The sequence below is a fragment of the Clostridium sulfidigenes genome, assembly GCF_000732635.1.
GTDB classification, from domain to species: Bacteria; Bacillota; Clostridia; order Clostridiales; family Clostridiaceae; genus Clostridium_J; species Clostridium_J sulfidigenes.
The window spans coordinates 57,672-115,342 of sequence record NZ_JPMD01000024.1 but is presented as its reverse complement, the minus strand read 5'-3'; the positions used below and the strand labels follow the sequence as shown (position 1 = coordinate 115,342).

Here is a 57,671-nt window from a genome sequence, read left to right as displayed (position 1 = left end):
ATTGCTATATTAGCGATCTTTATTCTTTTTAAAAATTTAAAGAAAAAATCTAAAGGATGTAATTGTGGTAGTTGTACCTCTAAATGTCCTAATTATGTTAATTCAATAGAAAAATATGAAGATGATAAATAGCACAATAAATAAAGAAAATCCCTTGGATGATAAAATGTCCAAGGGATTTTCTTTATATTAATCTTTTATTACATTTCATCTACTGTTTCAAGACCTATAAGATGTAATCCATTTTCTATTACTTGAAGAGTAGCCTTAACTAAAGCTAATCTGGTATTCTTTGTTACTTCATCTTCTGAATTAGATATATTTATAGAATTATAGAACTTATTAAAAGCTTTAGCTACATCTATAGTAAATCTTGTAACTATACTTGGTTGTAGTTTATCCAAAGCCTGCTTAATAGAATTATTAAACCCAGATAAAGTTTTAACTAGTTCAAACTCTTCCTCTGAAACAAGCTTACTATAATCAACCTCACCAGTACCTTCTCCTAATTTTCTTAAAATACTCTTTCCTCTAGCATAGGTATATTGAACATACGGTCCAGTTTCTCCTTCAAAGCTAAGCATTTCATCCCAATCAAAGATTATGTCTCTCTCTCTTGAGTTTTTAAGATAAGCAAAGACAACTGCTCCAATTCCTACCTTCTTAGCTACTTCTTTTTTATTTTCTAATGTAGGATTTTTCTCATTTATTATTTCTTCTGTTTTAACTACAGCTTCGTTTAACAAATCCTCAAGGAATACTACATCGCCTTTTCTTGTAGAAAGCTTCTTATCTGGGAAACGAACTAAGCCAAAGGGTACATGTATACAATCATCAGCCCAATCATAGCCCATCTTTTTAACTGTACTAAATACTTGTTTAAAGTGAAGGGATTGATCCTTTGCAACTACATATATATTCTTATAAAAATCATAGGTTTTCTTTCTATAGAACATAGCTGCTAAATCACGAGTGGCATATATTGTAGCTCCATCTGCCTTCTTTATTATACAAGGTGGAATATTAAGCTCCTCTAACATAACAACCTTAGCACCATTACTTTCTGTTAATAACCCTTTAGATTCTATTTCATCAATGACAGCATCCATCTTATCTTGATAGAAGCTTTCACCAGCAAAAGAATCGAATTTCACATTTAACATATTAAATAATTTATCAAATTCCTTTAAGCTTAAGTCTTTAAATTTAGTCCACAGCTTAACTTCTTCTTCATTACCATCCTCTAGAAGTTTAAAATGCTTTCTTCCTTCATCATCAAGAACAGGATTTTTTTCTGCTTCATCATGAAATTTTACATAAACCCTTAACATTTCTTTAATCGGTTCTTCCTCTAAAGCTTTCTCATCACCCCAATGATTATATGCATATATAAGTTTACCAAATTGTGTTCCCCAGTCTCCTAAGTGGTTTATCCCTATAGCGTTATATCCCTGAGAATTAAATATTTTATAAAGAGAATTACCAATCATAGTAGTATATAAATGTCCTACGTGAAATGGCTTTGCAATATTAGCTGAACAATATTCAACAATTACATTTTTGCCTACTCCTTCTTTTGTACTTCCATAATTCTCTTTCTCATTTAATACTTTTTCAATAATTTCTTTCATAAAATCATTTTTAGCTACAAAAAAGTTTATATAAGGACCAAAAGCTTCTATTTTTTCAAATCCATCTAAATTACCAAGTAATCCTTTTAGATCTTGAGCTATCATATTTGGTGCTTTCTTCATAGATTTTGCTAACTGAAAACACGGGAATGCAAAGTCCCCCATTTCTGGTTTTGGTGGGTTTTCAACAAGTCTTTCTATTGTTTCCTTTTCCATATCTATATGCTTACATAAATTTTCTGCTATTATATTTTTATACTCCATAATAAATCCTCCTTTTTATTTCTAACTCTTTTATTTATTAAAATTTCAAAATGCATATAAAAAACCGTCTCTTTCCATTGGAAAGAGACGGTTATATACCCGTGGTACCACTCTAATTGACTTTTTTAAAAAGTCCACTCATAATTTTAACGCTTTTCACGACTAACCCTACTAAGTAATCCTTTGGGGCAGCTTCTCCAAGGTTCTCTTCCTAATTTATTATAAATAAATTTCCCTACAATTACTTGTTAAGATTCTTTTATTCTTGTGAAGCTCACACCAACCTTCACTCGCTTTAAGAATTAATAAAGAAAGTACTGTCCTTTTCATAGAATTTCCATATTAAATTTTATATTATTTGTATTATAAATAAATAATGGTAATTTGTCAACTAAATAAATTAATATTTATACAAGTTAAATGTTAATTTATTCATTTAATGCCTATCTACTACAAAAGTAATTTTTATATCAACCTAAGCTCTATTTTAATTCTAAATACTCATCATAAGTCATATTCTTATCAATTACACCACCAGGAATAATTTCTATTATTCTATTTGCAACAGTATTAATAAACTGATGGTCATGGGATGTAAATAATATAGTTCCAGCAAAGTTAATTAATCCATTATTAACTGCTGTTATGGATTCAAGATCTAGGTGGTTTGTAGGCTCATCTAAGATTAATACGTTAGCTCCACTTAACATCATCTTTGATAGCATACAACGAACTTTTTCCCCTCCAGATAGCACAGATGCTTGCTTTAATGCTTCTTCTCCTGAGAATAACATTCTTCCAAGGAATCCTCTTATAAAACTTTCCGCCTTTTCTTCTGAAAATTGTCTTAACCAATCCACAAGATTTAGATCGCAACCCTCAAAGAACTCTGAGTTATCAGATGGAAAATAAGATTGAGATGTAGTTATCCCCCATTTATAGCTTCCACTATCTGGTTCCATTTCACCCATCAATATTTTAAATAAAGTGGTTTTAGCAATACCATCACCTAAAAATGCTACCTTATCATTCTTATATATCATAAAACTTACATTATCTAAAACTTTAACACCATCAATAGTCTTACATAGATTCTCAACAACTAGCAAATCATTACCAGCTTCTCTATCCGCTTTAAATCCTACAAATGGATATCTTCTTGAAGATGGCTTAATATCATCAAGAGTTAATTTATCTAATTGCTTCTTTCTACTAGTTGCTTGCTTAGCTTTTGATGCATTAGAACTAAAACGAGCTATAAAGTTTTGAAGCTCTTTAATTTTTTCTTCTTTCTTTTTATTCTGATCCTTAGACATTTGTAATGCTAATTGACTTGATTCATACCAGAAATCATAGTTACCTACATACATTTGAATTTTTCCAAAGTCTACATCAGCCATATTAGTACATACTTTATTTAGGAAGTGTCTATCGTGGGATACCACAATAACAGTTCCTTCAAAATCCATTAAGAAATTTTCAAGCCAAGCTATAGATTTAATATCTAAGTGGTTGGTAGGCTCGTCAAGTAAAAGAATATCTGGATGACCAAATAAAGCTTGTGCAAGTAAGACTTTAACCTTCTCTGAACCATTTAAATCCTTCATTAACTTGTAATGTAAATCTTCTGTTATCCCAAGTCCTTGAAGTAATGTAGCTGCTTCACTTTCAGCTTCCCAACCATTAAGATCTGCAAACTCACCTTCAAGCTCAGAAGCTCTTATACCATCTTCATCACTAAAATCTTCTTTAGCATAAAGAGCATCCTTTTCATTCATAATTTCAATTAATCTAGGATGACCCATAATTACAGTTCTTAGTACTTCTTCTTCATCATAAGCAAAGTGATCTTGCTTTAAAACTGCTAATCTTTGTCCTGGTGTTATATTAACTTCGCCTGTATTAGGTTCTATATCTCCTGATAATATTTTAAGGAATGTAGACTTCCCTGCACCATTTGCTCCTATTAATCCATAACAATTACCTTCTGTGAACTTAATATTAACATCCTCAAAAAGTTTACGTCCTCCGTATCTTAAACTAACTCCTGTAGTACTAATCATAACGTTACCTCCAATTATCATTAAAAAAGTCTTACCCATTGGGTAAAACCTCTTGAACTTTTCTTTAAAACATACGATTACTATTATAACATAGATTTATATTTTATACTATTCTTTACTTCAAATATTTTTACTTTCTACTATTATCTCTTGAAATCTATACCTTTGTCCTGTTGGATTAACCTTATTTTTAGGTACTTCTTCTATAAACATCTTATATGGTCTTACAAACAATCCACACTCCCCATATAATGCTCTATATAGCACCATCTTTTCTTGTGTTTCTGAATTTATTACAAAATCCTCAAGTAAATATAAATCCCCTTTGAAGTGTCTAAAAATCTTCCCCTTTAATTCTGATATATCTCTCATAACTCCTCCTATATAATTACTTTAATACTACAATAATCATAGATATAACCTATTAAATCAATTCTTATATTACATCTTTTCCAAATGGTGCTAAAGATAATTTTGCCATTTTTAATGATTGAGCAGCAAAAGGTATCCCTATTATAGTTATAGACAGTAAAAATGCACTTATTATATTGGTTATTGCAAGGAGCAAACCTCCAAATATTACCCATAATATATTCAGAAAAAATCCCATACTACTATCATTTGTTGTAATAACTTCTTTTCCGAAAGGTGCAAATTGTAGTTTAGCTAACTTAAAACACTGAATACCAACTGGTATTCCCACAATAGTTATACACCATAAAAGACCTGTTAAAAACCATTGCAACCCTGCAACTAATCCTCCAAATATAAACCAAATAATATTTCCTAAACAACTCATAATATACTCCTTAAAAACTTCTAATAATTAATATAATATATAATTAATTTATATTTGCAATGGAATTTAATAAAAATTAACAAAAATAAGCTTAGATAAAATTAAATTTACCTAAGCTTATTTATAAATATTTTTATTTATCTAAATTTTTATTTACTTTTTCTAAATAATTTGTTTCACTAACAATTTTATTTTCAAAATTTTCTACGGCTCCTTTAGTATAATTACCAATAGCCTTTGAATTTAACCCTTGGAGATTATTATTATTTTTTAAACCATTGTTTTTTAAATTATTGTTTTTACTCATTTGTTATCACCTCCTGAATTTATTGTTAGTAATTTTATTAGATTTATTCAACAAATATTTGCTATATACTTCATTAAAAATTATATTTTATAATAATATATTTATTTTATTATTGACATTTGAAAAAGTTTTTTATAAAATCAAAAGGACAAATCTACTTTTAAGTTGGTCCAGAGAGGCCAAGAAGGGAGACAGGAATAATGGCTAGAATTATAATTATTTTAAAGAGAAACCCATAGGATAATAAATAGAGCATCTAATAATTGCTTTGTTTGTTGTCCTTTTTGTTGTACATTAATTATTTTGATTGGAGGGTTTTTCTTGAAAACAAAAAATATTGAAGCAAAACTTATATTAGAAAACGGAATGGAATTCAAAGGTAAAGCCTTTGGATACATTGATGATACCGTTGGAGAAGTAGTATTTAATACATCTATGACTGGGTATCAGGAAACTCTTACTGATCCATCTTATTATGGTCAAATTGTAACTATGACCTATCCCTTAATTGGAAATTATGGAATTAATTTAGAGGATTTAGAGTCTTCTTCTCCAAAAGTTAAGGGGTTTATTGTAAGAGAAAAATCTAATAATCCTTCAAACTTCAGATGTGAGATGGAGTTAGATGGATATCTTATAGAAAACAAGATTTTTGGACTAGAAGGTATTGATACAAGGGCCCTTACGAAAATTCTTAGAGACTATGGATCAATGAAGGGTTATATAACAACTAAAAACTTATCCTTAGAAGATATAAAGGATAAGTTGGAAAAATTCCAAAATGATGATGCTGTGTATAAAGTATCTACTGATAAAATATATGAAATACCAGGCAGTGGACCACATGTTGCCGTTATGGATTTTGGAGTTAAATCAAATATCTTGAGAAGTTTCAAAGAAAGAAATTGTAGACTAACTGTGTTTCCAGCTACCTCAAAGGCTGAAGAAATTCTTTCTACAAACCCAGATTTAATATTTCTATCTAATGGTCCTGGAGACCCTATGAAATTAGATAATATAGTTAAAGAAGTAGTAAAATTAGCAACTTCAAAACCTACTTGCGGAATTTGCCTTGGACATCAACTTTTAGCTTGGGCCTTTGGTGGAGAAACTAGTAAACTAAAGTTTGGTCATAGAGGATCTAATCACCCAGTGAAAGATATTATATCAAGTAAGGTATACATAACTAGTCAAAATCATGGCTACTATGTTTCTAAGTTACCTGTTGATATGGACATCACTCATGTCAGTGTAAATGACGGCACCTTAGAAGGTATGATGCATAAAAAATTGCCAATAGCAAGTGTACAATATCATCCAGAAGCATCACCAGGACCTAAAGAAAATAACGTTATATTTGATAGTTTTTTAAGCTTAATAAAATAAATTACATTAAGAAAGACAGTGAGCTTTCATGTAGGAGGAATAATCAATGAGTAAGAGAAATGACATAAAAAAAGTATTAATAATAGGATCTGGTCCAATAGTAATAGGACAATCTGCTGAGTTCGACTATTCTGGAACTCAAGCTTGTAGAGCACTTATGGAAGAAGGGATAGAAACCATACTAATAAACTCTAACCCTGCAACCATAATGACTGACAAGGAAGTGGCAGATAAAATATATATAGAGCCATTAACTACTGAGTTTATTGAGAAAATTATAGTAAAAGAAAAACCAGACAGCATTTTATCAGGGATGGGTGGACAAACAGGTTTAAACCTAACAATAGAACTTTCTGAAAAAGGTATATTAGATAAATATGGAGTTAAAATCATAGGAACTTCTGTAAAATCTATAAAAAAAGGAGAAGACAGAGATTTATTTAAGGCATTAATGGAAAAAATCAACGAGCCTGTTATTGAGTCAGATATAGTAAATGATGTAGATTCTGGAGTTAACTTTGCAAAAAAGATTGGTTACCCTGTAATTGTAAGACCTGCCTACACCCTTGGTGGTACTGGCGGTGGTATTGCAGATACTGAAGAAGAGCTAATTACCATATTAGAAAGTGGTCTTTATCTTAGTCCTGTAAATCAAGTTCTTTTAGAAAAAAGTATTAAAGGATGGAAAGAAGTTGAATATGAAGTTATGCGTGACTCTAAAGGAAATTGCATAACCGTGTGTAATATGGAAAACATAGACCCTGTTGGTGTTCATACAGGAGATTCTATAGTTGTAGCTCCTTCTCAAACCCTTTCTGATAAAGAATATCAAATGCTTAGAACTTCAGCCTTGAGAATCATAGATGAAGTAGGAATTATTGGAGGATGTAATGTCCAGTTTGCTTTAAATCCTAATAGTTTTGAGTATGCTGTAATTGAGATAAACCCTAGAGTTTCTCGTTCTTCTGCCCTTGCATCAAAAGCTACAGGATATCCCATAGCAAAGGTAGCTGCAAAAATTGGCCTTGGATATACCCTAGATGAAATTGTAAACTCCGTTACTGGTAAAACAATGGCCTCCTTTGAGCCAGCTCTTGATTATGTAGTTGTGAAAATACCAAAATGGCCTTTTGATAAATTTAAAAATGCCAATAAATCCTTAGGAACTAAAATGATGGCAACAGGAGAAATCATGGCTATTGGATCAAATTTTGAGGCTGCCTTCCTAAAAGGAATTCGCTCCTTAGAAATAGGAAAATATGTGTTAGATCATAAACCATCTCAGGAAAAAACTTTGTCTCAGCTAAAGAGTAGCGTAATGGTGCCAGATGATGAAAGAATCTTCGATCTAGCTGAAATGCTTAGAAGAAAATATCTAGTGGAAAAGTTATCAGAAGTTACAGGAATAGATACCTTCTTTATAAATAAAATAAAATGGATAGTAGAACAAGAAGAATTCTTAAAAACTGCTAAATTAGAAGATTTAAATAAAGATTATCTAAAACTATTAAAGAAAAAGGGTTTTTCAGACAAAGGTATTGCAGACTTAATGGATATTAGCCCTATAGAATTGTATACCCTTAGAAAGCTGTATAACATTATGCCAACCTATAAGATGGTAGATACTTGCGCTGGAGAGTTTGATGCCATATCACCATATTACTATTCAACCTATGAAGAATTTGACGAAGTAGTTGTATCTGATAAAAGAAAAGTAATGGTTATAGGTTCAGGTCCTATTAGAATCGGACAAGGAATTGAGTTTGATTACTGCTCTGTTCATGCTGTTAGAGCTCTTAAGAAAAAAGGTATCGAAACTATAATTGTAAATAATAACCCAGAAACTGTATCAACGGACTTTGATATATCAGATAAACTTTACTTTGAACCTCTAACTGAAGAAGATGTACTCAACATAATCAACAAAGAAAAACCTGAAGGTGTAATTCTTCAATTTGGTGGTCAAACTGCTATAAAACTATCTAAGTTTCTAAGAGAAAATGGAATTAAGATTTTAGGTACTGATGCTGATGGTATAGATAGGGCCGAAGATAGAGAAAGATTTGATGCTACGCTTGAAAATCTTGATATTAATAGACCTAAAGGAATTGCAGTATGGAACCTTGATGAAGGAATTGTTGGTGCTGAGAACCTTGGATATCCTGTACTTGTTAGACCTTCTTATGTGTTAGGTGGTCAAGGTATGGAAATCACCTATAGAGAAAAGGAACTTAAAAAGTATTTGGAGAATTCTTTTAAAAGAGATCATAAAAATCCTGTTTTGATTGATAGATACTTAGTTGGTAGAGAGATTGAAGTGGATGCTATCTGTGATGGTAAAAGTATTTTAATTCCAGGAATTATGGAACACCTTGAAAAAGCCGGAGTCCACTCTGGAGATTCTATAAGCATATATCCTTCTCAAAATATATCTGACAAATCTAAGAAAACTATCTTTGAATATACAAAGAAGATTGCTTTAGAGCTTAAAGTTCTTGGCATGATAAATATTCAGTTCATTGAGTTTGAAGGAGAAATTTTTATCATAGAAGTTAATCCTAGAGCTTCTCGTACAGTTCCATATATAAGTAAGGTTACTAATGTTCCTATAGTTGAATTAGCTACTCGCGCCATGCTTGGAGAATCTCTAGAAAATATGGGATATAAGGAACAAATATGTGCTGAACCTGATTTTGTAACTGTAAAAGTACCTATATTCTCTACTGAAAAGCTTCCAAAGGTTGAAGTAAGTCTTGGACCTGAAATGAGATCTACTGGAGAAGTACTTGGTGTAGGACATACCTTTGATGAAGCTATGATGAAGGGTTTCTTGGCTGCCAAAAGACCAATTTTAAAGTCTGGAGACAAATTACTAGCAACCATAAATAATAGTGACAAAGATGAATTCTTAATACTAGCTAAAGAAATGAACTTACTTGGCTGTCAGATAGTAGCCACAGAAGGAACTGCAAAAATGCTTCAAATCGAAGGTATAGATGCAAAAATAGTTAATAAAATTGGTGAAGGAAAACCTGATATAGTAGATTTTATCAGAAATAAATCTATAAATATGATAGTTAATACACCAACTAGAGGAAATGACTCTCAGCGCGACGGCTTTAAACTTAGAAGAACAGCTGTAGAATCAGGAGTTTCATTAATGACTTCTCTCGATACCTTAAGAGCAATGGTAACAGTAATGAAACGAGGATTGAAAGTTAAAGATTTAGATATATTTAACTTAGGAAAATAGTTTATATAATTTTTCATTAATATATGCTTAAAAGCAATAGACAAAATTAAGTCTATTGCTTTTGTTCTACATTTTAAATAATTATAAGAATTTATTAGTTATACATGAATAAATCAATAAATCCACCACAATCAAGTGTTTGATTAGAATCAGTTGTTGTCAATTCTCTAAAAGGACATTCTTCACATTCATTATGAGTACATTGAATTTTTGATAATTCTTCTGTTAATCTAGTAATTTCATTATATATTTCTTGTATCTTTTCCTTCTGTGAATCTTTATTCATAATAATCCCCCCTATATGCTTAGGTTAGTGTAGAGTTTTTACACTATCTATATTTAATTATATCATTGAACCCCATGTAAATATATAGAATTTATACCTAAAATATAACTAAACTAGATTAAATAGTGAATTAATTCTAAAATAAAGATGGATATAATTTTCATATTCATCTTCATTCTTTTCTTAACTAAAATAACTATATTTATCTATAAATTCTTTAGTAAATCTTATAACATGCAGAGGATTTTTACCTACCCCAACTTCTCCAGCTAGCATAATTCCATCCACCTTATTTTTTATAAAATTATATAAATCATCTAATTCAGGAATTTTAGGTTTTCGAGCACTCCTCATAGAATCTAACACATAGGTTGCGATTATAAGCTCCTTTTTTTCAGATTTCATCTTTTCTATTATTTCATCCTGAACAAATGGAATTTCCATTATGTCCAATTCAGAGAATAAATCTCCCCTACCTAGCATAATTCCATCAACAGATTTTAAAATAGAATCAAAATTAAGAATTCCTTCTTTACACTCTATTTTTGCCCAAATTTTAGGCATAATAATTTGAGGATTATATTTCTTTACTTTTTTTATATATTCCTTTAATTCTAGAATATCAGATTCTCTCGTAACATAGGAAAGACATATTATATCCACACCACTTAATAGGCCAAATTCAATATCCTTCTTATCCTTTATGGTTAACGTCATACCCAACCTATCCATTCCCGGAGCATTTAACCCCTTCTCACCTCTAACCATGCCACCTAAAACAACTTCTGCCTTTATTGCCTCTTTATCCTTAAGCTTTCCTACAACATTAAACTCCATTGTTCCATCCTTCATAAGAATTTTTTTACATTTAGAAAGTCATGTAAATTGTCCTTGAAAAGAAATTGGAATTAATGTATTCTTTTCACTATGTCTAAGATTTTCTTTAAAAAATTCTTCACTACAAAAATATACGGTTTCTCCAAAGTTAACCCTTAATTGGCCATTAAACAAATTAGATACTCTAATTTTATTGCCTTGCAAATCTTGAATAATAGAAATATCAGGATAATTCTCCTTCATATACTTAATTTGTTTTTTAGCTGTATCATTTTCTATATGAGAAAAATTCAATCTCATAGAATTCATTCCTGCATTTACAAACTTATCTAAATCATTTAAGGTCTTAACATTAGGACCTATTGAACATACTATCTTCATTTCATCACCTAATCATTTATTTATATTTATCCAATACATAGCTAATTAATATATTTTATCTTTAATGCAATCTATTATAAATCTATCATCTTTATTCATAACAAACAATAGCATTTATATACAATCTTAAATCTTGAAGCAATATTTTTTTGATTTAGGCTTTAGTTTATTAACTTCCAATTAGACTTAATAATAAAAATCCAAAGAATTCCTTTGGATTTAAGTTGATATACATCTTCTTTAATTATGAAATAAACATTTATATATAAACCTAGTTAAAATTTAATTCACGCTAAATACTAAGTTATTACATAAATAATCTCATTCATAGACAACTTATATAGATATATAACACATATTATTAATTTAATGGATTAATTTCATTATATATAGGTTTATTATTGTATCCAGATATTTCATTAAAGAAATTCAAAAATGTTGTATTCATATATGGGGTTAACCATAGAAAGCTAATTCCTATAATTAACGGTAATATAGTAATGAGCATTTCATTAAATGAAAAAACTGCAATTATAGCTACAACTACACCTGGTACAATACATAAAATCACCCAACCTAAAAAGCTAAGGTATAGTACAAATAAACTCCATACATTTCCTTTCATTAATTTAAAACTTTCTTTTATACACTGAATTACACCCTTACTATTATCTTCACATACTAAAATCACTGCTGGAAACAAATATAAACCCAAAATAATTATTGGTATACATAAAACTAAGGTAACCAGAACAATCATTGTTGTCATGCCTTCAAAAGATGGAATAGAATTACCTGATAAAGAACCCATAAATATCTGGTTACTATAATGAATTGCTATAAACCCTACAACTATACCAATAATAATTATTATTGGTATGTACATTAATACTATTAAAAGCTGTATACCCATACCTTTTCCCCAAGTCTTACCTGAAATAAGTATATCAGAAAATTTAACTTTCTTATCCCTAGAAATTTTAAGATAAAATGAATTACTCATAATTGCTATACTTAAGCTTACTATTATGCTTATAACTGTTATCAGAAGTGATGGTCCTATAGTATCTTTAAAAGTCTCAGAACCAAGACTTATACTTCCTTGAATTACAAAGATTATTAGTGTTATTAAGACCGTTATCTTCCACTGCCCCCTTAATTGATCTTTAGATTTGCTTTTTAAAGCTTTTCGATTTACCATTGTTTTCCCCCTTAAAACTCCCTTTTATTTATATATTAATAAAATACAATATTACCTATCATACTTTACTTTTCTAGAAATAAAATTAACCCTTATATAATTAAAATATTATGAACATATTGATTATATTACAATAATTCAAGATAAATTTTTATCTCTCTATATATTAGAGTATTTTTTTATGGGCTAACTTTCCATTATTTATAACTAATGAAATTTCTGCCATTATAGATAATGCTATATCTTCTGGTCTTTCACCACCTAATTCTATACCAATAGGTGCATATACTTTATTCAACAAATCTTTGTTAAATCCTTCATCTAATAATTTGTAAATAGTTTTTTTTACCTTAACTTTACTTCCTATCATACCAATATAATTTGCTTCAGTATCTATAACAGTTTTTAAAGCTTCATAGTCATGGAAATGTCCCCTAGTTATAATTACTATACTGCATTGATTATTTATAGGATATTTTTTTAAATTTTCTTTAATATCTCCTAGTAAAAGCTCATCAGCTAATTTAAATCTTTCCCAATTACAATATTCTTCCCTATCCTCAAAAACTACAATATCATATCCTAATACATTAGCTATAAAATGTAGTGGCAATGCAATATGTCCCCCACCAACTATAAGAAGTTTACGCTTAGGCATTAATACTTTTATATATACTTCAATGTTTCCTCCACAAACCATATTAAGCTCTTTATTAGCTTCATTCAAACTATATTCATATCTCCCACTTCTTTGTGTTTCTATAGCCTCTATACTAGATTTTATAATTTCATCTTCAACTGCACCTCCGCCTATAGTACCAATTACAGTACCATCTCTTAGAACTCCCATCATGGTACCTTCTCCCCTAGGTGAAGATCCACAAGCCTTAGTAATTATAGAAAGAGCTACAAAATTCCCATTCTTCACTTGCTCATTCACTTCTTCAAGTAAAGTAATACACATATAAAATACCTCCCTATTTCCCAAATGGACAAATTGGATAATGACATATATTACATTTTAAGCAAAGCCCTCCGTGAGATAACTCACTTATTTCTCTTTTACTAATTTTATCCTTTGCCATTATCCTAGGAAGTAAAACATCAAATACAGTTATTTTAGAGAACATTCCACAAGCTGGAATCCCCACATAAGTTATATCATCACTATATGCTAACATAAACATAGCTCCTGGTATTACCGGAGATCCATAGGTAATTATCTCTGAAGCTACTTTTTCAATAGCTACAGGTGTTAAATCATCTGCATCTACTGACATTCCCCCACTGCTTATTATTAAACTGCATCCTTTAGACTTAAATATCTCTATAGCATTAGTTATTTTTTCTAAGTCATCTGGAACAAATATGACATCTTCAACAATAGCTTTGTAATTACTAACCTTTTCCTTAAGTATTGGAGCAAATTTATCAGTAATGATGCCTTCATAAACTTCCGTACCAGTAATAACGATTCCTACCTTCTGAACTTTAAAAGGTATTATGTCTATAATCCCTGATACATTTCTTAATATATCCTTAACTTGATTGATATATCTTTTTTCTACAACTAACGGTGTTACTTTTGTAGCAGAAACAATTGTATCCTTTTCTACAACAGTATTATTGTGTAATGTACTTACTACAATGTCTTTAATATAATTAATTTCATATAACAAACTAGTGTTAATTTTCAAAAGCCCATCCCGAGCAGCTAAAATATTTACTTTTCCCTCACTAGGTGATTTAAGGTAGGTATTTGCTCCTCCAATTGCTTGTCCTAACTCTAAAGCTGCTTGGTCTTCATGAAGCATTTCTGAATTCATTTCAATAATATAAATGTGATTTTTCCCTATAAACTTCAACTCTTCTATATCTTTTGCTTCTATTATATGTCCTTTTTTAAAAGCAGCACCCTTGAATTCCCCCGGTACGATCTTAGTTAAATCGTGGGCCACCACCATCCCAATAGCATCTTCAACTTTAACTTTTTTCATTGTCACACCCCCATGTTATATTTTATTATATTATATCATCAGATGTAAAAAAATACCACCTAATACATAATCTTTGTATTAAGTGGTATTTCAATGAATGTATAGTTAAGCTACATATTCATTTCTATTTTCTTCTTTTTCACTTTTAAAATTTAAAATCATATTTAGTATAACCCCTACAAGAGCTGCTAAGCTTACGCCTGTTATTTTAACAGATGCACCAACTGGAATTCCAATTGATATACCAGTGTATTTTTCTAAATTAGTAGTACCAAGACCAATTATTATTATAGTAGCTATTACTACAATGTTTTTCCAATCAAAAGTTACATCTCCATTTTTAATAGTTTTAAATCCTATTAATGAAATCATTCCAAATAACATGATACTAATACCACCCATAACAGCACTAGGGATAGATAATAGTAATCCTCCTAATTTAGCTACAAAACCTAGGATTATAGCAAATATTGCTGTAATTCTTATTATTGATGGATCATAGTTCTTTGTTAATGCTAAAACTCCAGTATTCTCTCCATAAGTTGTATTGGCTGGCCCTCCAATAAATGCAGAAAACATAGTTGCAAGTCCATCTCCTAATAAAGTTCTATTAAGACCAGGGTCTTCAATGAAGTTTTTACCAACTACTTGCCCATTTGTAGTAATATCACCAACGTGCTCCATTAGTACTGCTAACACCACTGGTGCAATTACGAGTATAGAAGCCATATCAAATTTAGGCAGTGTGAAGCTAGGTACCGCTATATATGCTGATTTAGATATTATACTAGTATCTACTATATTAAAAATCAATGAAAGTATATACCCTGATGATACTGCAATAAGTATAGCTAACTGTTTTGAAAAACCTTTCCCAAATAAGTTAATGGATAATGCTATAGCTAAAGTTATCCCTGCTATAATAAAATTTTCACTAGCCATTCCTATAGCTGTAGGTACAAGGTTTAATCCTATAACTATTATCATAGGTCCTACCACTTGGGCTGGAAGGAGTCTTTTTATAGTGGTTACACCAATTTTTTTAACAAGAAATGAAATTATTACATAAATAAATCCTGCAACTAACAATCCGCCTTGTGCATACGCTAAATCTCCACCATTTAATTCTCCTGCAGCTATTATTACTGGTATAAATGCGAAGGAAGAACCAAGGAATACTGGAACTTTTCCTTTTGTACAAAGGTGAAATATCAAAGTACCACATCCTGCTGCAACAAGAGCAACTGAAGGGTCAAGTCCTGTAAGTACAGGTACTAGAACCGTTGCACCAAACATAGCAATTAAGTGCTGCATAGCAAGTACCAATCTTTTAGTCTCTTCCTTAATTGATTTCTTTGCCAAAGTTTCTTCTGCTTCTTTTTTTAATGTTATTTCTGACATATAAAGCCTCCTTAATATTCTTAATATTAGGAGAAATTTCTTTCTCCCCTTTCAGTATCTCAGTACTGATTAAAAGGTATATAAATAAAAAAACTTCTTACTTTCGCAAGAAGTTATATACATAAATATAGTGTGCCCTGTAATTATATCTATCTTCTTGCCAGCCTCTCTGGACTGATTTAAAGAAATATTTAATTATTTAATTTATTCTTTAAGTTATTATACTACTTCTTTACTCAAATAACAAGTATTTTTAAGATTTATTTTATTACCCTTTCCACTATATTAAAATATCTTGAAAAAACATGCAAATAAGTTATAATAAAATCATGGTACATAAGATGAATAGTATAATTAATTTTAAAACATAATTATGGGGGGTGTATATATGAATATACGTTATGCGAATAGGACTTCAAATTTAAAAGCGTCTGAAATAAGAGAACTTTTGAAATTGACTGAAAAGCCAGAAATCATTTCTTTTGCAGGTGGATTACCAGCACCTGAATTATTTCCTTTAGATAAACTAAACGAAGTAGCATCAAAGGTTATAAAAGAAAAAGGCCAAATAGCTCTACAATATGCTTCTACTGATGGTTACATGCCTTTGAGAGAAATAATTGTAAAAGAAAGAATAGCGCCTACAGGAGTAAAATGCGATACTTCAAATGTTATGCTAACTAATGGTTCTCAGCAAGGTTTAGAGTTTTCTGCAAAGCTTTTCATAAATGAAGGAGACACTATTGCATGTGAAAGTCCAAGCTATCTTGGCGCTTTAAATGCATTTATGGCTTATGGTCCTAAATTCTTAGAAATACCAATGGATGAAAATGGTATGATTGTAGAGGAATTAGAAAAAGCATTAGAAAACGAAAACCACAATATAAAAATGATTTATACTATTCCAGATTTTCAAAATCCAAGTGGAATTACAATGAATATCGAAAGAAGAAAACGCTTATCTGAACTAGCTGCTAAGTATGAAATACCTTTAATTGAAGATAGTCCCTATGGAGAATTAAGATTTGAGGGAGAAAGTCTTCCTTCAATTAAATCCTTTGATAAAGCTGGTTATGTAATTAATCTAGGTACTTTCTCTAAAACTTTCTGTCCTGGACTAAGACTTGGATGGATATTAGCAGAAGAAGAAATAATTAAAAAGTATATTTTAATTAAGCAAGGCGCAGACTTACAATGTAATACTTTTGCTCAAGTTATCGCAGGAGAATACATGAAAATTTACAATTTAGATGATCATATAAAGAACATAATTGAAGTTTATAGAGTTAGACGTGACTTAATGATAGATAGCATGAAAAAATATTTTCCTGAAGACGTTAAATACACTTATCCTTCAGGAGGGTTGTTTACTTGGGTTGAATTAAGAAAAGATTTAGATTCTGCTTCTATTATGGAAGATGCTCTAAAAGAGAATGTAGCCTATGTACCTGGTGCTTCTTTCTTCCCTAATGGTGGAAAGAAAAATTTCTTTAGATTAAATTACTCTAATATGCCAGAAGATAAAATCGTAGAAGGAATAAAAAGGTTAGGTAAAGTTCTTCATAAATATTATACAAAATAGAAACAATATGTAATGTATACTAGTACAATAATGAAAATAAATAAACTTAAATATTTATTCATATTATTTTAGGAGGAGTTAAAATGGAATTTTCAAAAAGAATACTGGCTATGGGATATTCACCGATTAGAAAACTAGCACCATATGGAGCTGAAGCTGCACGTAAAGGAGTAAAAATATATCATCTAAATATTGGTCAACCTGATATTGAAACTCCAAAGGAATTCATGGAAGGAATTAATAACTATAAAGATGATGTACTTAAATATGCTCAATCTCAAGGAATAGATGAAGCAATTAATAGTTTTATTAAATACTATAAAGAATGGGATATAGATTTTGAATCTAATGAAATTCTTATTACTAATGGAGGTTCTGAAGCTATTTCTTTAGCATTAACAGCAATTTGTGATGTAGACGATGAAGTAATTATACCAGAGCCTTTCTATACTAATTATGCAGGATTTGCACAAGGTTGCGGCGTAAAAGTAGTGCCTTTTATAACTAAAGCAGAAGAAGGATTCCATCTACCAGCAAAGGATGTTATAATATCTAAAATAACTCCTAAAACTAGAGCAATCATGGTTTCTAATCCTGGAAATCCAACTGGAGTTGTTTACACTGAAAATGAAATAAGAATGCTTGCTGATATATGTAAAGAGAACAACCTATTCCTTATTGCAGATGAGGTATATAGAGAATTTGTTTATGATGGACTAAAATACACTTCTGCTCTTTATATGGAAGATATTAAAGATAGAGTAATTTTAATAGATAGTATATCTAAGCGCTATAGTGCATGTGGTGCAAGAATTGGTTTAGTAGCTTCTAAGAATAAAGAACTTATAAGTCAAATTATGAAAATGTGTCAAGTTAGACTATGTGTTCCAACTATAGAACAACTAGCAGCAGCAAATTTAATCAATACTCCTAAAGAATACTTTATTAACGTTAAAAAAGAATATGAATCAAGAAGAAACATTCTGTTTGAAAAGCTTTCAAAAATGCCAGGTGTTATATGTAAAAAACCTACTGGAGCATTTTATATAGTAGCAAAGCTTCCAATAAAAAGTGGTGAGGATTTTGCAAAATGGTTACTTACAGACTATAACTATAATAATAAAACTGTTATGGTTGCACCTGCAGAAGGTTTCTATGCAACAGAGGGTCTTGGTATGGATGAAATAAGATTATCTTATTGTTTAAATACTGAAGCTCTAGCTGATGCAATGGACATATTAGAAAGAGCTTTAGCTGAATATGTAAAAATTGAAAAATAGTAATCAAAAAAGAAATTAAGTTTCATGACTTAATTTCTTTTTTATTATATTTATTCTTAATAATTATAAAGTATAGTGCTATATTTACTACATTAATTATTATATTAAAATGAATCTATATTATCTTTCTTATACTCATGATAAGTATCTATTGTTTTAAACCCTTCACCTATATATAAGTTTACGGCTTCTATATTTTTTTTATCGCATTTAAGATATATTTTACTATTACCAAGATCATGAGCTATATTTACTATATATTTTAATAGCTTCTTTCCATAGCCTTTGCCTCTATATTCCGGTAAAATTCCAAAATTAGCTATATAAATTTTTGAATCTTTTTTTATTAATTGTCCATACCCTGCATTAACCCCTTTATGTTTAATAAAAATACATCCTTCTGGAATATAATAATTTTGATATTTTTCATATATAATATCCTCTTTATTTATAGACTGTCTATTAGCGGAATCAAAAACTTTATTCTGAATTAAACACCTATGTTTTTCATCTTTACCTTCTTTAAAGGTTGCAAAAGAAATATTTTCATCATTATTCTGTTCTTCATAGGAATTTATATCTCTTTCCATTTCAATAATAGCTCTTTCTACACTAAATCCTAGTTCAATCAATAAAGTTGTATTCAAGTTATTATTTTCGCTGATTATAATTGAATTACAACTATTAAAAAACTTAAAGACTTCTTTATAATACTCAAAAGTACTATATTCAGGAATAAATTTTATACAGTGTATTTTATATACTTGATATTGAAGTTTACTATACCATAAAAACCCTATATATTTTTGTTGAGATTTTATATACTTTATATTTTTTCCCAAAAGAAGTTTTTTAAATATATTCTTATTTGTGCAAATCTCTATGAGTTCTTCTTTATACTCATTAGTAATATCAAACTCATTTATAAAATTTAAATTTGAATTATTTAATGTTTCTAATCTATACATAAATCCATCTACCTCATACTTTTGAATCTATATATATATTATAATCCAAATTTAAATAATATAACCATTTTTAGTATATTTATTTTAATTTAAAATAGAAGATACACTAGTATAGTGTATCTTCTAAAAATTTTTATGCTTCTAAATCTTTAATGCTAAGTCCAATTTTCTTACCTTCAGCATCTACTTGAGTTATAACAGCTTTTACTATCTCTCCAATTTTTAAAACATCTTCAATTTTTTCGACTCTCTCATTAGAAATTTGAGATATATGGACTAACCCATCTATCCCTTCTTCTAATTCAACAAATGCCCCAAATGGTGCAAATCTCACTACTTTTCCAGCAACAACATTTCCTGTTGGATATTTTTCATTAATATTATTCCATGGATTTTCGCTTAACATTTTAACACTTAGAGCTAATTTGTTATTTTCTCTATCAACTTCTAAAACACCAACTTTAATAATCTGACCAACTTTAAATAATTTTGATGGGTTATTAACTTTATTCCAAGACATTTCTGAACTGTGTAGTAAACCATCTATACCATTAATTTCTACAAAAGCTCCAAAAGCAGTTAATCTTTTAACTTCACCTTCAACTACCATACCCTTTTCTAAAGAAGCCCATGTAGTAGCCTTTTTAACTTCATTCTCCTTCTCTAAAAGTTCTCTTCTTGAACCAACTATTTTAACTCTATTTCTTTCTCTAGAATACTCTATAAGTTTTATATCAAAATTTTGTCCTATATACTTAGACAAATCACTAACTCTACTTAATTCTATATGAGATGCTGGTATAAATACTCTTTCTCCTTCAAATAAAGCTACAAGTCCACCTTTTACTTCTTGTTTAACTTGAACATTTATTATCTCTCCATTATCAAAAGCAGCCTTTAACACTTGTTGTTGTTCAGCTCTTAAAACCTCAGTTCTTGATAATACAACTAATCCATCAGAATTTTTTCTGTTTATCACTTTTGCTTTAATAACATCTCCTACTTTAATTTGTTGATTTAAAGGAGTTTCATTGTCTCTAGAGTATTCATCCGCTGTTAATATAGCCTCAGTTTTCGTACCTATAGTTAAATATGCTTCTTTTTCATTTACTTTAAATACTTCACCTTCTAGAATACTTCCTACAGATATGTTGCTAGTATCCTTAAAATATTTATCATAAAGGTCCATATCCTCTTGACTTATATCGTTTTGTTTTTTCATTTTACTAATAGCCTCCTCAATTACGTACTCTGGAGTTGACGCCCCAGCAGTAATTCCAATTTTATTTATATTTTCATTCCCTATCATATTTAAAAGTGATAAATCTACTTTTTCTACATGATAAGTATTTTCACAATTTTTTTTGCAAATTTCATAAAGCTTTGTAGTATTTGAACTATTATATCCCCCTAAAACTATCATTAAATCAACCTCTTTAGAAAGTTTATTCGCTGATTCCTGTCTTTCTTCTGTGGCATTACAGATAGTGTTAAAAGCTACTATTTCTTTAGCTAATGATATTATCCTGTTCAAAACCTTTTCCCAATTACTTTGCTTTTCTGTAGTTTGGGAAACTACACATACCTTGCTCTTAATTGCATCTATGTTTTCTCCATCCTTAGATATAATAGCTGTATCATTACACCACCCATTAATCCCTATGACCTCTGGATGCTTATCATCACCAACAATAATTATATTATATCCTTTGTTGTAATACTCCTCAACTTTTTGTTGTATATTTCTCACATATGGACAAGTCCCATTTTCTATTATAACATTATTCTTTCTTAAATGGTCAAATACATTTTTACCAACACCATGAGATCTTATTACTACAACATCATTTTTTTTAAGATTATATGCTTCTTCTAGAGTTATAGAATGAATACCTTTTTTCTCTAAGCTTTTCACAACATCATTATTATGGATTAATGGTCCTAGTGTGTATATATCCTTATTATATTTTTCTCTCAATCTTATAGTCTCTTCAACTGCTCTTTTTACTCCAAAACAAAAACCTGCTTTATTTGCAAGAGTTACTTTAGACATATTATCCTCACCTCTAATACCATTTACTATAAAACAAATTAATTTATATTACACATGACTATTTATCTACATTTATATATGATATGTACTTAGATATGGCATCTACTACTTCACTTATACTCATAGTAGAAGTATCAATCTCTATTGCATCTTCAGCTTTTCTTAAAGGATCTACTTCTCTATTTGAATCAATGTAATCTCTTTTTTTTTATATCCTCTAATATATTATTATAATCTACTTTTACATAATTGGCTATAAGCTCATCATACCTACGTTTAGCTCTTTCTTCTGCCCTAGCTGTCAAGAATATTTTTAAGGATGCATTTTTAAGTACTACTGTGCCTATATCCCTACCATCCATGATTACATTGTAATTTTTAGCTATTTCTTGCTGCATTTCAACTAGCTTTTGTCTAACCTCTAGTATAGATGCATATCTCGACACATTATTAGTAACTTCAATACTCCTTAACTCATCAGTCACATCTATATCATTAACAAATAGGTTATCATTATCAAAATACATCTTCAAAGTATCTATAAGTTCACATAAATCACCTACTTGATTAGGTTCAACACCCTTTCTCATTGCAAATAAAGTAACTGCTCTGTACATAGATCCAGTATTTATGTACATTAAATTAAATTTTTCTCCTATTAATTTAGCTATAGTACTTTTTCCTGCTCCAGCAGGACCATCAATAGCTATTGATATTTTCATAGTATCACTCCTCAGTTATATAGTTACTATCAATCTATAATTTAAATAGATGTTTTAAACTATAAATTTCTCAATAATAACTTTACTTGTATATTTATATCTTACTTCCTGCTATAAAACCTGTAGAAATAGCAATCTGTACATTATAACCTCCCGTATAAGCATCTACATCTATTACTTCTCCAGCAAAACTTAGGTTAGAAACCACCTTAGATTTCATTGTAGACGGATCAATTTCTTTTGTATCAATGCCTCCAGATGTAACTATTGCTTCTTCTATAGACCTTAATCCTCTTACATCCATTGTAAGATTTGAAATAAGATTTAGAAAAAACTTACGTTGTTCTTTTGTAATACTATTTACCTTTTGATTTTCTGGTATTTTACTTAAATTAATCATAATAGGAATTAATTTTTGTGGAAATAAATCATTTAATGCATTCTTAAAGTCCTTATTATTATACTTTAAAAAATCCTTTTGTATTCTTAAATCTAACTCTTTTTCGCTAAGTGCAGGCTTAAGATTTAATACAATCTTATACTTTTTACCTGGTTTTATTAAACTGCTTGCACTAAGACATAATGGACCAGAAATTCCAAAGTGAGTAAATAACATTTCACCTTGCTCTTTAAAAATAATTTTATTGTTCTTATCTAATAATGTAAGCTGTACATTTCTTAGTGATAAACCTTGAAGGTCTTTTACCCAAGCTTCATTAATTTCAATTGGTACTAAGGACGGTTTTATAGACACTACATTATGACCCAAACTTTTGCAAAATCTAAACCCATCACCATTAGATCCAGTTTGAGGATATGAAGCCCCACCAGTAGCTAAGATTACATTATCACATTCTATATAATCATCATTATCAAGGATTACTGAAGTAATCTTATTATTTTCAACTTTTAATTCTTTTACAGCAATTCCAAGTTTAATTTCAATATTTTTCTCCATTAAAGTTTTTTCAAAAGCTTTTATAATATCTGAAGATTTATCTGAACTAGGAAAAACTCTATCCCCTCTCTCTACTTTAAGTCCAACTCCTCTTTCATTAAAAAACTTAATAGTATCCTCATTGGTAAAGGTATAAAGAGCACTATATAGAAAATGAGGATTAGTTGGAATATAATCAAAAAACTCGCTAATATCCTTATTATTAGTTACATTACATCTACCTTTCCCAGTAATAAACAGTTTTTTGCCAAGTTTATTATTCTTTTCTATTAATATGACCTTATTGTTTTTACTCGCTGCTATTGCAGCCATCATTCCAGCTGGACCTCCACCTACAATTACTACTTGTGCCAAAAAATCACCATCTCTTCTGTTTTATTTTAAACATATTCCTATATTATAATTTAATATAAAATTCCTAATTATTCAATGAATTTATTTTGATAGCTAAAATTTTATGCTACGTATATTAGTAGAGTTGAATTATAATAAATTACATTTAAAACTAAAATCCTTGTCATATCACATGAAAAAGGAGAGAATTTTAAAATTCCCTCCTTTAATATTAAAACTATTTTAATTTAATATTAAATATCTCCTTGAGCATGCATTGCTTCAGCAACTTTCATAAATCCAGCAATGTTAGCACCAGCAACTAAGTTATATCCAAATCCACATTGTTCAGCTGCATCCATAGCATTTTTATGGATTGTTACCATTATTTGATGAAGTTTTTGATCCACCTCTTCAGCTGTCCAAGATATTCTCATGCTGTTTTGTGCCATTTCTAATGCAGAAGTAGCAACTCCACCAGCATTAGCAGCTTTAGCAGGTCCAACTATTAATCCATTAGCTAAGAAGTATTCAACCGCTTCGTTTGTACATGGCATATTTGCAGCTTCACATACAAATTTAATGCCATTAGCAACGATTTGTTTTGCATGTTCTATATGAATATCGTTTTGAGTTGCGCAAGGCATTATGATGTCAACTTTAACACCCCATGGTTTTTGTCCTGGGAAGAATTCACATCCAAATTTATCAGCATAATCTTGAACTTTATCTCTACCTGAATTTCTCATTTCAACTAAGTAGTTAATTTTCTCTGGAGTAGTTATTCCATCTTTATCATAGATGTAACCATCTGGTCCAGATAAAGTAACAACTTTACCACCTAAATCAGCAACTTTTTGGCATGCTCCCCAAGCAACGTTACCGAAACCTGAAACTGCAACTGTTTTTCCTTTGAAGTCAGTTCCTTCATGTTTAAGCATTTCTTCACAGAAATAAGCTACTCCAAATCCTGTTGCTTCTGGTCTTACTAAGCTTCCACCATAAGTTAAACCTTTTCCAGTTAAAACTCCATTTTCGAAAGCTCCTCTAATTCTTCTATATTGACCATATAAGTATCCGATTTCTCTTCCACCTACACCGATATCTCCAGCTGGAACGTCCACATCTGGTCCGATGTGTCTTTGTAATTCAGTCATAAACGCTTGACAGAATCTCATGATTTCAGCATCAGACTTACCTCTTGGATCAAAGTCTGAACCACCTTTACCTCCACCTATTGGAAGTCCAGTTAATGCATTTTTAAGAATTTGTTCAAATCCTAGGAATTTGATAATTCCTAAGTAAACAGATGGATGGAATCTTAATCCACCTTTGTAAGGTCCTATAGCTCCATTAAATTGTACTCTAAATCCTCTATTTACTTGAGTTTTACCATTGTCATCTTTCCAAGATACTTTAAACATTATTTGTCTTTCAGGCTCACAGAATCTTTCTAATAGGTTAGACTCTACATATTCTGGGTGCTTGTCAAGTACAGGCCCTATAGAGTTTAAAACCTCTTCAACAGCTTGTATAAATTCTGGTTCAGCGCTGTTTCTTTTTTTCACGTTTTCTAATACTTGCTCAATATAAGCTTTAGTATCCATAGTATCAATACCTCCTAAAATTTAAACAAAATTATTTATATAATTTACTTTTTGTATGATAACACACTGAAGTAAATCTTTACATGTAATATATATTCTATGTATTTGCTTTTTTTCCTTCTTTTTTAAAAACATTTTAACAGATTTATTGCAAATATTAAAAACGATTACATGCCTTTATTTACATAATAGAATACTTTTGTCTATAAATCAACATAATTTTATAAAAATTTAGACATAAAAATTAAAACTTGTTAATATCCTTGTTTGTTTTATAGGAATAAATTTGATATTCTTGCCACACTTGCTCAAGTTCTGTGAAGGTTTTAGATATCTTATCCTTTTCTTTTAATCCTACAGCTATAATAAGAGCGTTAATAACACTTAATGGTGCCACTAAAGAATCAACAAAGGAGGCCATATTACTTTCAGCTATTAGTACATAATCAGCTTTAGTTGCTAATGGAGATAAAACGCTATCTGTAATTGCAACAACATCAGCTCCCCTTGACTTTGCATAATTAAGGGTTTCAACAGTTCTCATAGCATAACGTGGGAAACCTATGCCAATGACACAGTCTCCTTCCCCTAATGTTAGCATCTGTTCAAAAATGTCACTCATTCCGTAAGATACGATTTTTACATTGTCTAATATTAAATTTAAATAAAATCCTAAAAAGTCTGCCAATGCAGCGGAACTTCTTAGTCCTACAATATAAATTTTCTTAGAGTTTAAAATACTATTAACTGTACTTTCGAAAGCTTCATAATTTATTTTTTCCATTGTTGCTCTAATATTTTCTATATCTGATTTTAATACTCCTTTTAAAGCGTTATTAGGAATAATAAAATCGTTAGATAATTCTATTCTTTGAGCTGTGGTAAGTTTGTTTTTTATAAGTTCTTGTAGCGCCTTCTGGAGTTCAGGATAACCTTCATAACCTAATTGGTTAGCAAATCTAACTACTGTTGATTCACTAACACCAACGCTTGCTCCGAGCTTCGCAGCAGTCATAAATGCTGCTTTATCATAATGCTTTAAAATATATTCAGCTATGAGCTTCTGCCCTTTACTTAACCTTGAAAACTTAGTTTGTATCATTCTCATTAAATCAGTATTATTATTCTCCATCACTTAACTCCTTTTAAAAGATTATAAAGTATATAATTCATTTTACTGAAAAATGAATTATATACTTCATATTAACACAGTATGGATTATCCTTCAACATAAAACTTCTATGATTATTAATTTTATGAATTTTTTCCTATATAAGAGATAATTATAAACTTATAACATAGTTTAAGTTTCTGTATTAAGCATTGTAAAATCACTGTTTTAGAGCAATCACTTCTTTTCAATGACTAATAAATATGGAGCCCTTTCACTCCTATTTATAACTTTATGAATCATTACTCCATATTTATCTTTTGGTAGAGAACTTGCATATTTTAGTATCTGTTCACTTTCACGAAGACCTTCATTATGACCAATGTATACTGATAGAATGGCAAAACCTCCATTTTTTAATATTTTTAAAGTTTCTTTAATACTTTTTAGTGTAGATTCAGCCTCCGTAGTTATTGATTTGTCACCACCGGGTAGAAAACCTAAATTATATATGGCTACATCTATTTCTTCAGTTATATGTTTTTCTATATTTTCATGAGAATCACAAATGAGTTTTACATTATCTTTGTTCTTTTTCTTATATTCTTCTATTGCTACTGATTGAATATCAAATGCATAAACTTTTTTAAAGCTCTCACTTAGAAAATCACAATCTCCACCATTCCCAAGAGTCTCATCTACCGCTATATTTTTATCCACCACAAAATTTTCAATTATATAGTGAGATAAATCTGTTATATTTCCTAAGTATTTAAACATTTTTATCTCCTCCATTCTTTAGGTATTGTATTTCTATTTCACTTAGGTATCTCCATTGACCTTCTTTTAACCCTGTATCTAATTTTATTTCACCAATTGAAACTCTCTTCAAACTTACAACTGGATGTCCAATTGCTTCACCCATTCTTCTCACTTGCCTATTTTTCCCCTCATGGATAGTTATAGCAACTTCACAACTATTTTTATATTTTTTTAACACTTCACATCTTCCTGGTGCAGTAATATAATCCCCAATATCAATTCCTTTTTCAAATTTATGTATTTCATCATCATTGATTATTCCTTTTACTATAGCTATATAAGTTTTATTAATAGAAACTCTTGGGTGCATTACATTGTTATAAACTTCACCATCATTAGTTAGAAGAATTAATCCAGAAGTATCATAATCCAACCTTCCAATAGGATATATCCTTTCATCTACTTTTACAATATCCAATAAAGTTTTTCTACCTCTATCATCCTTTACAGATGATATATATCCTGTAGGTTTATTAAGTGCTATATATATCTTTTTTTCTTCTGGTTTTATTACTTTATCATCTACTCTAACTTCATTAACTCTAGAATCAATTTTTGTTCCTAATTCCTTTACTATATCCCCATCAACTTTAACTCTATTAGATAATATTATTTCTTCACATTTTCTTCTAGAAGCAACACCACATCTAGCCATATATTTTTGTAATCTCTCTTCCATCTTAAACTTCCCTTCATAACTCTAATAAAAAGAATTATAATTTTTATTAATAAAAAAATCAATCTAATTAAACAATAAACCGATAACTCTACATATTAATATTTTGTAGTGTTATCGGTTTAAGTATAACCTAGACTTATTTAAATTGATTTAAGTGAGAATTAGGTTGCTGTTCCATATATCCTGTTTTAGAATTTCTACTGTCATTTGATTTGTCATTCATAGAAGTTAGTTCACCATTCACCTTATTGGAAGACTTCTTAGGTTTGTTTTGCTTATTCTTAGCCATAAAGCTCACCTCCCTATTAACTATTATTTTCAAAATTAATTTAAATATTCAATAATAATAGATCTTACAGATAAAAATTTATAATAAAGTTATCCTTCTAATGAATTGAGAAAACTTGTAATAGATGCTATATTAAAATATAAGATAAAATTTTAATATTACAATTAACTTTAAGGAGGAATAAAATTTTGAGTAATCCAATATTTTTTATGCCAACAAAGATTATATGTGAAGAAAACGCAATAGCAAATCACGGTAGTATAATGAATTCTTTAGGGAGTACTGCTTTAATAGTAACTGGTAAACATTCTTCTAAAACTAATGGTTCTTTAAACCATGTGGTAAATTCCTTAAAAGAAAACAATATAGATTATCATATATTTGATGATGTAGAAGAAAATCCATCTACAGAAACAATTATTAAAATAAAATTATTCGCCCAAGATAAAGGTATCGATTTTATTATTGGAATAGGTGGAGGTTCACCTATAGATGCATCTAAAGCTGCCGGGGTTCTTCTTTTTAATTCACAAGCCACTATTGAAGATTTATTTACAAATTCCGCTCTTAATTCTCTTCCGATCGTTGCAGTTCCTACCACTGCTGGAACTGGAACCGAAACTACACCTTACTCTATATTAACAGATCATAACATTAAAAATAAAAGAGGTATTTGCCCTAAAATTTTTCCTGTAGTATCTTTTTTAGATGCTACTTACTTGATGGATACACCTAAAAATGTAACAATAAATACTTCTATAGATGCACTTTCACATTTAATAGAAGGGTATTTATCTACTAATTCTAACTGCTTTAGCAATGCTCTTGCAGAAAGTGGTTTAAAGATATTTAGTGAATGTATTTCATATATATCTTCAGAAAATATTCCCTTTAAAATACGTGAAAATTTATTAATAGCATCTTCTATTGCTGGTATGGTAATTTCACAAAGCGGCACATCCATTCCTCATGGAATGGGATATTCATTAACTTATTATCATAATGTACCTCATGGTAAGGCTAATGGAATTCTTTTAAAAGAATATCTTAAAATATACGCAAATAATTCTAAGGATAAAGTGGATAAAATCATATCTTTATTGAACTTCTCAAATGTAGATGAGTTTGGAAACTTTATAGATGAATTATTTTCAAAGGATTTGAAAATAACCCTTGATGAATTAAAAAATTATACTTCTTATATGAATTCTAATAAAGCAAAACTTAAAAATCATCCTTATCCATTAACCTATGAGGATATACTTAGTATTTATATAAAAAGTATAAAATAATATTAGACCCATTAGAATTAATCTACTAATGGGTCTAATATTTTCTTCATTTATAATTGTTCGTTTAATATTTATATTTTTGAAACTACCAAAATAAATATTATTAAATTAATCCATGTCAGTACAATCAATATCTAGTTGAGAAAGAATACCTTTCGCTATAGCTTTTCCAAATATCTTTTGATTTTCAATAGTACTAATTATCTTATTATCTTCTTCATTATCTATAAAAGCACACTTGATAATAATTGCATCCATAATAGTGTCTCTTATCAAAGGAAAATAATCTCTTCCATTTTTATTCATTCTATTATAAGTTTTAACTTGAGTCTGTCCAATATTCATAATTTCATTACTAATTTTATTTGTAAGTTCTAAACCTTTACCATTATATATAGAATAAATTATTTCACCTCTATCTCCTCCACCTACATTACAATGGATAGAAATAAAATAATCTGACATATTGTTATTTGCAATAGTAGTTCTTTGAGAAAGTCCTAGATATTTATCAGTATTTCTTGTCATTTGAACTTTTATTCCATGTGTAAGTAGCTCTTTCTCACATTCTATAGCTATAGTTAGTGTAATATCTTTTTCTATTAGATCACCATAAACGCCTCCTGGATCACTTCCACCATGTCCAGGGTCTAAGGTTATCTTATACATAATTTAAAGCCTCCCATTAATTAATCTCTTCATATATAATATTCTTTAATATTACATATGTGATTAATAATAGGAATGAGCCATCTTTGAATAATGCTATAAAACTTGTCTATTATTTCTTATAAATTTGATTTAAAACATTATTATAAATAGAAATATTATATTCTATGGCATGAAAATAATCTACCTTTATTTTTTTATAGTGTTCTATACCTTCATCAGTAATTTTATATAAACGTTTATTTTTTCTATCAAAATCTTCCCATTTAGCTGTAAGATATAAATTTTCCTCCAAATCTCTAAGAAGTGGATACACCAACCCATTAGAAACTTTAGTAAAGTTTTTATTTATATAATTCACTATTTCCAATCCATATTCCTCATTATTTTCATATATTAAATAATGTAGGATATATAATTTTACAAGCTTTGTAGTATTTATTCTATTATCTAATGTCGCAATTCTTTTTCTTGTTTCACCTTTCATTTTTATCTCCTTTAAATTTATTAAGTATTTTTCATTGTGACTTTATTATATAACTTTATTTCAATTATGACAATTATTTTTATGATGTAATAGGATAATATCTATAAAATTTTCTTTCAACTTATAGAATCAACTTATATAGTATAAATAATACTACACTTAAGATATAATAAATCTATATTATTATATCTATTTACTATACAAAGGAAGGAGATATTTATGAATATTATAGCAGAGTTTCACTGTCATACAACTGCATCTGATGGGAGGTTTTCCCCTTCTCAAGTAGTTGAAATGGCTAAAAATAAAAATGTTGAACTTTTATCTATAACAGATCACGATACCACTGAAGGTATTAGCGAAGCTTTAAACAAAGCCAATGAAATTTCTCTTAATTTTATTCCTGGAATAGAGTTAAGTTGTAATCACAATGGAGAAAGCATACATATCTTGGGATATTTTAAAGGAAATGATTACAAAGATGAAACCTTAATTAAATTTCTTAATAATTTAAAGAGAAACAGGGAAACTAGAGCCTCATCTATAGTTAAAAATTTAGACAAATACTTTAACATTAAAATAAATGTAGATGATGTTTTAAAAATTGGTAATGGTGTTATAGCTAGACCTCACATAGCACAAGCCATAGTAAATGCTGGATATCCCTTTGATTTTCAACATATTTTTGACAAATTTATAGGAAATGATAGCCCTGCCTATGTTCCTAATAAACATATATCCATACAAGAAGGAATTGAACTTCTTAAAAAGTATAATTGCATTGTAATTCTAGCACATCCTAAACTTATTAAAAAAACACCTATTAAAAATATATTAAATTATGATTTTCATGGTATTGAGGCACTGTATTATCAAAACTTTAAAAGAGAAACCGATGAATTTATATCCTTAGCTAAATCAAGGGATATGATAATAACTTGTGGTTCTGATTTTCATGGAATTTCTAAGGATGATACTAAACACGGTAGCATTGGAGATATGTTTCTTAGTGAGGAAGATTTTAAGAAGTTTATGATTTTGTATAAAAAATAGAATAATTAGGTATACTAAAGTAAAATTATTTTCGGAGGAGATAAAATGGTTTTACTTCAATGTTCAGTTCACAACTGTATACATAATAATTCCAACTACTGTAATTTAAATCAGATAACCATTGGGGGTTCCAATACCTATCAACCTGATGGTACAAATTGTGAAAACTTTATAAACAAATCAAGTGCATTAACAAACTCTATAAGTATAAATACTCCTTATTCTAATGTAAATTGTAAGGCAGAACAATGTATTTATAATAAAAAACTCAAATGCACTGCAAACTCTATTGATATTTCTGGTTATACCTCATCTACTAGTGAAGAAACCTTATGTGCTACCTTTCAATATAACCCTAACTAAGTATTTACTTTTAGATAAGTGTAAGTAGTAATAATAAGTATAATTATTACTTACACTTATTATTTTTATGCAGTTAACTCATTAATAATTATTAATTCCTATAACTAAAAATAAATTAGTAAATAACTTTTCATATAACTCTCTTATGTAAGTTCAGTTTAAAATTAATATATTTTCAATCAAATGTCATAGTACAAATGTCTATACATTTTTACATTTTTTTCAAAAATATTATATTTTTTTAAAGTTAAATATAATATTTGTGTATAATTATGTTGCATTATAGGGAAAGCTTATGTATAATTATACATAAATTCGTTACAGAAAGGATGTATATAAATGGAAAGTAAAAGCAATAAAGTGTCTATATCAGCAAATAATAAAGATTATTCATATATATTAGCTGTAATTAAATTTCTTGTATTCTCTTCTTTAGGTATCTTCTTATTTATGATTCCAATTACCAAAGGAGAAGAAGTAGTTATACCTGTTGCAACCTTATCAACCTATGTTCAAGAAGCTCTTGGCCAATCACTTCCATACATAATAACAATAATAATAGTTGTAACCGCATTTTTTACAATAGTAACTAAAGCATTAAAGCCTAAATTTATTGTTAAAAATAATTTTTTAAATTCTCTTTTCAATGTAAATAATATTTGGTTTATTATCAGAGTCTTAGGTGGAATATTCATAATATGTACAATGTTTCAAATAGGTCCTAAAGCAATTTGGTCAGAAAATACAGGAGGAATGATTTTATCTGATTTACTTCCTATACTCTTTTCAGTATTTTTATTTGCTGGATTATTTCTACCTCTTCTTCTTAATTTCGGACTTTTAGAATTTGTAGGCTCTCTCCTAGTAAAAATAATGAGACCAATTTTTAATCTTCCTGGTTCAGCTGCAATAGATTGTATTGCTTCTTGGCTTGGAGATGGTACTATTGGTGTTCTTTTAACAAGTAAACAATATGTTGATGGGTATTATACTGAAAGGGAGGCCTGTGTAATTGGTACAACCTTCTCTTTAGTTTCAATAACCTTTAGCATAGTTGTAATTGATACCGTTGGGCTTAGTCATATGTTTTTACCCTTCTATCTATCAGTTACCTTTGCTGGTTTAGTAGCTGCAATATTAGTGCCTAAATTACCCCCACTATCAACAAAAAAGGATATATACTATAATAATACAAATAAATCTATGGAAGAACTTCTTCCTGAAGGGTATACGCCTTTTAAATTTGGGTTAGAAAAAGCTATAGATAAAGCTAAATCTTCATCCTTAAAAAAAGATGTATTTACTAAAGGAACATTAAATGTTGTAGATATGTGGTTTGGAGTAATCCCTGTAGTTATGGCTGTAGGAACTATAGCACTAATGTTAGCAGAATATACACCATTATTTCAAATTCTTGGTTTACCCTTTATTCCAATTTTAAAACTTCTTCAAATTCCAGAAGCGGCAGCAGCTTCTAGCACATTAGTAGCTGGATTCGCAGACATGCTATTACCATCTATAATGTCAGGTGGAATTCAAAGTGATATGACAAGATTTATTATAGCTGCAACATCTATAACCCAGCTTATATATCTTTCCGAAGTGGGAGCTTTATTGCTAGGTTCTAAAATACCCGTTAATATAAAAGAATTGTTCATAATATTTATAGAAAGAACTTTAATAACTCTTCCTATAATTTCAATTATTGCTCACTTCATATTCTAGAATAATTTCTAATATTTAGTTATATTTATTTTAAAGAAAAGCAGATCATATTTTATTAATTTAATATGGTCTTTTTTCTTTAATTTTTAATATTAGCCTATTCAATAGTAATGGTAATTATCTTTTAAAATTATAATAATTTATGTATAATGTAATTTATAAGTAAAATAAAAAACATTATTTTTTTTTATTAAATGATATAAATTATATTATAATTGGGGAATCTTAAAGGAGGCAAGACAATGTGGATTAATAATTTAGTCAATTTTAAAAAAGTATATATTGAAAATATATCTACTCTAATAATATATCCTAAAAATTTTACTGAAAAACTTCCTGTAATATTCTTTTATCATGGCTGGAGTTCTAATAAGGATGTTCATAAAAACCTAGGGAGTTTCTTAGCTTGCAATGGATATATGGTGGTTATACCTGATTCAATAAATCATGGTGAACGTGGAACAATAGATTATTGGCAAGGTGAAAGTGGATTAACTAAGTTTTGGCCAACGGTGTTATCCTCTGTAAAGGAATTCAGTTTTATTCTTGATTATATTAAATCTAACTACAATATAGATGAACACAGAATTGGAGTATCTGGTCATTCCATGGGAGGAATGATTACTTCTGGTATCATTGCTCATAATAAATGCATTAAGGCTGGAGTAATTATGAATAGCTCTGGGGCTTGGGTTGAAGCGACTTTAGAAATAATTGGGGATCAGTATAAAGATAATAAGGATTATATAGATAAAAGCTTAAATGAACTATCTTCATATAGCCCTATAAATAATATTAATAATTTTAATAATACTCCTCTTCTTTTACTTCACGGGGATAAGGATGCTTTAGTGCCAATTAAAAGTGAAATTGCTTTCTTTAATGCAATAAAAGATCACTACCAAAATAAAGATTTAGTAGATATGAAAACCTACGACAGACTAAACCATTATATAACAGAGGCTATAGTTTCTGAAGCTCTTCAATGGTTTGATACTTATTTGTAAGTAAAAATGAGTGGAATTGTCCACTCATTTTTATTATTCTATATACTTAACTATATTTATACCATTTATTTTCATCTTGTATAGACTTATTAAATTCATCAAATCTCCATTATGTATTCCTAAATCATAAGTTTCTACTAAGTTCATAGGAACTATTATACTTTTTTCTTCATTAAATTCATTGAAATAGGTTTTTAAGGATATGGCTAAGGTTTCTACACATATATCTGTGCAAACACCTGTAACTATAAAGTTATTAATGCTAGAATTTTCTTTAAGCCATTGTTGAAATTCTTTAGCATGAAATCCATTAGTGCTATTCTTCTTTATAATTCTATTATTCTTTGTATAGACCTTTAGTTCTTCTATTAACTGTGATTCTACTGTATTAGCTATACAGTGAGGTGGATATGCATTAAACTCACTAGAGTCTTCTTCATGACAATCTATAAAGAATATTTTTTTATAACCTGTAGTTTTATCATTTAGCTTCACTAAAGGGCTTATTATATTCTTCACCCTAGAAGACGCCAAAGGTCCTACATCATAAAAACCCCTAACCATATCAACAACTATTATCGCTGTATTTTCCTCTTTCAAATCCTTTAAATTAATAGATTCTAAATCTATTAATTCTTTTTCCATCTCCTTTAATATCTCATACATTTAATTCACTTCCTATAAGCTTTAAATTTAAATTTTATAGACACTAAGTTACACTATTTTTTACCTTTTACCTTCATAATAGTTCTAGTTACCTTGTATCCAATTCCAATAGCAGCAATAACTACACCAGCAACTAATGCTGAAGATAATTTTTCATTATGTTTTTCTAATTGTTCTAATTCAAGATTTTTAAATTTATTTTTTATGTCTATATCTTTTAAAGTCATAGATATCACCCTTTCTATATTATCTTATATTGGATTATACCACTTTCTTCATATAAATTGTTTAAACTTTTACTAAATAATAAACTAAAACTTTACAATTACCTTAATATGAGGTTTTTTATTCTTTATTAAATTAACACTCTGTACTATAATTACTAATATACGTTATTATAATGGAGGATTTATTATGTTTAAAACAATTATTTGGTTTGGTCATTTTGCCATTAGTCTTTTGACCAAAATTGGACCAATGTATAAAGTTAATTCTTTAGAGAAACAAGGAAAAACTGAAGAAATGGAAGCTTATATACATAAAGTAACCTCAAAGTGGGCTATGTCGCAGCTTAAATATAGCGGAGCAACAGTATCTGTTTATGGTGAAGATAATATTCCATCTAATATTCCCGTAGTGTTTATTAGTAATCATCAAGGAAATTTTGATATTCCACTATTAATGAGTTATATTAATAAACCAAAAGGTTTTATTGCTAAAGTTGAAACTTTAAAAATACCTATAGTTAGAACCTGGATGCAATATATTCACTGTGTATTTATGGATAGAAGTAATCTTAGAAAATCTGCTGCTGCTATAATTGAAGGTGTAAAAATAATTAAAGCTGGTCATTCACTAGTTATATTCCCAGAAGGTACTAGAAGCAAGGGTGGTCCTCTAGGTGAATTTAAAGCTGGTAGCTTTAAACTAGCAACTAAATCTAATGCACCTATTGTACCTATAACTATAAATGGTTCCTATAAACTTATGGAAGCTAATAACAATAGAATTAAGGCTGCTAATGTAGAGTTATTTATTCATCCTCCTATTGAAACTAAAAATTTATCTAAAGAAGAACAAGAAAAACTTCCTACTGTGGTTAAAGAAATAATAGCTAGTAAACTTCATAATTAGTTAAACATTTTTAATTATTTCAAAATCATCTATTTAATTTTAAAATAATCATTTGATAATATTGAAATATTAACCTTATTACAGTATTATCAAATAGTATGTAAGTTTGCATAGGAGGAAATAATAAATGAAATATGTTGCTTTAGGAGTTTGCTCAAAAGAAATTAACTTTGACGTAGTTGGAAATAAAATAAAAAATGTAAGCTTTATAGGTGGTTGCGACGGTAATCTAGTAGGTATTTCTAGTTTAGTAGAAGGCATGGATATTAATGAAGTTATATCAAGGCTAAGAGGAATCCAGTGCGGTTCAAAAGATACCTCCTGCCCAGATCAATTAGCAAGAGCTTTAGAAGTCTATAAAACTAAGAATTAAAATGAAGCTATCTTAGATTACTAAGATAGCTTCATTTTAATTATTTTCTAATACTAAATCTCCCATTACAATACCTACCACTTGTCCACTATTATTCTTTATAGGTACTGAAAGAGCTATACAATATCCATCAGTATCAGAAGATATATATGGCTCTGACTTATATACTAATCCTTTAATGGATTCTTTAAAGTATGGTCTATGAGAATAATTACAATATAACTCTTCCCTGCTTCCCTCAAGGGTTATCCCTTTAGTATCTCCATTTATATCCATAACTGATAGTAGATAAAAGAACGGATATTTTTTCACAAATTCTTTTAATGTTTTATTACACTTAGTTTCTTCTAAAGATATTATTGCGCCTTCTTTTGCAACACTATTCAAAATATTTTTAGCATTATTTATATATTTTTCAGTATCTTCATCTAAAATATAATTTTGTGCAAAGGATGATATTATAAGCTTCATATCTTTATTCATATTTACAACTTCTTTGATATTATCAGAAACACGCTTTACTACCTTAAGTTGAGCCTTAGAACTTTCTGCTGTATTTTGTACATGAATGGTAGTTTTAGAAACAAAATTAGAAATGCTATTTATAGATAGCTCTATATTCCTTAAATTTGCATTTTGCTCCTCAATAGCTTTATTTATTTCTTGTATAGAGTTTAATGTATTCATACTAGAACTAGATATAGATTGAAAATTTTCACTATTTTTCTTAGCGTATGAAATAGATTCTTTTATAACTGATAAGTCTTCTTCCATTATAGATCCAAATTCATATATATCTTTTTGAACATTATCTGTTATCTTTTGAATTTCATCTGCTTGTACAGATGACATTTCTGCCAACTTTCTTATTTCCTCAGCCACTACAGAAAAACCTCTTCCAGCTTCTCCTGCTCTTGCAGCTTCTATGGATGCATTTAAAGATAATAAATTTGTAGTACCACTTATTTCTTTTACAGTATCAGATATATCTTGAATTTTTTGTGCACCAATTTCTAAGGCTTTTATCCTAAGAGAGAGTTCCTTTTCCAAACATAGTGATTTTTCCATCTTATTAATAAGTTTATCAAACTCACTCTTGCTTTCACTTACAGATTCCATCATTGACATAGCTGTTTTTTCCACGCTATGAGAATTTCTAACCATAGTTCCATGATTTAAAACAATATTTTCTATATCACTTCTAACAGATACAACTTTATCAACCTGATTATTCATATCATCCGATATGGTGGTTATAGATTCTACATTTTCAACCACATGTAACTCCATATTTTTCATATCTTTACTTAAGACATCACAGTTTATAAGTATCCTATCACTAATTTCTGTAGATTTTCCTATAAGCCTTCTAACCTTTATCATAAAGTTATTGGAATAAACTATTAGTTCTTTTATTATTCTAATTTTGTTTGCCTTTAGTTTCTTTGTTAAATCACCTTGAGCAATTTTCTCCATTTCATTAGTTAGTCTTCTTATTGAACTTCTAATTCTTATATTAAATATAGAAACTATGATTAAAGTCACAATAAGAATTCCGATTATACCCCAAAATACATCTTGTGTTTTCAAATTTTTACCCCCTCTATATGAAATTAAAGCCATATAATATATAATTATACATTATTATTAATACATTTCCTACAAAAATATTACTTATTAAGTAAAATAGCCGAATTTTGGATACATCCAACGGTTTTTCCCAATAGTTTTCTAGGTAAAACCTTAGATATTCCTATAGCAATTTTATTTTTAATCCCAGGTATAATTATGCTTCTTCCTTTCATAAATTCTTTATACCCTATTTCAGCAACTAACTTAGGCGACATAGCTCCTCTTAATTCTCTTTTGCCAGCTCTTTGATGAAAATCTGTTTTTGTAGTTCCTGGACAAAGTCCACTTACCTGAATATTATACTTTTTAAGTTCGATTGATAAAGCTTCAGTTAAAGATAATACATAAGCTTTTGATGCATAATATACTGCAGTATAAGGTCCTGGTTGATAAGCACCAGTAGATGCCACATTTAGGATTTTCCCACCCCCATTTTTAATCATTTGATTAGAAATTAAATATGTAAGCTCCGTTAAAGCAACCATATTAGTTTGTATTACTAAACCATGACTTTCCATATTAATTTCATGAAATAGACCACAATAACCTACCCCAGCATTATTTATTAGTACATCTATCCTTATATCTAAATTTATAATTTCATTAAAAACCTCATTTCCACTATGAGATTTAGATAAATCTTTCTCAATTATAATAACTTCTATTCCATAAATCTTTGATAGCTCCTCTTTAATCCTTTTTAAAACTTCAATTCTTCTAGCAACTAAAATTAAGTTATAGCCATTTCGAGCAAATATTTTACTAAGCTCATATCCAATTCCAGACGAAGCTCCAGTAATTAGCACTGTTTCTATTTTAATTTTCATATATAATTCCTCCCTGAAAATTCAAACTATACTATCATAAAATAGTTAATATTTATTTTTTCATTTATATAATACAGATTTAAATTATTAATTCAAATTTTAATTCAATTAAATGAAAATTACTAGATATTTTATCTTTATATAGATATATTATAAATAATCTAAGCGATTTTAACCTAAACTATATAGTATAAAAGATTAAATATTACATTTGTAAAATAAATATGGAGGATATTTATGAAATTTGAAAACCTTTCCCTTGATTTTTTTCGTAGGGACGCAAGAAAAGTTGCTGAGGACCTCTTAGGTAAAATAATAGTAAGGAATTATATGGGATATAAGCTCACTGGTAGAATTGTAGAAACTGAGGCTTATGTGGGAAAAATTGATAAAGCTTCTCATGCCTATAACTATAAGAAAACCACTAGAACGGAACCTTTATTTAAAAGTGCTGGTATAGCCTACGTATATAAAATATATGGAATGTATAACTGTATGAATATAGTAACCGGTTGTGAAGGCGATCCTCAAGGAGTCTTAATTCGTGCCATTGAACCAATAGAAGGTATTGAAGTTATGAGTGAAAACCGATTTAATAAACCTTTTACTAAGCTTAAGCCTCGAGAAATATTAAATCTCACTTCTGGTCCTGGAAAACTATGTATAGCCCTTAATATAGACAAATCTTTAAATACCCATTCTATATTAAGTGAGGAGTTATCCTTATATGCAGACGATTTTAAAGATTTCAAAATTGTATATTCTAAAAGGATTGGCATTGATTACGCTGAAGAGGCAAAAGATTTTCTTTGGAGGTACTATATTGAGGGTAATAAGTATGTTTCAGTTATAGATAAAAAATCATCTCTATAAAATTACAGAGATGATTTTTATCTATATTTCTAATTATAGTTTTAAAAATTTAGCAAATCTATTTCTAACTCTTTCTTCTCCCATTATTTGCATAATAGTATAAAGGTCTGGTGTATTATTTCTATAAGTTAATGCCGTTCTTACACATCCAGCTACATCTGAAACCATACCTTTGTAATTTTCAGGATTTTTCTTAAAGGCTTTTCTATCTGTAGCGTACCCTAATTCTACAGCTACTACTTTTAACTCTTCAAACCAAGTATCCTTATCAGTATTAAAATTATATGCCTTAGCATAAGCTTCTATTACCCTTTTAGCTTCTGCTAAATCTATATTCTTAGGAAATTCTATTTCTTCTGAAGTACTGTTGAATAATTCATCAAAAAAGAAGAATATTTTTTCCTTAACATCATTCCATTTAGCAAAATCCTTTCTAGGTTTTGGTCCTTCTTTATCAATATTGAATATTTCTTTACACATTAATTCATTGTTAGTTACTATGTCATACATTTCCTTATCATAATTCTTAGCCCAATTTATATAGTAGTCATATACCACATCAGCCTTTAACTTGCAAATTACATTTTTACTTACATCACTTAATTTTACAATATCAAATAAAGCACCACTTTTACTCATCTTATCTAGATATACTCTAAATTCATGATAATCAGATGATGGATTTTCTTCTCTCCACTGTTCAAAAGTAGAATTTATTATATTAAGTAAATATTCTATAACAGATATCATAGGATATCCTTCTTCATCATAATAACTTACTGCACTTTCGGGATCTTTTCTCTTAGATAGTTTTCTTTTAGAATCTCCATCTAACTTCATTATTGTAGGAGTATGTGCATATTCAGGTCTATCAAATCCAAGAACATCAAAAAGTTGAATATGAATTGGAAGAGATGATAGCCACTCTTCTCCCCTAATTACAGTAGTAGTTCCCATTAGTGCATCATCAATAGCATGAGCAAAATGATAGGTTGGAAGTCCATCAGATTTAATTATAACTATATCCTGATTGCTTTCTGGGAAAGAGATATCACCTTTAACTAAATCGTGAAACTCAACTCTGTTTTCTGGATTACCCGGGGATTTTAATCTTATAATATATTTTTCACCTTCACCTATTCTTTTTAAAGCTTCTTCTGGAGATAAATTTCTACAGATTGCATATTCTCCATAATATCCTGGAGTTAATTTTTCACTAATTTGTTTTTCTCTCAGTTGTTCTAGATCTTCTGATGTACAAAAACATGGATAAGCAAGCCCCTTTTTAATTAGATCTCTAGCAAAAGTTTTATATATCTCTTCTCTTTCGCTTTGTCTATAAGGACCATACTCACCTTTATATGTATTATCCCCTGTCATACCTTCTGTAAAATCTAACCCAAACTTATGCATGGTATTTATAGTATCTTCAATAGCACCAGCCACTTCTCTTTTTTGATCCGTATCTTCGATTCTTAAATAAAAAACTCCTTCACTTTGAGTAGCTATTCTTTCATCTATTAATGCAGAAAATACTCCTCCTATATGTTGAAACCCTGTTGGACTTGGAGCATATCTAGTAACCTTGGCACCTTCTTTAAGGTTTCTCTTCGGGTACTTTGAAATATAATACTCAGGCTCCTTATCAATGTTAGGGAAAATTGTATTTGCTAATATTTCATAATTCATTTTACTCACCTTACCTTATATATTTATTAATTACCTCACACTTTAGCTTAATCTATTTTATATAGTACAACCTAATAATATAATTTAGCATTTTATATAGTACAACCTAATAATATAATTTAGCATTTTATATAATATGAGATATGTAGTAACCTTATTTAAAGTTTACCTTATATAAAACTCTATTAAATATTAATCCATTTTAAATATTACCATAAAATAAAGTATAATTGTACCCCTATATGTTTTAATATAAATTCCTTAGATTTTATATAAAAGATTCATTTTAGCTTCTTTCCCATTTGTTTTCATTATTTTGATACCTTGGAATTTATCATAATTTTCCTTAATTCCTTCATCTAAGTTAATGGATTTTTTTTCATTAGCCATATACGCAACTATTTCATCATATTCAATGAGTTCTTCTATTTTCCTTTTTAACTTTTCACTTTTTTTCCTAGCTATTGCTCTTTCCTTAGCACTATATTCCTGTGAGTCTTTTATTAGTTCCAATGTACTCAATTCACCTTCATATTTTCGTTGCATAATATGAACATATTCTGTCCTCAATAAAGCTACAGTTAAGCTGTCATGTCTATGAGCATATACCAATGCTTTAAATCCATCATTCTTACCTGAATCAAATAACCAATATATAGGTTTCTTTCCATAAGCTTTTATATGATCCTTATAGAATTCCTTAAAGAAGTATCTTCTAATACTTTGCCTTGAAGTTTCACTATCTTTTTTGCCTAAAATATTGGCTATAAAGTTAAGATTCTCTTCCAATACTTCATTTCCATAAACTGCTTTTAAAAATTCAATGAACTTGGTCATTAAGTCTTCTGAAAAATATTTTTCTTCTGTTATAGGCATTATATTATCAAACTTAGGCATAAAACTTGAATTAACCCATCTATTCTCATTTACTTTTCCAGTGGAATCTATTTCTACTTTCTTAACTCTATGATTTTTAAAATCCCATTTATCTTGGAAGTTTCCACCTCCATACACTAACCCATCAACATCTATTGAATATCTACCCATAATACATCCCACTGCAAAAGATATTAAAGATTTCACTTCTCTTTCTAACTCAATTCTCCTTAATGTTATATCTTTATAGGGTACATCCGGGGATAATTCTTCATTTAAACCATAAACATCTATGAAAATTTTATTTAACTTCTCTTCATTATTTTTAAGTTTCTCAATAATTTTCATATTTTCTTTTTCCCAAAGTTTAAATCTAGATTCTATGGTTACATTCTTAACTTTTCTTTCTCTTAAGTCTCTCATCAATGGATGAGTTCTAAAGTTCCATGATGTCTCAAAGTCATTCCATTCCGCTTCACTAATGGCTATGTTTTCTTCTACAATTTCATCAATGATAGATTTTATTTCTTCTTTAAATACATCTTCATGTATTGGAATATTCTTTAAATCACCTACTTGTATATTATAGGTTGGATTCATTATATCTAAAAACATATTAGCAACTTTGCTGCATAACAATGCTAGTACTACCTTTTCTAGGTCTTTATCATCCAAGAATATAGAAGATCCAGCAACGTCAAATATGAACCCCTGAGGAGAATACCTTACTCCCATATTTTCAGAAATAAAAGTGTATGTAAGACCACTTTTAAAATAAAACTCCTCATTTTTTATAGTTCTACTATATGATTTATATAACATTGCTGCATAATCTTTTACTTCACTGCCATCATTTTCCCAATTAATCACATATCTATTATTACCAAACCACTTTCTGTATTCTCCACCTTTGTTATATGGAAACCATTTTTTCTTACTTAACAAAGCTTCATCTCTATCAACAGCTGAAAAATTAATTTCATTTATATCAACTTCATACCAATCTCTTAAAAACCGTTTATTATCTGATGTAGCCATTCCTTGTCTAGGCTTTGCAATATTTTCAAACTTGTGTAAATTAGAAAATAAATTTAATACATTATCATTTACCCAATAAGCAAAAGGTTTTGTTGGAATTGTCATAAGTTTTTTTAACCATATATTATAAATCCCATCTCTCTCCATTCCACTACAAACCGACTTAATCTTTACTTTCTTTTCTAAAGCTGTTACCTCTTTAGTAAGGTCTACAACTCTCGTTTTATATTTAGGAATTTCACTATTTTGATTTATAAAAGCAACATTCTGTACTATGGTCCCCACATTATCTTCAAATACTCTAGATCCTAAATGAATCATGCTAATAAAGGTGCTGTCTTCTAAAAGCTTACCTCTAAGTTCTAAAAAACTACTTAAAAACATCCATGAATGCTGATTTACCATGGCATATATCCCATCTTTTTTCAGATAGCTCTTACACACTTCCATATATACAGAAAATAAATCATGCTTTGATAAAGGATAATGATTGGTCAAATATTTAGCTAGGGTATCATTAGCTCCCCTTAGTCCCATATAGGGTGGATTAGTAATACAAACCTCATATTTGATACTCATTATTTCTCCCTGATTAATGAGCTTTGGTAATTTATTTAAAAGTATCTGTCTATAATCACTAAATACTAAATTATTTTCTTCATTTATCTCTTCTAATCGTTCTTTTAACCTCTGAAAATTAACCTTCTCAACTCTTAATATTGATCCAAACTCTTTACCATCCTTAAAGGTATTTACTAAATAAGATAAATCACCTCTTAGCTCTTCATCTTCCTTTGCGAAATATTCTATAATTTCATAAGTAATACCATTACTTTCTTCTATAGCTACTATATTAAGCTTCAAAGGATTTTTTTCAACTTCTCTAAAAAATCTTCTATTATACGCTCTAGCCTTCATAATAAGACAGAACATACCAATTTGACTAGCTCTTAAATCTATATCTAACCCAAATATATTATTTTCTAAAATTTTTCTTGGAATCTCTCGCTCTGGATAAGCTGCAGATTTGTAAATTTTATAAAGCACATCAAAGGCATATAACAATATGTGCCCCGAACCCATACATGGGTCAAGAACCTTTATATCCTCAGGATGTAAATTTTTTCTCCCCAATTTAATATTATGTAAAATGTCATCTATTTCGAAATCCTGAATGTCTTCCTCTAAATAATATTTTAATTCATTCTTTAAATTTTCATCCTCACGTCCTTGAATCCATATGGTTCCTAATGAATTTTCTACTAGGTATTTCACTATCCACTTAGGAGTAAATAACTGAGTAGCTGCTGGAATGTTTTCTTTAGTTATTTTTACATTTTTCTTTAGATCATCAAAAACCTTATCCTTCTTTTCAGATATATAATACTGATACATCCACCCTATAATTTCTACTTCCTCTTTCCAGTCTTCTTCATCTATGTCACTGCACATTTTCATTAGTATGGAACCTTCTTCTAACAAATTATCAGGAAATAATAATTCTGTATAATCTTCTATTCTCTCAAATAAACCAGGAATAATATTCCCTAATTCATTACATTGTCTTATTAAAATATATTTATATAGATTTTCTCTATCAGAATTTTTACTACTATCTAACAATTTATAGACTAAATCTGAATCTAGTCTCAACTCTCTTATAACTTCACCAACCCTAAATAAAATATCTGGTTCCCTTTTACCTGGTATCTCTGAAGATATAATTCTTATTCCAATGGGCAAATAATCATTTACTTCCATATATCTTAAAGCTATAAACCTGTTAAACCAAGTATAAGCCACTTCTTCCACAACTTCATCTAAAGATTTTGATTCTATTTCCTTTATTAGTGATTTTCTATGATTAGGTGAAATATTAAATATTTCTTCTCCACCCACTACTTTAAATCCACTTTGAACCACTTCTATATCTCTAATTCTATTATCTTCAATACCTATTTTATACGCTCTATCTTTTATTTTTTCAATAAGATTACTTCTTGCCCAAGTGGCAAAAGCCTTAACTTTATTCTTATTCATCCTTTAATTGCTCCTTATATGCTATGTAAAATTTCAATAGCTTTATTATAACATAGTAGGAATTTTTTATTGAACTTTTTATATAATTACTTAGCCATTATTTTTCTTTTCAAATTCTGAGATTTTATAATTAAACCCTAAAGAGCTATCTCAAAATAATTTTTTAGAATCTCTGAAATGTTGAGTTTATACTTTAATACCATTACCAGATAATACTCAACATAATTAAGATTTAGATTACTTTGAAATAGCCCTTTTATAAATAAAATATTTAATTCTAATAACCGTTTTTTTTTGCTACTATACCACTTTCATTGGTACCTGGTTCTTCAATAGTAGTATTAAAGCTGCTTTGAGCGTATTGACCTTGAGATTTATTGCCATTACGAAGATAGTTCTCCTTTTTGTATTTCCTTTTATCTTCTTCACGTTGTTTAATCTCATATTGTTGTTCTCTTAATAAATCATGATCCATATTTATCCCTCCTTTAACACATATATTCATTGTTTATTATGTGTTAAAGTTTTTTTAGTATACTGTAAAACTCAATATACTTTTCCTATAAATTCTATTGTTAATTTAATTATAAAATCTAGATCTCAGTATAATTATCCTTAAACCAATCTATTAGTTTTCTTGCAATACTAATGCTTCCAGGAATACTAGGTAAATTATTTACCTCAAACCAGTTTGCCTCTTCAATTTCAACTCCATCAACCTTTATTTCACCCTTATCATATTCTGCTGTGAACCCTACCATAAGAGAGTTAGGAAATGGCCATGGTTGATTACCAAAATATTTTATATTTTTAACTTCTATTCCTACTTCCTCCATCACTTCCCTCTCTACACATTCCTCTAAAGTTTCACCAGGTTCCAAAAATCCTGCTAAAACACTATAAAAATTATGTTTTGACTTAGCATTTTTAGCAAGAAGTAATTTGCCATTCTTAACTATAGCAACTATTATAGCTGGACTTATTCTAGGGTAGCTTATAAAACCACACTGTGGACATATTTTCCCATATTCATTTAGTATAGTATTAGTACTATTACCACAAACACCACAATATTGATGGGTTCTATCCCAATTCATGATTTGAATAGCACGTCCCGCTTCTATATATATTTCATCTGGAACTTGTCCATATAAATTTCTTAAGGTTATAAACTTCATACCCAAAGGTTCAGTATACTCTTTTGATACCTCTACAGAGTAACACTTACCACAGCTTCTAATTCCTAGATCTTGAACTCTTACCGGATTAATATTAACTGATTCTAAATCGTTAAAGTTTGGTATAAAAATTTTATCTTCTTTTTCTTCTACTAACAATTCATTTTGTCTAAATATAAACCAAATAGGAACATTAGTTTTTTCTATTGATAAATGATTCATTATTTTTCCTTCTTTCATTTTATATAAAATCTATATTAACCTTAATATATTTTATTAATTAAGTCTATACTATTTTTTAGTTTAAAATGTAAAAAACCTCGTAATACTTATTAGTACTACGAGGTATGGTGCGCCATCAGGGGTTCGAACCCTGGACCCCTTGATTAAGAGTCAAGTGCTCTGCCAGCTGAGCTAATGGCACATGTCCTTGTCACAAATATTATTATACAACCCACTGTAAGTTTTGTAAAGTATTTTATTAAAATACATTAAATAAATATTTATCATTTAATGTAAAAAAATATAAACCAATTCAGTTTATACTTTTATAGATTAATTTAATCATATTAATTATTTTACGAGCTACTTTTTTCAAAAAAATTTTTATTAAAAAAGAAACAACACTCTACAGTATTGTTTCCCTTGGTGCGCCATCAGGGGTTCGAACCCTGGACCCCCTGATTAAGAGTCAGGTGCTCTGCCAACTGAGCTAATGGCACATGTCCTTGTCACAAATATTATTATATTAATATTATTTAATTTTGTAAATAATTATAGGCATATGCAATAGATTTCAAAATATCTATTGCATATACCTATATTGTATTTAAACATCCTTTATCTTCATTATATAAATTTCTTATTTACATCCCTTGATCCACTTAGATATAATAAGTGAGGATAATATATATTGAATTCTATAACATCACCAACTTTATAATTTGTTTTACAGTCTTCTATATCTATAATTAAATGATCACTACTAGCACCAATTACCTCTATATTTTTATCTATAGGTATTAAAGTATCTACAGAAACAAAATCCTGCTTACCTATTGCCAATAATGCACGTCTTCTTTCGCCTCTATCTTCATAGGTTGGCTTATTCCCAAATGCATCTATAAATATTTCACCAATTGGATGAGATGGCTTATTTTTAACTTCCACTACCTGAGCTTTTAGCACAAAGGCATCTTGATGTAACATGGACATATCATACTCCCAAAAATCATCTAAATCCTTAGCAACTAATATTCCTTCTCCAATTCTTAAATTATTAATTTTACTTGGTATTTTTCCATCCCAAATTAAAGTTAACGAAGAAGTAGCTCCTCCTGAAACCACATCCAATTCTCTTCCAATCAAAGCTTCTATTTTTTCTGCTACATCACATAATTTACCTAAATTCTCTTCTGTAGGTTTCACAGAACCATAGCATCCTAAATTTGTCCCTATACCATAAAGTTTTACATTAGTTAATTCTTTCTCTACATATAAGGCTAAGTTTATGAACTCTTTTTCATCTACAATACCTTCCCTTAAATCACCTAAATCCATCATTAAAATAACTTTGTGATTCTTGTTTTTGTATTTACACTCTTCGTTTATTTTCTTTAAAGTTTCAATTTCAGAGTTTAAACTTATATCCACATATTCCACTAATTGTTTTATTTCATTATGCATAGGTATTCTTATAAGCATAACAGGTTTTTTTACACCTTGTTTTTTCATCTCTATAACTTGATTTATTCTAGATGTAGCAAGATACTCACATCCTGCCTTATCCATCTCTGAAACTATCTGTGGCATAGCATGTACAACTTTAACTACTCCTGCTACAGAAATTCCTTGATTCTTACATAAATCCACTACATATTTAGTATTATCATATACCTTTTTTAAATCTATCTCTAGTAGCGGAAATTCTTCCAGCTCCTCTATTTCCTTTATATGGATATCATTAATCAAAGTGTTTTCTATCATAGTATCCTCTCCAGTCCCCTAATATAAAGATACCTAATTTAAATTAGTTTTATTTAACAGCTGCTATCTTGTTTATATTATAAGAAAATTCACTCAATATTTCTCCATCCATATTAATTAAAATAAACCCAACCAAAGACTACTCATAACACAACCATATAATTATGTTATGAGTAATTAAACAAATATAATTCTAAATTTAGTTGATTGCTTAATCGCTCTAAACAGAGTTCTTACCTTCTAACTAATTCTTTAATAAGCAATGATAGTTTTAATAAACCTTCCTCTAGCTCTTCTATAGGTGCATAGGAAAAAGATATTCTCAAAGAATTGTTAAAATTAGCATCATATATATATCCAGGATACAATAAAATTCCCATTTTACATGCTTCATCAAAAAGCTTATACATACCTATTTTATACTTTAAAGTAATCCAAACATAATAACCTCCTGAGGGTATTTCCCAAGTAGCTATATCCTTAAAGTATCTATTTAAGGCATTTATTGTTACATCTCTTCTTATAGTTAATTGACTTCTTATCTCTTTTAAATGATTTTCATACAATCCCGTTTCTAGCCACTTACCCACAGTAAGTTGCGATAAAGAGCTAGAACCATAATCAGTTTGCATCTTTATATCACCTAATCGTTCAATTACTGGTTCTGGTCCCACAATCCAACCAATTCTTAATCCTGGACATAATGTCTTTGATACACTCCCTACATATAATACCAATCCATTAGTGTCTATACTCTTAATAGGGTCCGGTGGTGGAGCGTCAATCCAAAGCTCCCTATATACATCATCTTCAATAATAGGTAACTTTTCTTTCTGACAAACCTTTATCAACTCTTTTCTTCTTTTTTCTGACATGACTATAGAAGTAGGATTTTGAAAATTTGGTATAGTATATAGTATAGATGGAACATGTTTTTTTATGTAATCTGGAATTAAATTAGCCATAACTCCTTCATTATCCATAGGTATACCACTTCTTCTCATATCTAATGACTGAAATATTTGAAGTGAGTACATATAAGAAGGATTTTCTAACAATACAGTAGAACCCTTTTGCAATAATCCCATAGAAATTAGCTGCATTGCTTGCAAAGCTCCAGAAACAATAAGTATAGAACCTGGTGACGCATATATGCCAATTGTCTTTAAATAATTACTTACTTGCTGCCTAAGATACATAGTTCCACTGGGACTTTCATATCCTAAATTATCCATATCCTTTGCTACTTCATTTAATATTATTTTCATATCTTCTTTTGGAAATAATTCTGATGATGGTTCTCCAGTGCTCAATCGTATATAATCTTCTCTAAACTCAAGGGTATTGATTTTCTTAATAGTCTTAACATTAGGGATATGAATGCCTTCATCAATATAGGACTTCCAATCTGGTTGTATATTAGATAATAAAGGTGATACATTATTTACTATTTTAGTTCCACCCTTTCCCTTACCCTCTAAGATTCCTTCTGCCTTTAACTCATCTATAGCTGAAACAATAGTACTTCTATTTACATTAAAAATTTTAGCTAATTCTCGTTGCGTAGGAATCATGAATCCGACTTGCCATTCTCCTCCATTTATTTTCTCCTTAAAGTACTCTACAATTTGAATATATAGAGGCTTATTTAAGTTTTTATCCGGCTTCCAATCTATATTTATTATATTTATCTCTCCTTTCAAGATAATAATATACTATTAAATGTATTTGCTTATCTATTTAATATATTAACCTAAATATTTCTTCTTTTATAGTCATTTATAAGAATAGAGCTTAATTATCTGATGATAACTAAGCTCTTATAAATTTAATTTTCCTATTATGATTGCATTTCTATCTCTTTCTCTTCTAAGTAAGTACATATGGCTCTGAAATCATCTATCCAATGAATTTTTGCAAGTTCTCGCAAATCTAGAATTAAACCTGTACTTTTATGTTTGATATACTCCATATTATAAATTTCCGTTTCTACAAAATTATCTATATAACTATATATACATGGAACAAATTTATCCCAATTCTGTTCAAAATATTTAGTTTTTGCATAACATAATCTATTTATATGAAATATTATCCCTATAGGCGTACTCTTCGTTGCTAGTTTATGACTAAAATATTCTTGATTAGGGTATTTGGGCTCTACTCTTTCCCAATATAAGTTTTCATTGGGATGTAAATTGAACTTGTCAATTATTTTACACTTTTCTTCTCCCAACTCTTCTCTCATCAACTTTTCTCTAATAGGCTGTTCCAGCTCTTTTAAATACTCTAGATTCATAATGTAATGCCCCCTATTAAAACCTTGTTATAAATTTCTTAATTTCATTTTATTGCTTTATATAGCAATTTACCAATACTAATTATTGATAAGTATAATATTACTTATTGGTAATATTAATACAACAATATAAATTAATCTATTATACTAATTACATATATAACTTTAATAAATGAAAATCCTGTACTTAGCCTTTACTTAAACTCTAATATATAAAAAAAACTTTTATGAGAATAAACTTCTTCATAAAAGCTTTTACAAAACTTAATAACTATACAGCTATACTTCTTCTTTTTGAAAACACACTAACACTTTCTTTTGCTAGAGCTGTGACTATAGATGATGATCCAATAAATAGTATTCCTATTTGTGGAGTTATTATTGTAAAATCAATTACTCCATGAACTAAAACAACTACCTGTATTGCCATTAGTAACGCTACACTACTATATCCAGATTTATAAAGATATATTAAATCTTTATAAATATTTGCTCTTATATATAAGTAAATTAAAAGTCCGATTACTCCTAAAGAAGTTAATAATGATAGCCATATGTTATGAGAATGATTAATGACACGACTATACCTTGAGAATTCATTACCATGCTCTATAGTTCCTAACATTCCCCAACCAGTCAATGGTTTCTCTTCTATCATCCTTAAAGATCCTAACCATATTTCTTCTCTAGTGTCAAAAGACCTCTCAATCTGATGACCAGTAATCTCTTGAGATATATCAGATACCTTTGGAGGTGTAAAACCTACTATACCTATAACTAATAAAATAGATATAATTATTATTATATCACTCTTATTTCTTTTTATTTTCAATAGTAATAGGGAAACTAATCCAAACATAAATCCAATAAAAACCCCTCTTGAGCCAGTTAAACAAAGATTTATTAAAAATAGAGCTGTAGCACTATAATATGACAACTTCACCTTAATACTTTTACTATTAGAAGCATAGTATATGGCCATTATCATCATAATAGCAAACCAATCTCCAGCTATGTTCGGATTTCCAAAAGTACTAAAAATTCTATGATTAGTTGAAACCTCCAATGGTACACCTAAAAATTTTTTCCACAGTTCCATTGGAAAATATGCAAAAGTAACCTTTTCTATAATTCCAACAATTCCCGAAAAAATTGAAAACTTAATTAAACAATTACATATTATTTCCAATTTTTCTTCTGTCTTGCAATAATTTTGTAATACTACACTTATAGTAAAATATAAGAAAAAAACTATTGAAACAGCGGCAGACATAATACTTTTATTAAGAAGTCCAGCTAATAGAGACCAAAGAAACAAAAGAACCAATCCCATATTCCAACTATTTTTCTGTATTTCCTCTCTCATCTTTATAACTCTATAAGTAGTATATACTCCGGTAAATAATGCAGTATATGGAGACATAATAATTAATAATATTAAATTAAACATAATCTTCACCTTTATTTTTCTATTCTTCCATATATAATATGTTATTATATTCATGGAAATTATTTTATAGTTTTACATAATAATGTGTTCTTAAAATCCTCTATATATATTTTACACATTTTTTCTAATTTTGTTAATACTTTTTACATATTTTGGTATATATATTTTTTAATACATAACTATACACATTGATTATAATACATTATGTACTTATTTATTTCAACATAAAAAACATATTGTAATAAATTCGTAAGAACTTCCTCACTGTATATTATAGGATTTAAAGTTACTTCATATACCTTAAATTAATAAAATTATACCCTTTTCTCTTTTCTTTAACTATTTTACAATCAAGACTACTCTATAAACTAGATTTTAAATAAATGTAGTTTTACTGATGAAAACCATTTTCTGAAATTTTCACAAAGACTATAAATATATAATATAGTGAGTATATAAATAAAAATGCTAAGGAGTAGTTATATTCCACCTCCTTAGCATTTTCTTATTTCAGTATTTATTTACCTATATCTTTTCTATAATACATTCCATTAAAATTTACTTGTAATATCCCTTTATAAGCCTTTTCTCTTGCCTCTTCTAGATTATCTCCAAGAGCTGTAACTCCTAAAACTCTACCACCATTAGTAATTAATTTATTATATATGGAATCAGCTCCAGCAATAAATACCTTTTCACTGCAACTATCAATACCTGTAATTAACTCACCTTTTTCATATCTCCCCGGATATCCTTTCGAAGAGCCTATAACACAACAAGCTGTCTTATTTTTAAACTTAACTATATCATCACTAAGTTTTCCTTCTATCGCAGCTTCAATTATATCAATAAAATAACTCTCCATAAGAGGTAACACCACCTGTGTTTCTGGATCACCCATTCTAACATTATACTCTAAAAGATATACTCCTTTTTCGCAAATCATCAATCCAAAGAATATTATTCCTATATAGTCTAGATTTTCTTCCTGTATCCCCTTAAGCGTTGGCTTTAAAATATCCTCTTTAAAGGCTTTTAAAACACTTTCATTACAGTATGGGTTTGGAGCCACAGTTCCCATTCCACCTGTATTAGGTCCCTTATTATCCTCAAATATAGTTTTATGATCCTTAGATGATATAAATGGAATTATAGTATTTCCATCCGTAATACTCAATATTGAAGCTTCTACACCTCGTAAGAATTCTTCAATTATAATTTCCTTACCCGCTCCTCCAAAAGTATCATTAACCATGAAATCATTAATGGCTAAAATTCCTTCTTCCTTAGTTTCAGCTATAACAACGCCCTTACCTGCAGCAAGTCCATCAGCTTTTATAACTATTGGATATTCAGCCTTTTCCAAATACTCTAAAGCCTTCTTTGAATCTTTAAAAGCTTCATAAGCTGCAGTTTTTACTCCATATTTTTTCATAAATTCCTTAGCAAAGGTTTTGCTTCCTTCAAGAGTTGCTGCTTTCTTACTAGGTCCAAATATTTTTAGATTGTGACTTTTAAATAAATCTACTATACCATTACATAGGTATACTTCTGGTCCAACTACAGTTAAATCTATAGAATTTTCTAAAGCAAATTTTAGAAGTTTATCATTATCTGTTAAATTAATATTTTCACATTTATGTTCCATAGAAGTACCACCATTTCCTGGAGCACAGTATATCTTTGAAACCTTATCACTCTCACCGAGTTTCCATGCTATAGCATGTTCTCTTCCACCATTTCCTATGACTAAAATTTTCATAAAATCACCTCAAGTTTAACTTATAGGATACTAATGTTTAAAATGTCTCATTCCTGATAAAACCATAGGTATGCCATACTCATTGCATGCCTCAATGCTCTCATTGTCTCTCATAGATCCACCTGGCTGAATTATTCCTTTTATATTATGTTTACTAGCTTCATCTACACAATCTCTAAATGGGAAGAACCCATCAGAAGCAAGGATTACTCCATCTCCAGCTCTATCTATAGCTTGAGTTGTAGCCCAAATTCTATTAACTTGTCCACCAGCTATTCCCTTGGCCATACCATCCTTAACTACTACTATAGCATTGGACTTTACATATTTACAAACCTTCATTCCAAATATCATATCACTCATATGTTCCTTTGAAGGGTTTGCTTTTGTAACTACTTTTAATTCCTCATAAAGCTTTCTATCTACATCCTGTACTAATATACCTCCATCTACAGAAATAACTTCTTTTTTATCACTTGGTTTACTCGTACATTTTATAACTCTTAGATTTTTCTTTGTTTTAAGTACTTCTAAAGCTTCTTCTTCGAACTCAGGCGCAATAACAATTTCTAAGAAAGTTTTTTTCATTTCTTCTGCTGCCTCTTTAGTTACTTTAGTATTAATGGCTACTATACCTCCAAAAATTGAAACATTATCACAACTATATGCTTTACTATAAGCGTCTAAAGCAGAATCACCCACCGCAACTCCGCATGGTGTATTATGTTTTAAAGCACAACAGGTAATTTCTTCAAATTCATTTACTACTTTCCAAGCTATATCCATATCCTTTATATTATTGTAAGAAAGTGCCTTACCATTTAATATTACAATATTATTAAGCATTCCAGTTTTATTTGTATTAGTAAATACAGAAGCTTCTTGATGAGGATTTTCTCCATATCTTAAATCTTCCATTTTTTCATAAGATAAGGATAAATACTTATTTGAATGCTTATCCTTATTCTCCATGTGGTTTAATAAGTATTCACATATTGCACTATCATAGGCTGTGGTTAAGTTAAATACCTTCATAGCAAGATATTTACGAGTTTCAAAGGAAACTTCTCCACTTTCCTTCATTTCCTCCATAACTATTTTATAATCTTCTACATCACTTATTACTACCACATCTTTAAAGTTTTTAGCAGCACTTCTAAGCATTGTTGGACCACCTATATCTATAAATTCTACTGTTTCTTCAAAGGTTAATCCTTCATTAGCTTTTTCAAAGAAAGGATATAGATTAACACATACTAAATCTATAGTTTTTATTTCTCTTTCTTTTAAAGTCTTCATGTGCTCCTCATTATCTCTAATAGCAAGTATACCTCCATGAACTACAGGGTGTAGTGTTTTTACTCTTCCATCTAACATTTCTGCTGCCTTTGTAACTTCTGCTACTTCTTTAACTTCTATGTTATTTTTCTTTAAAAGACTATAGGTACCACCAGTAGATATAACTTCTATCCCATGCTCTACTAAGAATTTTGTAAACTCTACAATTCCATTCTTATCATAAACACTTATTAAAGCTCTTTTCATAATTCCATTACTCCTTTATAATAACTTTTCTATCCTCTATAAAAATCTTATGCTCACTCATAAGCTTTATAGCTAATGGCAAAGCTTTATGTTCTTCTTCTAATATTCTTTTTTGTAGCTTTTCTGGAGTGTCATCTGATTTTACATTTACTACATTCTGGATAATTATAGCTCCTGTATCTGTATTTTCATCTACAAAATGTACTGTACATCCACTAACTTTTACACCATAATCTATTGCAGCTTCATGAACTTTAATTCCATACATTCCTTTTCCACAAAAGCTTGGAATAAGTGAAGGATGAATATTAATTATTTTCTCCTTAAAACCATCTACTAAAGGAGATGATATAATTGACAAATATCCCGCAAGAACAATTAAATCCACCTTATCCTTTAATACTTCGTAAATTTTATTGCTTAGCTCTTTCTTATATATCTTTCTATCTAAGACTAAAGTATCAATATTGTGTGCTCTAGCTCTTTCTATTCCATAGGTTCCTTCTCTATCACTTATGACATACTTAATATTTACATCTTTTAAATATCCATTTTTAATGTTATCAATGATAGACTGGAGATTAGTTCCTCCACCAGAAACTAATACTGCTATATTAAGCAAACTCCTCCACCTCCAGTTTGTACTTTACCTATTTCATAAGCTTCTTCTCCAAGAGCTTTAAGTTCATTAATCACATGATTTTTAACAGAGCTATCTACCGCAAGAACCATACCTATTCCCATGTTAAATGTATTAAACATATGATACTCGTCTACGCCTTTATTAATTAAATATTGGAATATAGGTTGTCTTGGGAAAGAATCCTTTTTTATCTCTGCTGTAAAGTTATCTTTAAACATTCTTGGTACATTTTCATAAAATCCACCGCCAGTTATATGTGACATTCCATGGATATCAAATTTCTTCATAAGTGCTAATACGGGCTTAACATATATCTTTGTTGGTTCTAATAGAATTTCTCCTATGGTTCTTCCTTCAAGGACTTCATCATAATTCTCAACAACTTTTCTTACAAGGGAATAGCCATTACTGTGTACACCAGAAGAAGTTATGCCTATAAGTGCATCCCCTTCTTTAATTTTACTTCCATCTATAATTTCATCTTCATCTACAATACCAACAGCAAATCCTGCAAGATCATAATCTCCTAAATTATACATTCCTGGCATTTCTGCTGTTTCTCCTCCAATAAGTGAAGCATAACTTTGTAGACATCCTTCACTAACACCTTTTACAATATCACTAGCTATTAGAGAATCTAATTTTCCACAAGCAATATAATCTAGGAAAAATAAAGGCTTAGCACCATGACATAGAATATCATTAACACACATAGCTACACAGTCTATCCCTACTGTATCAAATTTTTTAAGCTTGATTGCAATTTCAATCTTAGTCCCTACTCCATCGGTACCTGAAACTAGTACAGGTTTTTTATATCCTTCCGGTAGTTTTACCATTCCAGCAAAACTTCC

At 29.1% G+C, this 57,671-nt stretch carries 49 protein-coding genes, 2 tRNA genes, 2 pseudogenes and 1 other annotated feature (2 of these 54 cut by a window edge); of the genes and pseudogenes, 13 read left to right on the top strand and 40 right to left on the bottom strand.

Annotated features, from left to right (window positions below):
- Nucleotides 1-132, top strand: partial view of a FeoB-associated Cys-rich membrane protein gene (locus IO99_RS18725; protein ID WP_084178147.1) — the 3' portion only. The gene continues 24 nt to the left of window position 1, outside the view; 132 of the gene's 156 nt are visible here — the last part of the coding sequence; the start codon falls outside the window, past its left edge; it ends in the stop codon at nucleotides 130-132.
- A gap of 68 nt (nucleotides 133-200) precedes the next feature.
- On the opposite strand, the gene argS is transcribed toward IO99_RS18725, so the two are convergent.
- The 5 genes from argS to IO99_RS19330 form a co-directional block, all read right to left on the bottom strand.
- Nucleotides 201-1,895: an arginine--tRNA ligase gene (argS, locus tag IO99_RS10135; protein ID WP_035133000.1), complete on the bottom strand. Its 1,695-nt coding sequence runs from the start codon at nucleotides 1,893-1,895 to the stop codon at nucleotides 201-203.
- 80 nt (nucleotides 1,896-1,975) lie between these two features.
- Nucleotides 1,976-2,234, bottom strand: a binding site (T-box leader).
- Between the two features lie 143 nt (nucleotides 2,235-2,377).
- Nucleotides 2,378-3,958 (bottom strand): ABC-F family ATP-binding cassette domain-containing protein, encoded by a 1,581-nt coding sequence (locus tag IO99_RS10130; RefSeq protein WP_035133029.1) that lies wholly within the window; start codon nucleotides 3,956-3,958, stop codon nucleotides 2,378-2,380.
- Nucleotides 3,959-4,078: 120 nt separating this feature from the next.
- Complete coding sequence (locus tag IO99_RS10125) at nucleotides 4,079-4,330, bottom strand: DUF1653 domain-containing protein (protein WP_035132998.1); 252 nt, start codon at nucleotides 4,328-4,330, stop codon at nucleotides 4,079-4,081.
- Nucleotides 4,331-4,394: 64 nt separating this feature from the next.
- Nucleotides 4,395-4,757, bottom strand: coding sequence for a YccF domain-containing protein (locus IO99_RS10120; protein ID WP_035132996.1), 363 nt, complete (start codon nucleotides 4,755-4,757; stop codon nucleotides 4,395-4,397).
- A 133-nt stretch (nucleotides 4,758-4,890) separates the two neighbouring features.
- On the bottom strand, nucleotides 4,891-5,064 hold the full coding sequence (locus IO99_RS19330; protein WP_198028582.1) for a hypothetical protein: 174 nt from the start codon (nucleotides 5,062-5,064) through the stop codon (nucleotides 4,891-4,893).
- A gap of 336 nt (nucleotides 5,065-5,400) precedes the next feature.
- Here IO99_RS19330 and IO99_RS10115 point away from each other — a divergent pair, with 336 nt between their 5' ends.
- Together IO99_RS10115 and carB are read left to right on the top strand one after the other, a co-directional pair.
- Entirely contained in the window at nucleotides 5,401-6,450 is a 1,050-nt protein-coding gene (locus IO99_RS10115) for a carbamoyl phosphate synthase small subunit (RefSeq protein WP_035133028.1), read from the top strand.
- Nucleotides 6,451-6,496: 46 nt separating this feature from the next.
- Nucleotides 6,497-9,703, top strand: a complete 3,207-nt coding sequence (gene carB / locus IO99_RS10110; protein WP_035132994.1) for a carbamoyl-phosphate synthase large subunit — start codon at nucleotides 6,497-6,499, stop codon at nucleotides 9,701-9,703.
- A 94-nt stretch (nucleotides 9,704-9,797) separates the two neighbouring features.
- Here carB and IO99_RS10105 read toward each other — a convergent pair whose 3' ends face one another.
- The 6 genes and pseudogenes from IO99_RS10105 to IO99_RS10080 all read right to left on the bottom strand — a co-directional run bounded on the left by IO99_RS10105 (nucleotide 9,798) and on the right by IO99_RS10080 (nucleotide 15,806).
- On the bottom strand, nucleotides 9,798-9,989 hold the full coding sequence (locus tag IO99_RS10105) for a hypothetical protein (protein ID WP_035132992.1): 192 nt from the start codon (nucleotides 9,987-9,989) through the stop codon (nucleotides 9,798-9,800).
- A gap of 183 nt (nucleotides 9,990-10,172) precedes the next feature.
- Nucleotides 10,173-11,207, bottom strand: a pseudogene (locus tag IO99_RS19490) (pyruvate kinase).
- Nucleotides 11,208-11,568: 361 nt separating this feature from the next.
- Entirely contained in the window at nucleotides 11,569-12,408 is an 840-nt protein-coding gene (locus IO99_RS10095) for a DUF975 family protein (protein ID WP_035132990.1), read from the bottom strand.
- Nucleotides 12,409-12,574: 166 nt separating this feature from the next.
- Nucleotides 12,575-13,372 carry an XdhC family protein gene (locus IO99_RS10090; RefSeq protein ID WP_035132989.1) on the bottom strand — a complete coding sequence of 266 codons (798 nt, stop codon included), beginning with the start codon at nucleotides 13,370-13,372 and terminating at the stop codon, nucleotides 12,575-12,577.
- 13 nt (nucleotides 13,373-13,385) lie between these two features.
- Nucleotides 13,386-14,405, bottom strand: a complete 1,020-nt coding sequence (locus IO99_RS10085) for a molybdopterin-binding protein (protein ID WP_035132986.1) — start codon at nucleotides 14,403-14,405, stop codon at nucleotides 13,386-13,388.
- A 105-nt stretch (nucleotides 14,406-14,510) separates the two neighbouring features.
- Nucleotides 14,511-15,806 (bottom strand): uracil-xanthine permease family protein, encoded by a 1,296-nt coding sequence (locus tag IO99_RS10080; RefSeq protein ID WP_035132984.1) that lies wholly within the window; start codon nucleotides 15,804-15,806, stop codon nucleotides 14,511-14,513.
- A 388-nt stretch (nucleotides 15,807-16,194) separates the two neighbouring features.
- Here IO99_RS10080 and IO99_RS10075 point away from each other — a divergent pair, with 388 nt between their 5' ends.
- Nucleotides 16,195-17,388, top strand: coding sequence for an aminotransferase-like domain-containing protein (locus IO99_RS10075; RefSeq protein ID WP_035132982.1), 1,194 nt, complete (start codon nucleotides 16,195-16,197; stop codon nucleotides 17,386-17,388).
- A gap of 83 nt (nucleotides 17,389-17,471) precedes the next feature.
- Nucleotides 17,472-18,668 (top strand): pyridoxal phosphate-dependent aminotransferase, encoded by a 1,197-nt coding sequence (locus IO99_RS10070; protein WP_035132980.1) that lies wholly within the window; start codon nucleotides 17,472-17,474, stop codon nucleotides 18,666-18,668.
- A gap of 104 nt (nucleotides 18,669-18,772) precedes the next feature.
- On the opposite strand, the gene IO99_RS10065 is transcribed toward IO99_RS10070, so the two are convergent.
- The 9 genes and pseudogenes from IO99_RS10065 to IO99_RS19060 form a co-directional block, all read right to left on the bottom strand.
- Nucleotides 18,773-19,636, bottom strand: coding sequence for a GNAT family N-acetyltransferase (locus IO99_RS10065; protein WP_035132978.1), 864 nt, complete (start codon nucleotides 19,634-19,636; stop codon nucleotides 18,773-18,775).
- A 133-nt stretch (nucleotides 19,637-19,769) separates the two neighbouring features.
- Complete coding sequence (locus tag IO99_RS10060) at nucleotides 19,770-21,689, bottom strand: bifunctional 4-hydroxy-3-methylbut-2-enyl diphosphate reductase/30S ribosomal protein S1 (RefSeq protein ID WP_035132976.1); 1,920 nt, start codon at nucleotides 21,687-21,689, stop codon at nucleotides 19,770-19,772.
- Between the two features lie 58 nt (nucleotides 21,690-21,747).
- Nucleotides 21,748-22,411, bottom strand: a pseudogene (cmk, locus tag IO99_RS10055) ((d)CMP kinase).
- 94 nt (nucleotides 22,412-22,505) lie between these two features.
- Nucleotides 22,506-23,723 (bottom strand): BaiN/RdsA family NAD(P)/FAD-dependent oxidoreductase, encoded by a 1,218-nt coding sequence (locus tag IO99_RS10050; protein WP_035132974.1) that lies wholly within the window; start codon nucleotides 23,721-23,723, stop codon nucleotides 22,506-22,508.
- Nucleotides 23,724-23,956: 233 nt separating this feature from the next.
- A complete protein-coding gene (gene gdhA, locus IO99_RS10045) occupies nucleotides 23,957-25,309 on the bottom strand; it encodes an NADP-specific glutamate dehydrogenase (RefSeq protein WP_035132972.1) in 1,353 nt (450 codons plus the stop codon).
- Between the two features lie 244 nt (nucleotides 25,310-25,553).
- Nucleotides 25,554-26,441 (bottom strand): MurR/RpiR family transcriptional regulator, encoded by an 888-nt coding sequence (locus IO99_RS10040; protein WP_035132970.1) that lies wholly within the window; start codon nucleotides 26,439-26,441, stop codon nucleotides 25,554-25,556.
- A gap of 216 nt (nucleotides 26,442-26,657) precedes the next feature.
- Complete coding sequence (gene mnmM, locus IO99_RS10035; protein ID WP_035132968.1) at nucleotides 26,658-27,200, bottom strand: tRNA 5-(aminomethyl)-2-thiouridylate-methyltransferase MnmM; 543 nt, start codon at nucleotides 27,198-27,200, stop codon at nucleotides 26,658-26,660.
- Nucleotides 27,193-27,921 carry a pseudouridine synthase gene (locus IO99_RS10030; protein ID WP_035132966.1) on the bottom strand — a complete coding sequence of 243 codons (729 nt, stop codon included), beginning with the start codon at nucleotides 27,919-27,921 and terminating at the stop codon, nucleotides 27,193-27,195. The genes mnmM and IO99_RS10030 overlap by 8 nt, the downstream gene beginning before the upstream one ends.
- Before the next feature lie 136 nt (nucleotides 27,922-28,057).
- Nucleotides 28,058-28,210 carry a hypothetical protein gene (locus tag IO99_RS19060; RefSeq protein ID WP_156964331.1) on the bottom strand — a complete coding sequence of 51 codons (153 nt, stop codon included), beginning with the start codon at nucleotides 28,208-28,210 and terminating at the stop codon, nucleotides 28,058-28,060.
- A 188-nt stretch (nucleotides 28,211-28,398) separates the two neighbouring features.
- On the opposite strand from IO99_RS19060, the gene IO99_RS10025 reads away from it, so the two are divergent.
- Nucleotides 28,399-29,502 carry an iron-containing alcohol dehydrogenase family protein gene (locus tag IO99_RS10025; RefSeq protein WP_051824041.1) on the top strand — a complete coding sequence of 368 codons (1,104 nt, stop codon included), beginning with the start codon at nucleotides 28,399-28,401 and terminating at the stop codon, nucleotides 29,500-29,502.
- 108 nt (nucleotides 29,503-29,610) lie between these two features.
- Here IO99_RS10025 and IO99_RS10020 read toward each other — a convergent pair whose 3' ends face one another.
- Nucleotides 29,611-30,171: an N-acetylmuramoyl-L-alanine amidase gene (locus IO99_RS10020; protein WP_051824040.1), complete on the bottom strand. Its 561-nt coding sequence runs from the start codon at nucleotides 30,169-30,171 to the stop codon at nucleotides 29,611-29,613.
- Between the two features lie 112 nt (nucleotides 30,172-30,283).
- Complete coding sequence (locus tag IO99_RS10015) at nucleotides 30,284-30,658, bottom strand: PadR family transcriptional regulator (protein WP_035132964.1); 375 nt, start codon at nucleotides 30,656-30,658, stop codon at nucleotides 30,284-30,286.
- A gap of 219 nt (nucleotides 30,659-30,877) precedes the next feature.
- Between IO99_RS10015 and IO99_RS10010 the strand changes: the two genes are divergently transcribed.
- From IO99_RS10010 to IO99_RS09995, 4 genes are all read left to right on the top strand, one after another.
- Nucleotides 30,878-31,711 carry a PHP domain-containing protein gene (locus IO99_RS10010; RefSeq protein ID WP_035132962.1) on the top strand — a complete coding sequence of 278 codons (834 nt, stop codon included), beginning with the start codon at nucleotides 30,878-30,880 and terminating at the stop codon, nucleotides 31,709-31,711.
- Nucleotides 31,712-31,756: 45 nt separating this feature from the next.
- Nucleotides 31,757-32,074 carry a DUF1540 domain-containing protein gene (locus tag IO99_RS10005; RefSeq protein ID WP_035132960.1) on the top strand — a complete coding sequence of 106 codons (318 nt, stop codon included), beginning with the start codon at nucleotides 31,757-31,759 and terminating at the stop codon, nucleotides 32,072-32,074.
- A 360-nt stretch (nucleotides 32,075-32,434) separates the two neighbouring features.
- Entirely contained in the window at nucleotides 32,435-33,799 is a 1,365-nt protein-coding gene (locus IO99_RS10000; protein WP_423219424.1) for a YjiH family protein, read from the top strand.
- A 242-nt stretch (nucleotides 33,800-34,041) separates the two neighbouring features.
- On the top strand, nucleotides 34,042-34,806 hold the full coding sequence (locus IO99_RS09995; protein WP_035132956.1) for an alpha/beta hydrolase family protein: 765 nt from the start codon (nucleotides 34,042-34,044) through the stop codon (nucleotides 34,804-34,806).
- A 33-nt stretch (nucleotides 34,807-34,839) separates the two neighbouring features.
- Here IO99_RS09995 and IO99_RS09990 read toward each other — a convergent pair whose 3' ends face one another.
- Complete coding sequence (locus IO99_RS09990; RefSeq protein ID WP_035132955.1) at nucleotides 34,840-35,472, bottom strand: cysteine hydrolase family protein; 633 nt, start codon at nucleotides 35,470-35,472, stop codon at nucleotides 34,840-34,842.
- 53 nt (nucleotides 35,473-35,525) lie between these two features.
- Nucleotides 35,526-35,699: a hypothetical protein gene (locus IO99_RS19055; protein ID WP_156964330.1), complete on the bottom strand. Its 174-nt coding sequence runs from the start codon at nucleotides 35,697-35,699 to the stop codon at nucleotides 35,526-35,528.
- A gap of 187 nt (nucleotides 35,700-35,886) precedes the next feature.
- Here IO99_RS19055 and IO99_RS09985 point away from each other — a divergent pair, with 187 nt between their 5' ends.
- Together IO99_RS09985 and IO99_RS09980 are read left to right on the top strand one after the other, a co-directional pair.
- The gene (locus tag IO99_RS09985) at nucleotides 35,887-36,606 is read left to right on the top strand and encodes a lysophospholipid acyltransferase family protein (protein WP_035132953.1); all 720 of its coding nucleotides are present in this window, start codon (nucleotides 35,887-35,889) and stop codon (nucleotides 36,604-36,606) included.
- Nucleotides 36,607-36,733: 127 nt separating this feature from the next.
- On the top strand, nucleotides 36,734-36,979 hold the full coding sequence (locus IO99_RS09980) for a TIGR03905 family TSCPD domain-containing protein (RefSeq protein WP_035132951.1): 246 nt from the start codon (nucleotides 36,734-36,736) through the stop codon (nucleotides 36,977-36,979).
- A gap of 36 nt (nucleotides 36,980-37,015) precedes the next feature.
- Here the strand turns inward: IO99_RS09980 and IO99_RS09975 are convergent, their stop codons facing one another.
- Nucleotides 37,016-38,569, bottom strand: coding sequence for a methyl-accepting chemotaxis protein (locus tag IO99_RS09975; RefSeq protein WP_035132949.1), 1,554 nt, complete (start codon nucleotides 38,567-38,569; stop codon nucleotides 37,016-37,018).
- A gap of 80 nt (nucleotides 38,570-38,649) precedes the next feature.
- Nucleotides 38,650-39,438, bottom strand: a complete 789-nt coding sequence (locus IO99_RS09970; RefSeq protein ID WP_035132947.1) for an SDR family NAD(P)-dependent oxidoreductase — start codon at nucleotides 39,436-39,438, stop codon at nucleotides 38,650-38,652.
- 237 nt (nucleotides 39,439-39,675) lie between these two features.
- Between IO99_RS09970 and IO99_RS09965 the strand changes: the two genes are divergently transcribed.
- Nucleotides 39,676-40,311 (top strand): DNA-3-methyladenine glycosylase, encoded by a 636-nt coding sequence (locus IO99_RS09965; protein WP_035132945.1) that lies wholly within the window; start codon nucleotides 39,676-39,678, stop codon nucleotides 40,309-40,311.
- A gap of 33 nt (nucleotides 40,312-40,344) precedes the next feature.
- Here IO99_RS09965 and gltX read toward each other — a convergent pair whose 3' ends face one another.
- From gltX to purM, 14 genes are all read right to left on the bottom strand, one after another.
- On the bottom strand, nucleotides 40,345-42,000 hold the full coding sequence (gene gltX / locus IO99_RS09960; protein ID WP_035132943.1) for a glutamate--tRNA ligase: 1,656 nt from the start codon (nucleotides 41,998-42,000) through the stop codon (nucleotides 40,345-40,347).
- Between the two features lie 261 nt (nucleotides 42,001-42,261).
- The gene (gene pglX, locus IO99_RS09955) at nucleotides 42,262-45,954 is read right to left on the bottom strand and encodes a BREX-1 system adenine-specific DNA-methyltransferase PglX (RefSeq protein ID WP_035132941.1); all 3,693 of its coding nucleotides are present in this window, start codon (nucleotides 45,952-45,954) and stop codon (nucleotides 42,262-42,264) included.
- Nucleotides 45,955-46,231: 277 nt separating this feature from the next.
- Nucleotides 46,232-46,429 carry a hypothetical protein gene (locus IO99_RS09950; RefSeq protein WP_035132938.1) on the bottom strand — a complete coding sequence of 66 codons (198 nt, stop codon included), beginning with the start codon at nucleotides 46,427-46,429 and terminating at the stop codon, nucleotides 46,232-46,234.
- A gap of 118 nt (nucleotides 46,430-46,547) precedes the next feature.
- Nucleotides 46,548-47,354: an NAD(+) diphosphatase gene (nudC, locus tag IO99_RS09945; RefSeq protein WP_198028580.1), complete on the bottom strand. Its 807-nt coding sequence runs from the start codon at nucleotides 47,352-47,354 to the stop codon at nucleotides 46,548-46,550.
- 126 nt (nucleotides 47,355-47,480) lie between these two features.
- Nucleotides 47,481-47,556 (bottom strand) — tRNA-Lys (locus IO99_RS09940).
- A 222-nt stretch (nucleotides 47,557-47,778) separates the two neighbouring features.
- Nucleotides 47,779-47,854 (bottom strand) — tRNA-Lys (locus IO99_RS09935).
- 127 nt (nucleotides 47,855-47,981) lie between these two features.
- Complete coding sequence (locus IO99_RS09930; RefSeq protein WP_084178144.1) at nucleotides 47,982-49,118, bottom strand: alanine/ornithine racemase family PLP-dependent enzyme; 1,137 nt, start codon at nucleotides 49,116-49,118, stop codon at nucleotides 47,982-47,984.
- A gap of 233 nt (nucleotides 49,119-49,351) precedes the next feature.
- Complete coding sequence (locus IO99_RS09925) at nucleotides 49,352-50,821, bottom strand: aminotransferase-like domain-containing protein (protein ID WP_341349085.1); 1,470 nt, start codon at nucleotides 50,819-50,821, stop codon at nucleotides 49,352-49,354.
- A 137-nt stretch (nucleotides 50,822-50,958) separates the two neighbouring features.
- Nucleotides 50,959-51,417: a hypothetical protein gene (locus IO99_RS09920; RefSeq protein WP_035132934.1), complete on the bottom strand. Its 459-nt coding sequence runs from the start codon at nucleotides 51,415-51,417 to the stop codon at nucleotides 50,959-50,961.
- 271 nt (nucleotides 51,418-51,688) lie between these two features.
- A complete protein-coding gene (locus IO99_RS09915) occupies nucleotides 51,689-52,867 on the bottom strand; it encodes an O-antigen ligase family protein (RefSeq protein WP_035132932.1) in 1,179 nt (392 codons plus the stop codon).
- A gap of 517 nt (nucleotides 52,868-53,384) precedes the next feature.
- Nucleotides 53,385-54,629 carry a phosphoribosylamine--glycine ligase gene (gene purD, locus IO99_RS09910; RefSeq protein WP_035132930.1) on the bottom strand — a complete coding sequence of 415 codons (1,245 nt, stop codon included), beginning with the start codon at nucleotides 54,627-54,629 and terminating at the stop codon, nucleotides 53,385-53,387.
- Nucleotides 54,630-54,659: 30 nt separating this feature from the next.
- Entirely contained in the window at nucleotides 54,660-56,177 is a 1,518-nt protein-coding gene (gene purH / locus IO99_RS09905) for a bifunctional phosphoribosylaminoimidazolecarboxamide formyltransferase/IMP cyclohydrolase (RefSeq protein ID WP_156964329.1), read from the bottom strand.
- A gap of 4 nt (nucleotides 56,178-56,181) precedes the next feature.
- Entirely contained in the window at nucleotides 56,182-56,796 is a 615-nt protein-coding gene (gene purN, locus IO99_RS09900) for a phosphoribosylglycinamide formyltransferase (protein WP_035132926.1), read from the bottom strand.
- Nucleotides 56,784-57,671, bottom strand: the 3' portion of a protein-coding gene (purM, locus tag IO99_RS09895) for a phosphoribosylformylglycinamidine cyclo-ligase (RefSeq protein ID WP_035132924.1). It continues 111 nt past the right edge of the window; the window shows 888 of its 999 coding nt (coding positions 112-999); the start codon falls outside the window, past its right edge — the gene reads right to left on this strand; its stop codon occupies nucleotides 56,784-56,786. The genes purN and purM overlap by 13 nt, the downstream gene beginning before the upstream one ends.

Coding starts and splice junctions, on each gene's coding strand:
- IO99_RS10005 (WP_035132960.1), top strand. CDS start 31,757: ATGGTTTTACTTCAATGTTCAGTTCACAACTGTATACATAATAATTCC.
- IO99_RS19055 (WP_156964330.1), bottom strand. CDS start 35,699: ATGACTTTAAAAGATATAGACATAAAAAATAAATTTAAAAATCTTGAA.
- IO99_RS10090 (WP_035132989.1), bottom strand. CDS start 13,372: ATGTGTATTACTTTACTTGAAGAAGTGAATGAGCAAGTGAAGAATGGG.
- IO99_RS10065 (WP_035132978.1), bottom strand. CDS start 19,636: ATGTATAGATTAGAAACATTAAATAATTCAAATTTAAATTTTATAAAT.
- IO99_RS10060 (WP_035132976.1), bottom strand. CDS start 21,689: ATGTCTAAAGTAACTCTTGCAAATAAAGCAGGTTTTTGTTTTGGAGTA.
- IO99_RS10080 (WP_035132984.1), bottom strand. CDS start 15,806: ATGTCAGAAATAACATTAAAAAAAGAAGCAGAAGAAACTTTGGCAAAG.
- IO99_RS10095 (WP_035132990.1), bottom strand. CDS start 12,408: ATGGTAAATCGAAAAGCTTTAAAAAGCAAATCTAAAGATCAATTAAGG.
- IO99_RS10120 (WP_035132996.1), bottom strand. CDS start 4,757: ATGAGTTGTTTAGGAAATATTATTTGGTTTATATTTGGAGGATTAGTT.
- IO99_RS09990 (WP_035132955.1), bottom strand. CDS start 35,472: ATGTATGAGATATTAAAGGAGATGGAAAAAGAATTAATAGATTTAGAA.
- IO99_RS10130 (WP_035133029.1), bottom strand. CDS start 3,958: ATGATTAGTACTACAGGAGTTAGTTTAAGATACGGAGGACGTAAACTT.
- IO99_RS09970 (WP_035132947.1), bottom strand. CDS start 39,438: ATGAAAATTAAAATAGAAACAGTGCTAATTACTGGAGCTTCGTCTGGA.
- IO99_RS10020 (WP_051824040.1), bottom strand. CDS start 30,171: ATGTATAAGATAACCTTAGACCCTGGACATGGTGGAAGTGATCCAGGA.
- IO99_RS09965 (WP_035132945.1), top strand. CDS start 39,676: ATGAAATTTGAAAACCTTTCCCTTGATTTTTTTCGTAGGGACGCAAGA.
- IO99_RS19060 (WP_156964331.1), bottom strand. CDS start 28,210: ATGGCTAAGAATAAGCAAAACAAACCTAAGAAGTCTTCCAATAAGGTG.
- IO99_RS09995 (WP_035132956.1), top strand. CDS start 34,042: ATGTGGATTAATAATTTAGTCAATTTTAAAAAAGTATATATTGAAAAT.
- IO99_RS10010 (WP_035132962.1), top strand. CDS start 30,878: ATGAATATTATAGCAGAGTTTCACTGTCATACAACTGCATCTGATGGG.
- IO99_RS10030 (WP_035132966.1), bottom strand. CDS start 27,921: ATGGAAGAGAGATTACAAAAATATATGGCTAGATGTGGTGTTGCTTCT.
- IO99_RS19330 (WP_198028582.1), bottom strand. CDS start 5,064: ATGAGTAAAAACAATAATTTAAAAAACAATGGTTTAAAAAATAATAAT.
- argS (WP_035133000.1), bottom strand. CDS start 1,895: ATGGAGTATAAAAATATAATAGCAGAAAATTTATGTAAGCATATAGAT.
- IO99_RS09980 (WP_035132951.1), top strand. CDS start 36,734: ATGAAATATGTTGCTTTAGGAGTTTGCTCAAAAGAAATTAACTTTGAC.
- carB (WP_035132994.1), top strand. CDS start 6,497: ATGAGTAAGAGAAATGACATAAAAAAAGTATTAATAATAGGATCTGGT.
- gdhA (WP_035132972.1), bottom strand. CDS start 25,309: ATGGATACTAAAGCTTATATTGAGCAAGTATTAGAAAACGTGAAAAAA.
- IO99_RS09950 (WP_035132938.1), bottom strand. CDS start 46,429: ATGGATCATGATTTATTAAGAGAACAACAATATGAGATTAAACAACGT.
- purD (WP_035132930.1), bottom strand. CDS start 54,629: ATGAAAATTTTAGTCATAGGAAATGGTGGAAGAGAACATGCTATAGCA.
- IO99_RS09930 (WP_084178144.1), bottom strand. CDS start 49,118: ATGATAGAAAACACTTTGATTAATGATATCCATATAAAGGAAATAGAG.
- nudC (WP_198028580.1), bottom strand. CDS start 47,354: ATGAATCATTTATCAATAGAAAAAACTAATGTTCCTATTTGGTTTATA.
- IO99_RS09985 (WP_035132953.1), top strand. CDS start 35,887: ATGTTTAAAACAATTATTTGGTTTGGTCATTTTGCCATTAGTCTTTTG.
- IO99_RS09920 (WP_035132934.1), bottom strand. CDS start 51,417: ATGAATCTAGAGTATTTAAAAGAGCTGGAACAGCCTATTAGAGAAAAG.
- IO99_RS10075 (WP_035132982.1), top strand. CDS start 16,195: ATGAATATACGTTATGCGAATAGGACTTCAAATTTAAAAGCGTCTGAA.
- pglX (WP_035132941.1), bottom strand. CDS start 45,954: ATGAATAAGAATAAAGTTAAGGCTTTTGCCACTTGGGCAAGAAGTAAT.
- IO99_RS10015 (WP_035132964.1), bottom strand. CDS start 30,658: ATGAAAGGTGAAACAAGAAAAAGAATTGCGACATTAGATAATAGAATA.
- IO99_RS10125 (WP_035132998.1), bottom strand. CDS start 4,330: ATGAGAGATATATCAGAATTAAAGGGGAAGATTTTTAGACACTTCAAA.
- IO99_RS10105 (WP_035132992.1), bottom strand. CDS start 9,989: ATGAATAAAGATTCACAGAAGGAAAAGATACAAGAAATATATAATGAA.
- IO99_RS10070 (WP_035132980.1), top strand. CDS start 17,472: ATGGAATTTTCAAAAAGAATACTGGCTATGGGATATTCACCGATTAGA.
- IO99_RS10085 (WP_035132986.1), bottom strand. CDS start 14,405: ATGAAAAAAGTTAAAGTTGAAGATGCTATTGGGATGGTGGTGGCCCAC.
- mnmM (WP_035132968.1), bottom strand. CDS start 27,200: ATGTTTAAATACTTAGGAAATATAACAGATTTATCTCACTATATAATT.
- IO99_RS10040 (WP_035132970.1), bottom strand. CDS start 26,441: ATGGAGAATAATAATACTGATTTAATGAGAATGATACAAACTAAGTTT.
- IO99_RS09915 (WP_035132932.1), bottom strand. CDS start 52,867: ATGTTTAATTTAATATTATTAATTATTATGTCTCCATATACTGCATTA.
- gltX (WP_035132943.1), bottom strand. CDS start 42,000: ATGAATTATGAAATATTAGCAAATACAATTTTCCCTAACATTGATAAG.